Source organism: Gilliamella sp. B2838, from assembly GCF_026536185.1.
Classification (GTDB): Bacteria; Pseudomonadota; Gammaproteobacteria; order Enterobacterales; family Orbaceae; genus Gilliamella.
Window position 1 is genome coordinate 1 of sequence record NZ_JAFNOO010000007.1, and the last position, 57,671, is coordinate 57,671.

Genomic DNA, 57,671 nt, shown 5'->3' on the forward strand with positions numbered 1-57,671 from the left:
CCAACGTTAAGCTGTTGAGTCGTTTTAAGTGTAATTCGGGGCAGAATTGGTAAAGAGAGTCGTGTAAAATATCGAGTTCGCACATTTTGTTGTCTGATTATTGATTTTTGGCGAAACCATTTGATCATATGACAAGATGTGTATCTACCTTAACTTAATGATTTTGATAAAAATCATTAGGGGATTCATCAGTACTCAGCCTTATATGGCTATCTTTGGCTCACGCCTTGCTGGGTTTATTGAACTCAAAGACGATGGTTACATAGACTGTTTTTACGTGCATCCTGACTTTCAAAAACGTGGCATAGCTAGAAAACTCTATGACCATATACTTGACTTGGCTCACCAGAAAAAGCTTTCACAATTAAGTGTAGATGCTTCAAAAGTAGCCATGCCCATTTTCAAAAAATGGGGTTTTAAAATAAAGCGGGTTAACAAAATATCCAGAAAAAACCAGGTACTGATAAATTACCATATGTATAAACCACTTTGATTTTTATTGAGACCTTTGTACCGTAAAGCTTCACTCAAACTAAATTCCTAACCGCGCTTTTTTGAAGTATATAGTTTCTTGAGTCCATAAAAAGAGCGCTCAATTTTGCAGTTCTGTTAAATTAAAACAGTTATCTTCATAATAAAGATAACTTATAAATTCCTTTCATGGGGTTGAATTTAAAAAGCCCGTCAAAGAGTTTACAACTATCTTGCTACCGTACGAGCCTGATATTTTGATGTAGCGCGACGGCTCAAATATTTATTATTATCTTTTATTAAATCTCTCATTTACCTATCCTCAAAATATTATTTTAGTCTGCCAATTTTATCATAAACACTTAACTGTATATAAATACAGTGCTATAATGTATATTACTGTATATTAAAGTATTATTTTCGCCTAAGCTGATGCCAGAACATTAGCAAACCTAACGAACTGGCGCAAATTTTTTTAGATCGTGAAAGGTGGTATATGGAACATATTTACTGTGATGATTATCCTAATGTTATGCATTGGAAAGCTGTACAAGAATTTACTATAGAGCAAGCGTCTTTATTATTGGCAGGATTAGATCCCTTCGATTTTAAAGAGGGATTAGATTCAGTAAAACAAATAAATCATTCTAGATGGAAATTAGCTCATGGTTATGCTCTATCGTTAGAAACCTCTATCAGAAGGGGAATTTTAACGCCAATTATATGTGCTAAATATGTATATAATGAATTTCTAAATGAGATGAGCGCCACAAAGATAGATCCAAATGATAGAACAGAAACAATGTCTTATCGGCACACCATAATAACAAGAAGTTCCTTAAATCAATGGGTCACTAATGAAAATGTTATCTTAGTTCTTCCATATCGAGCTAAAAAAACCCCTCCCCCTATTATTCAAGAAATCAGTATAGAAGATAATAATATAAAAAAATTACCAAATAACACACAGCACTCTTCCGAAGGATTGGAGTTAACACAAGAGATAATTGAGCAATTTTGGTCTACTTATGATACCGAAAATAAACAAACAGCTCCAACAAAAAAAGAAGTAATTGATTATTTAATTGGTAAAGGAGTATCTAAAAACTTAGCAGAAGCGGTTGATATAGTATTGCGTCCTTTCGAATTAAGAAAAGTAGGACGAAGAAAGGGGTAAGCCTATTTACTGTATTTTCTATATAAATGGATAGGAATACTTTAATTAAATAAGTTACTACTATTAAAAAATTAACCCACCTATTTTAATTATACCATAATGCTACAGTTACCTTGTTTTAATAACTTTTATAACGAGGTAACAAATGACAAATGCAATCCTATCCAGAAGAGAAGTTAAAAATTTACTTCACTTCAAATCTGACACTAGTCTTTATACGCTAGAAAAGAAAGATAAAACCTTTCCCCAAAAAATCAGAATCGGCTTGCGTCGCGTTGGGTATCGCGCTGATGAAATTTACTCTTGGCTTGAATCTCGTAGAGTAGAACGTCGAGAGGTGGCTTAATGGTGATAAAGCAAAACCCTTTATATCGCGAAATGATAAAGGGCTAACACTGGAATAATGACGCTTCCAATGATAGCCAATCTCGCGATAAGTGTCTAGCTAAAACACCAAATTAACTAATTGATTTTAAAGCAAAGCGAAAAAATTCGTTACGGTTTCCCCTTGCCTAAATTTAGCTAAAAGGGGGAATTTTCTGACACGTTAAGAGAGATGAAAAATGACAGATTTAAGTATTAAAAATAATGATATTGAATTGACGCAATCCAAATTTGACTTAATCGCCACTAATAAAACGATTAATAATTTAAGGACACGTTAGAGGGCTAAATCATGACTACAAGCTTATATAACAACCTAGCAATACAGATGTATACCCAACCCTTAAATAATCTCCCTGTGAATCGCTACGATGTAATTTTTCGACACGTTAGGAAAGATTTTTCTACTATCACTACGCGCGCGCGTATGCGTCGGAAAACTCATTGCATGGGGTTGAATTTTAAAAAATGGTTTTGCATGTCCATAAAAAGAAAAATAAAAAAACAAATACCACTTTTTGGTGGTATTAAGCTAATGCATTATTTCTTGTTTGGTTTGTTTAATTTTTCGCGACAAGCAGCAATAACCCAAGCAGAAAAGTTGGTATTCTCCTTTTTGGATTGCTCGTCTATTTTTTCTATTAGTTCGTGTGGAAAGCGGATATCTTTACGTTTTGACTTACTGGTTTCATTTGCCATATTGGATATTCATAAGTTATTAGTACGGACAATATACACTAAAGTAAAGAATAAAAATAGTGTTGACATGTACGGACAAAATAAAATATATTGTACGGACACATTAAATTTTAACATTTTAATAAAAACAATAGCCCAAAGAGTTCGCACCTCAATGAGCTATCTAACCACAAACATTAAACGGAGTAATGCTATGGCTAATAGTAATGATACCCTATGCCCTAAAAATGGGCAATATGACCTACCTAACCTTTTATCTGTCTTGAATTTATATCAGGCTGATATCCAACCACAAAACTTATTACACGCAAAAGCACACTTAGAGGAACTTAGACAATCAATTCTATGGGGAATCGGTGCTATTGGTAATTTGTTATTTTGGGCTTCTGAATGTGAAGAATATGAGGAACAACAATTTAAAGACGATACACGTGACATTGGTTACCTGTTAGCACAATTAAAAAACGTTGTTTGCTTTGCTTCCAATCAAATTAATTTACTTGACGATAAACTTAATCATAAGGAAGTTAACGATAATGAATAATAACAATAAAATAACCGCAATCCACCATATCATCGTTGATTCAACTATGGCGATAGTGGCAAGTTTGTTTTTAATTGAGCAGATTAACAAAAATGATAGTCAAGTATTTGTTCATGAGGGTGTCAAGATTGATATTAACAAAGATTTAATTGTCTTAGGTTTAGATATCAATCTTAAGCAATGCTTGATTGAGGATTTCGGAGAAAAGGAGGGATTAAATCGCACTTATGGAATGTTGAAAGACATGTACACAGAAAGCGACGATAAACCTATTTCATTAACTCCATTCGGGCAAGAATTACTTTCATCATTGTTTATTGATTTAGCCGAAGATATCAAAGCTGAATCTAATGGGACAATTCACTAAGGTGGCGGTAATGAAAATAAATGAAATTACAGCCGAAGCGGTGGGTAAATGGCGATTAATCTTTAGTTCATTAGGCATTGAGGTGGGTAATGGCAAACATTGCCCTTGTCCTGTCTGTGGTGGTAAAGATAGATTTAGATTTGATAACCAAAATGGTAGAGGTACTTACATCTGTAACCAGTGTGGTAGTGGTGACGGCTTAGAGCTTATCAAAAACTATTGTCAATGTGACGCTAAAGAAGCATCAAATAAAGTAGCGGAATGTTTAAATCTGTCTAATCAGAATAACCAAATACGGGAAAATCTCGTATTTAGGAAAATAGATTCTGAACAATTACATAATGATAACATACCAGATAATCCCGTATGTAAAAAGGTCGAGTATTTGCTATCTAAAGCAACATTAGGGCAATCTCAATACCTGACCAAGAAAGGGTTAACCTTTGATTTGCCTTTGTTAGATAACGGGCGCATTTTTGTGCCCATGCTGAATCTTCATAATGAATACGCAGGCGGTCAATTTATCGAGCCAGACGGAAGCAAGCACTTAATGAAAGGCTCGAATAAAAAAGGTGCTTTTATATGGGTCAACCCAAATTTGGGCAAGCCTGACGAGGTAAAAAAAGAGTTGCTCACAGCTAACGAGATTATTATTTGTGAGGGATTAGCCACAGGCATATCAATAGCGGTATTCCGCCATCGGTCACCAGTGATATCTGCCATTGATGCAGGCAACCTTATTCATGTAGCCAAAGCTATTCGTGAGGTTAATTCTACCGCAAATATTATCATTGCTGGTGATAATGATATAGGGAGTCATAAAAACACGGGTAAAGAAAAAGCGATAGAAGCGGCTACTGCGGTAAATGGTTATTACACAATCCCCGATACAGATTATAAATGTGATTGGGATGATTATAGGCAACAGTTTGGACTTCAGAAAACTTCAGGTTTATTTGATAAAAACCTCATAAAACCAGAGTTATCCACCATAACAAAACATAACATGCAAAACGAGTTATCAAGCATGAACCTATCGCAAATGGCATCAAGCCAACGAGCTGAACTGCTTAATCAATATTATGATAATAACCTTGCGATTAATCTTACTACCGATGAAATCTATCACTATCAAGATAACGCATGGCAACCTATAAGCGATAAACTGTTAATGCGAACGCTAGCCGATTTATTCACTCAATCAGGTGAGCCATTTAACCCTATGCGAATTAGCTCAGCGGTTGAATCGCTCAGGTTATCACTGCCTATAATGGGAACACCTCAGAAAGATTTAATCTGCTTTAAAAATGGCGTATATGAGCTAAAAAGCCAAAACTTTAGACCTCACAATAAGCAAGATTGGCTACTAGTTAGTAACGATATTGATTACTACCCTGCCAAAGAAAATGAATCCTTCGAAACTCACGCGCCAAACTTCACTAAGTGGTTAAAGAGAGCATCAGGCAATCAAGATAAGGCTAAGAACATACTAGCTGGACTTTATATGATATTAGCTAATCGTTATGACTGGCAATTATTCTTAGAAGTTACGGGCGCAGGCGGTAGCGGTAAAAGTGTATTTGCTGAAATCGCAACTATGTTATCAGGTAAAAACAATACTGTTATAGGTACAATGGAATCGCTGGAAAAGGCAAGAGACAGGGCTTTAGTGGTTGGCTATTCACTTATCATTTTACCAGACCAACCGCGTTATATGGGCAGTGGTGCAGGTTTAAAAGCAATTACGGGCGGTGATGAGGTCGCAATCGACCCTAAACACAAACAGCCCTATTCCTGTAAGATTCCTGCGGTAGTGTTAGTAATCAACAACGAAGCCATGCGATTTAATGAGCGCAATGGCGGTATATCAAGGCGCAGGGTAATATTTCACTTTGGCGAGGTTATACCTGAAACAGAGCGAGATTTAAACTTGGTTAGCAAAATAGAGCAAGAGCTACCCTCAATTGTGAGGTTGCTATTAAATGAGTTTATCAATCCAACAGAAGCCAAAGAAAAACTACACCAGCAACAACAATCAGACGAAGCGACGGCGATTAAACGCGAATCTGATCACCTAGTCGATTTTTGTAGTTACCTTGATACTCTGGATTATCCTAATGGGATGTTTATGGGAGGTTTGGGGATCACCCCCTTTAACCCAAGAAGGTATTTGTATCATGCTTATATTGAATATATACGCAATACAGGCTTAAACAACCCTTTATCGCTCACACAATTTGGTACATCACTTAATTATCCAATGAAAGAAAACGGTAAAAATTATATCCGTAAAAGATCAAATAAAGGAATGAGGACAAACGTAGAGATTAATACCTATACTAGTCAGGATTGGCTACCCAAAGCCGAAGATTTTATAAGATAACCTGTAATAGTATTTATTTATCAGTAAAACTAAATTTTTTATTAAATATAATATTTACTTTATGGTCATTAAATAATATCATTTAACTCAATTTTAAAAAATTGAGTTAAACATGAGAATATCACACGCTAAATCATTCGATGAAATTATGAAGGTCATTAATCCTTCTGATTTAATTAATGTTATGGGTAAATTTAAGGAAACTGATGCAAAAGGTCGGTATCTCCACTGGAATGACTTTAAATATAAAAAAAATGATGAAAATATTAATATTGATTTAGCATGGGCTGCGACTAAAATGTCTAGACTCCAATCAAATAAAAAAATTAGCATAGGAGGATATCAGTTTAGTTTTTGTGTTCCTGATTCTTTACAAAGAGATCTCCACACAATAGATAAAAAATCCAGTGGTTATATAGGGATGAATAATCCTGAGTCGATGGATGGGGTTAATAATAAATATTTAGTTCATTCTTTAATTATGGAAGAAGCTATTTCATCGGCTCAACTTGAAGGAGCCTCAACAACAAGAAGAATAGCAAAAGAAATGCTTGAATTAGATAGAAAGCCAAAAAATAAAGCTGAAATTATGATCGTGAATAATTATTCATTGATGAAAAAAGCATTGGAAATGAAAAATGAAAGTTTATCTATTGATTTAATTCTGAGTTTTCATGAAATAGCAACAGAGGGAGCGATAGAAAATAATGCTGTCTGTGGTGAGTTTAGACAAACAGATGATATTTATGTTAGAAACCATCTACAGGAAGTTGTTTACACTCCACCTAAAGCAGACAAACTTAATGATTTGATGAACGATTTATGTAATTTTGTTAATACTCCTCATGATTGTGAAGCAGGAGAATTTTTTATACATCCTGTAATCAAAGCAATATTGTTACATTTTTTTATTGGCTTTATTCATCCTTTCGGAGATGGAAACGGAAGAACTGCAAGAGCTTTATTTTATTGGTTTATGATGAAGTCTGGCTATTGGTTATTTGAATATACATCAATAAGTAAATTAATTAAAAAAGCACCAATAAAATATGCAAAAGCTTATTTATATGTAGAAGATGATGGATTAGATACTACTTATTTTCTATACCACCAAATCGATATTATCATACGGTCGATTGACGAATTAAATATTTATCTACGAAGAAAGCAACAAGAATTATCGGACTTCTTAACTAGAATTCAAAATTCTAAAAAAGCATCAGAGTTAAATTTTAGACAAATTGATATTCTTAAAAAAGCAGCTAAAGAACCGGGTAGGCAATTTATTGCAAAATCAATAAGTATTGAATACAGTGTATCTGAAAATACAGCAAGATCGGATTTAAAAGTGCTGGAAAATAAAGGACTATTATTGCTTATTGGAAACAGTAGAGTTAGAACATATATTTCACCATCTAACTTGTTGGATAACTTATTAGATAACTAATATCGTTATTATAATTATGAGCCGCTATTATTTAGCGGTTTTTTATTGAGTGAATACCTAAAGTGTACACTTGTGAATAGTAAATAATTAAGTGTTCACCGCTCAAACCCTTTTAGAATAAGGCTTCAAGCAAGTAGTGAACACCGTGCGCACTTTTTTATAAAATTTTATTTTTATGGGGGGGGAGGTATAAAAAATCTAAAACATAATTAACGGATACCACTCACCTAGATAAATTTTTACACCGTCAAAATTCTAAAACCAATTTTTTTAACCTTTCAATTTGGCAAGATTAAAATACCTAATTTTTGGGGGCACTTTTTCTTTTGGGGGTACAAATGGGGGTACAACAAACAGAAGAAACAAACACAATGCTTTATGAAAAAGGATTTAAACAGTGCTTTTCAAGTCCCGCCCATACTCTACCGAAGTCAATCAAATCCTTATATACCAACACTTTCAATAAATTCCTACTCAACCGATTTCAACTGAAATTACCTTACATCAAATGCAATTGTAGGTAACAGACAACTGGTTTCAATTTTTACCCACAAAATGGCATTTAAGCTATATGGTACAAAAGGTTAAATTGTTCTTGCTTAAACCTAATCTGATAATTTCCATTTTCGTACTTTTATTTAACTTAGCACCATTTAACCTAACATGCTTTATTTATCTTTTTTATCAGGTTTCAGCTTTCAGGAGCTTTTATTTTTATTTAAAAGTTAGGATAAAATTTAATCTTCAACTTCTTCATATCCTTTTGGTTTTTTGAAAAACGAGCTTTAGTGCTTCTTTTGGCTAGCTTAATATTGGGATTAGTTTAACTTTGATGATTTTCTGACCTCATAAAAAAAGAGAATAGTATAATATAATTTGATGATTTATGGGCACATTAGGAATAACATGAATAAAGTCGAAAATGAAAATGCAAATCATTATTTTCATAGTGTACCAAAGACAAGGTTAATTGTGTCGGCTGAGCCATCAATAATTACTGAAATAAACAATCTTGTTGGACATGATAGAAGTCATCCTGCCAATAAGAATTGGTCTGAATTTGCGAGATTGGCGGTAGTTGAAAAATTAAAACGATATAATATATGAAACAATTAAGTTTATTTTTAGTAATAAGTATTTCTATTGTTGGGTGTGGTGAAAAAATATATTCAGTTGAAGAATTCATGAATGATCGTCAATTAATCTGTAAATATTTAGAGAAATGTTCAGATGAACAAAAATATATCGGTCTAAAAATTGTGAAAATCTTTCAAAGGCTTTACTTCACCCTGACACAAAACTATTTCCAGATTCTTATGATGAATTCTTAAGTGAATATAATTTAGAAAAATAATAATTAAAAAATAAAAGAGAAAAACTTTATCATATCTATATTGCGTTCGAGTGAAATATGGACTAAGTAACCCATTATCTTTACCTCAATTTGGTGTATCAATACCTTATGTGATGCATCAAAGCAGCAAATGTTACACCAAGAAACAGACTTAAGTTGTGATTGGCTACCTAAAGCAGAAGAACCCAATTAGTTACTGAAATTGAGCCACTAAATATAAACTAATAACCGTCATTATTGGTGTTTTTTTAAATTTAGATATATAAATAGATATCTAAATAATCAAAATCAAAAAAAAATGTTTTTATGATTTATTAAGCATATAGTGGAAAATTATTATAAATATAATGAAGCTAGCAATGTTATTTTTTACGATTATGCTCTCTTACCAAGTAATGGCAGGAGATTTTGAAACTGTAATTGAATATTTTCAATTTGCAGCGAAGCAAGGATATACACGAGCTCAGACCCTATTAGGAGTTATGTATTATTATGGTTTAGGTATTAATAAGGATTATATGAAGTCAAAAGTGCTATTTAATCAAGCTTGTGATAATGGTAGTAATGATGGGGGTTTAAATAGGGAAGGTTTTTAATCTATTCATTACTTAATTAATATATAATTACTTAAATAAGTTGGAATATTTAATTTTATTTAATCATCACAAGGATAGTGATATTGTAATGTCCTCATATACAACAAAGGAAATGGTAGGTATTCTGCCACATGTTCACCATGTGTTGCTTTTAACATGCTATCAACCATTTCAATATTTTTTGATAGTAAACTTAACGTCATTAAATAGTCATAATTCGACATACAGGCAGCTCGTTTTTTGTTTTCGAGAACTAATACCGAGTCATACGCCGAGATTCCATTAAGCACATTCTTAAAATATAAATTTACATAAATATTATGCTCAAGTTTTTCTGAATTATATAACAATTTAACATCGTTAAAGGTTAAACTCGGCTTCTGCATGATCTCATCGCATGAATCTGCTAGGGTGTAAAATGGACTAAATAAAATTATGAGGAGCAATACTGCTTTTTTCATTATTGGCACCTTAATTACAGAAATTAACTAACCATATCATTTAAGTATGAAGGTAATATCAGGAAATGTAAATATGAAGTTATCTTTGAAAGTAAAGAAACAAAGTGTGTTTAATGTGGTATATTAATTAAATGTTGATTGTTTTTTGATACCATCAGGATTAACTGAGATGGGAAAAGTTTTTTAGGCATTGTAATCACTGCAATTCTATTACTAACTTCATGCAAGCAACAAGGTAATGATGAGCTTGTTAATTTGAAATGGGATGCAATGATTCACTTAGATGCCGAAAATCTTGCTGAAGCTGATATCAAAGATATATATGAAAAAAGAGTGGTTCCTTGTTTAAAACAATATGTAACACATCCAATCACATTTAAAGAACTTTTCAATCACGATAGTAGTGAATACAAAGTAGAAGCCAATAATTAGAAATGAAACTACAAAGTTAATTGAAGAAGATATATTTAAAAAACAATATCCTGAAGCTTACAAATATTTAGTTAGCAAGAAAGAAATTTTGTCACAACGAGATAAAGGTGTTGGTAACTATCAAAATTGGTATGCTTTTGGTCGAACCTAAGCTTTGAATGTTTTTGGAAATAAACTTTTTTGCCTAAAATGTCTAATAAAATACCTAGTGGTATTATTTCCACAGATAAAGAATTGTTATTTTATAATGGAATAGCAATTATTGGACATACAAAGCGTGAACTGATGTTTATAAAAAAAGTTATTAAGTCTCGATTATTCTGGTTTTACATCAAAACTACTAGTAATGCTTATTATTCTCTTAATGGCAATTATATTAATAATTTTGGCGTTTATGATTTCACAGATGAAGATCTTAATTACATATCAAAAGAAGAAAATCAGAACAAATTAGATCAATTTTTTGAAAGTAAATATGGTATTAAATTTTATTAATTAAATTATCCAATACATTTTAATAATTTAGTGTGATTAAAGAGACAATTGATAAATGAATCAAATATTGTTTATTATTGAAGTTAACTATAATTACCTAATTAATAATTAAATGTAATTTACTATTTAGCTTTGAGTAATATAAAAATGTAGAGATACTATTGTAAAAAATCAAAACAATTCCAAATGTGGGAAAAACAAACATAAAAAAACATTTAATTAATTGTTTTCAATAATTAATTTAGCATGAAACATTCCCGCCCACGGCACCAATTCAATAATCAGTAACATTCTTTAAAATCCTTTAAACCACATCCAAGCCAGTATAATTAAGGCTTTAAGCCTATTTTACTATTATGTAAGTATCAGTAAGACACATTTACAACCACATTTTTTAGTTATATGTTTAGTTATACAAATCTCGTATAACTACCGTTTTAACAAATACTCAAATAAAAACAATCAAGCCCAGCGATAAAATTACTGATTGTTTGACAGTGGAATAGATATTTACAAGTTAAAACGAGTTATAGTAAAAATAATCCCCCCAAAAAGCTACAAAGATATAATTCAAATATCCCGCTAACAATATAAAAAATAGATAAAATCGAGTAATTTTGGCGGGTTGCAGTTAAATATAATTCAAAATTAAAAATTATGATTAATAGTTTCATATAAAACAGCATAATGCTAGGATAGTCATTAATAAATTTTAACAGGCTAAATATCATGCAATATAATCCTAAGTTAACACCCCAAAAATGCTGTAATATGGACGATATTCGTTCAGAGATAGATCAGATTGATCACACTGTTATTAAGCTATTTGCAGCTCGCTTTGAATATGTTAAAGCTGCTAGTGAATTTAAAAAAAGTGCTAGTGCTGTAGAAGCCAAAGCCCGTTTTGACACTATGCTTGAGCAACGAAAGCTTTGGGCCAATGAGTTAGGACTAAATGGTGATATTATTAAAGCCTTATATGCTAATTTGGTTCGTTATTTTATTGATGAAGAATTAAAGCAATTTAAAAATAAAGCAAAAAAAGGATAGTTTGTCTATGGCTTATACCAGTAAACAACAGTTATTGAATGAAATAAACAAAACCGCTAAATTGTTTATTGAAGAATTTAATACATTAACAGAATCGCAAAAAGATCAGTTAATTCATGGTGTCGATCGTACTCCTGCGCAAATGATTGCTTATCAGTTAGGATGGTTGGATCTTGTTAAGTCTTGGGATGATGATGAACTTGCAGGACAAACCCCAACATTACCAGCAGAAGGCTACAAATGGAATCAGTTAGGCAAATTATATCAACACTTTTATAAGATTTATCAGGATTATTCATTACAAGAACTAATTACATTATTTAACCAGAAACTTGTTATCTGGAATAATTGGATTGAATCTTTGGATGATGATACGTTATTTATTAAAGATAGACGTAATTGGACTAAACCTTTCCCTGAATCTTGGACCGTAGCGCGCTTTATTCATATTAATTCTGTGGCACCGTTTAAATCATTTCGAACCAAAATCAGAAAGTGGAAAAAGTTAAGTGAACAAGTTTAAATATAAATTAATATTAATGTAATCCAAATAAGAATGATATGGCTTTTTCAGAAACAGAGCGACAACAATTGTTACAGCTAAAATTTGTGGGTGGCAAAATTATTGACAGACTTGAACAAATGGAACTTGATTCTTTTGATAAATTACGCCACGCCACTTTAAATGAAATTCTAAGCAAAGGCGCATTATTAACAGGCTCAACTTGCTGGAAAAACAGCCATCAAGCTAAAACCGCCATAAATAATATTTTGTATTTAGTTAAACAAAACGACAACAGGTAAACATAATCGGCTTCTTGTTTTTTTATCATATTGTTATTTGATAAATCGAAAGCTAATGAGTTATAACACTATGATAAACATTGTATTTAATGTTATTTAGTATAAAATTTGCTTAAAATTGTAATAAGCCATTGATAAAGGATAAAGGAAATAGAATGTCTATGTTAAAAAAATTTTTAGTTTGTTTATTTGTATTTTTTAGTAGTTCTTGCTTTGCATTAGATCATATTGTTACATTTGTTTGTACTGGTAATACGGGACGTAGTCCAATGGCTGAAGCCTTGGCAAATGATTATGTAAAAAAACATAATCTAAATATTATCGTGCAATCAAGAGGTGTGAATGTTGATCCTAAAGAAACCGCACCAGAACAAGGGACAGTGACGGTATTAAAACAACATGGTATTGATATCTCATCACATAAAGCAACACAATTAACAAAAGCGGATATTGATAAATCAGAATATTTGCTGACTATGACACAAAAACACAAAGCAAAAATTTTAGAACAATATCCGCAAGCAAAAGGTAAGGTTTTTACATTATCTGAGTTTTCTACAGGTAAAAATGAAGATCTTTCAGATCCCTATCAAAAACCTTTAGAGGCTTATATCAAAGTAGAAAGTCAATTAAATGAATTTTTGCCATTGGCTTTAAACAAAATAGCTGACAAATAATCAATTAATCCCTTATTAACATAAGGTGCCTTGCTGCTTTAGAATAGCAAGGCAAAATTTTCTATATAAAATACCATAAAGTTCAAATAGCAATATCAAATTTCATTCATGTTTTAGAAGTTATAGCGATTGATAGATATTACTTGTTGACAGATAAGTGTAAATCTCAAACTCTAAAATTTAAGAATCTACCTATGTGAAAAATCAGAATTGGCGTTCATACCGTGAAGAATAAAATTGAATTACTGCAAGCTGACATTACTAAAATTTCGACAGATGCTATTGTTAATGCTGCTAATACCTCATTGCTAGGTGGGGGTGGCGTAGATGGAGCAATACACCGAGCTGGCGGTAAAACCATCCTTGAAGAATGTATAAAAATCAGAGAAAAACAAGGCGGTTGTAAAGTTGGTGAGGCCGTTATCACAACGGCTGGTAACCTTCCAGCTAAATATGTTATACATACCGTTGGTCCATGCTGGAATGGAGGTAAAAATAATGAAGAAGAATTATTAAAACAAGCTTATCTAAATAGTTTTAAGTTGGCATCTCAGTATCCAATTACCTGTATATCTTTTCCTAATATTAGTACTGGTATTTATCGTTTTCCTAAACCAAAAGCAGCACAAATAGCATTATCAACAATAAATCAGTGTTTAATGCAATATTCAATAATCACAAAAGTTAATATTGTCTGCTTTGATATTGAAAATTATCATATCTATCAAGCTATGATTTAGCATTAACTTTGTTAAAAAACAAAGAAAAAAGTTAATTATCACTGATTAAATATCAGTTATCCAAAAATAAGAGTAGAACACTTTTTAAAATGATAGATATTGACAAGGATTTATTACTAGTTAATTAACTAATAGAAAATTAGAAATAACATCTTCGTCGATTAAAATCGACGAAGATGTTAACCTTAAAAAATAGTTACGCAAAGCCTTTTAAACCAACCACATGTACATGTTCTTGGTTATTCATTACTTTACGCACCAGTTTATAAGTAGTCCCTTTTTCTGGGCTGATATTTTCTGGCGCTGCTATAATCAGTTGCATTTCGAGTCGTTCACACAGCTCAAATAACGTGGCAATCGATTTAGCATCTAGGCGAGCAGCTTCGTCTAAGAATAATAAGCGACATGGTAAAATATCTTTATTACGTAGACGTTTTGATTCTTCTTCCCAACTTTGAATGACCATCAAGAGAATTGACATACCGGTACCAATGGCTTCACCAGTTGATAATGCGCCACTTTCCGCACGCAACCAACCATCAGCACCACGATTGACTTCTACATCCAGCTCAAGATAATTGCGATAATCTAACAGCTCTTCCCCAATATTTTGTGCAGTTCGTTGCCCCATATCAATATGTGGATTCAAACGTTGATAAAGTTTAGCTAACGCTTCCGAGAAGGTAATACGATTATTACTAAACAGATCTTGATGCTCATTTTGATCATCGGCTAATGCTGCTAATAATGATGAGTGCGCTTCACGAATGGTAACATTCAAGCGTACACCATTAACTTGTCCAAATGCCACCGCCTGTAGACCTTGGTTGAGCATACGAATACGATTTTGTTCACGTTGGATAGTTTTTCGAATAATGTTTGCCACACTTTTCGAACTTATTGCTAACTGTTGCTCACGTGAGGTTAATTCTTCAGTTAAACGTGATAATTCAATTTCCATTTGCTCAATTGCTTCAATTGGATCATCTGTTTTGACAATATCTTGACGAATTCGTTCACGAAGATGTTTATAAACCGCAATATAAAATTGAATTTTGCGTTCCGGACGTTTTGGATCTTCAGATAATCGTAAAACATCACGTAAATGTTCATTATCATTCACAGCCAGACGTAATGAGCCCAGCGCCTTATCTGACATTGAGCGCAGTTCATCAGCACTTAAATAAGCTAATTCTCGACGATGTAATCGTCGTTCAACGCTATTTTCTTTGACGAGTCGTAAAACTAAGCACCAACCAGCTTTGGCTTCAACAACCTGTTCGCGTAATTGTTTATAATCACGGAGTGTTTGAGCTAAACGTTTTTGCATTTGCGTCATTTCGCTTTCACACATAATTAGTTGTTTTTCTAGCGAACTACAGTGCTGACGGTTACTGTTTAATTTTTGATGGATCTCATCACGACGTACCCTAGCCCTCTCTTCGGTGATGGCATCGGCTTTAACACCAATTTGTTCAATCTCTTTATGCAGTTCATTAAGCATGTCACGTTTAGTTTCAAATGCACTTTTTAATGAAGCTAATGTTTGATTGTACTGGTTATACTTATCTTGATACTGCTGCATTTGACGACGAGCATCGGTTCGCTGTGCTTCTACAATATCTAACCGAGCACGTAACTTTTCGTTCAAATCAGCATTTTCATTCAACATGCCGGCTGAATCTTCATAACTAAAATGGGCTCGGCGTTGCATCACTTCAGTAAGCGCAAACACCTGTTGACGAATCGTTTGTTGTTGCGACTTAACGGTATTATATTGCTCACGTAACGCTTCGTTCTGTTCTGGATCACTTTGTAAAACGGCCACAATAGGCTCAAGCTCAGAAACCGTGTGACGATTGCGACCAACATATTGTGCAGCATCTTGTGCTTCGGCAACTTGTTCGCGTAGATCATCAACTCGATCTGCTAAATCTTCATCAGCTAATAAATGCATTTGCGCAACTAAACGATTAACCGTTGTTAACTGCTCTTTGCAATTAGCTACCTGCTGTTGATTCTGCTTATCTATTGCTTCTTGCGAGGATAATTGACGCTCAATCTCATTGCGTCTTGTCGCTAATTTTTGAGCTTCAGCTTCGGGATCGATATCAAAGGCAACCGATAAATATTCACCAATAAATTGACCCACATTTTGTTCTATACGTTGTAATTTTTGTAAATCAAACGAGATAGTGGCATAACGTTCATGAAGTTCATCACGCTCTGCCGATAATTTTTCCAGATGAACTTCACGAGCAGCTCGGCCAAATAATGGTACCGTTGGAAAGCTGGAAAAGCGCCATTGACGATCACCAGTTTTAACCAATACCGCTTTATTCATCTCTTCACAATCAAATACACTGTCGTCAAATGAAGAAGGATCGCCTTCAATAAAATAGATATCTTCAGGGTAGTCTTCTTCGCTAGCAGTAAGATTTTCGAGCTGGGTTTTGACTAACGACAAATCAGGTACCACAATCGCTTGTCTTGAAGGACCATATAATGCCGAGAAATAAGGTGCATCGTCAATAGTCACATCTTCATAAATTTCTGAAAGAAGTACACCATTAAACCGCTCAGCTAATGCCGATAAACGGCCGTCATCAACACCACTAGGTTGATTGAGTTGTTCTATTTGTGTATCTAATTGAGTTCGTTTAAAGGTTATCTGATCGCGCTCTGTAACCAATGTTCGTTCTTGCTCAAGCAGCTGCTGCATATGTTGCGTGACAGCTTGACTGTGGGTAAAACTTTGTCCGGTTTGTTCTTGTAAGGCAATTAAAGCATCTTGTGCTTTTATCCACATTGGTGCTTTTTGTCGATAATCGGCTATTTTAGATTGAATTTGTTCAAGTTCTTGTCTAAATTCAATGCGTTTTTCACTAGATTGATTAGCAAGCTCCGCATTTTCATCTAACTGAACTTCAAGTTCCTGTTTTAGTTCATCAAGTTCATCATAATTAACATGTCGACCAATACGTTTGCAAAATTGGTTTAATAATGATTCTGCTTCTTTTTGTTCAAAAAAGCGTTGTTCAAGCTCATCAAGCTGTAATTGTAAATGTTCAGCTTGTTCAGCTTGATAACATTGTGAAGGCCATTGTCTTAGTGCTTCTTTAGCAGCAGTAAATGCTTCACTACGAACAACATCACCAACCAGTTTTATTACAAGTTGATAAGCACGATCAAACTGATTAATTGCGGCATCAGAAACACTTAATCTTTGTTCAAGTTCTAAAACTTGCTCTGTAATCTCTTTTTGTTTTTCAGCAAAAACGTCAAAGTGATTTTCAATATTACTGATCCCCAATTTTGGTAATTGGCATAAAGACTGTGCATTTTTCAAAGCTTGCAAAGCTTGTTGATACTGAATTGCCCGTGTTTGCTGCACATCAAGAGCTTGTTGATAATCAGCTAATTGCGTTTTTATTTCATCCACTTCTTGTTCAGTTTGTTCAGCCTGATCACGGTAGCTTTGGTACTGTTCATTCGCTTCAATGACAACTTCATTTTGTTCTTCAAGTTTTAGATTAAGATCATCTAAGTCCGCTTGATAGCGATCAATTTTTTCTTGTTGGCGTAAAGCTGTTTGCGCTAGATTAAGATGGTCATTTGCCGCTTGTAAATCAGTTTCTAGGTCATTTTGCGCATCTTGAAACTCTTTGAGCTCTTTTGCCATTTCAACTTGACGATATTGATGACTGATTAACAAATCTTGCGTTTTAAACATATCTCGACGCAAACCAAGTACCGATTCAATATGAACACGACGCTCATTAGCATGGCGCATATAATCCGCTGCCACATAATTTGTTGATTCAGTAATCAGGTGTTTAAATAGATCGCGATCAGATTGCGTAACGCGAATCGCTTCTAATGTCATGCGATTTTCACGTAGTGCTGCTTCCATATCCTGAAAAGCTTTACGTACACCACTGTTTTCAGGTAATAAGTAATCACGAAGTGAGCGGGTAATGGCACTTGAAATCCCACCATAAAGTGACGCTTCAATTAATCGGTAATATTTACTACGATCAGATGAGGTACGTAATCGTTTTGGTAATATACCAAAATCAAACATCACTGAGTGATAATCAGTAATAGAGTTAAACTGTTTAAAAATCACGCTCTCTATTGATTCAATTTTATCTTTTAACTCAGGCAGTGATAAGATTCGTGCTTGTTTGTCGTTTACTCTTTCTGTCACTAATTCGGTTGGTTTGATTTCAACAGGTAAACCTTGTATTAAAAAAGGTTTAATATCCACTTTTTTATCACGACCCGCAACTTGCTGTAATCGAACACCACATATAATCCGTTGGTGACGTGAATTGATCACATCAAGCATCGAATAACAAACACCGGGTTTTAATTTACCATGTAGACCTTTATCACGAGAGCCTGATGTTGCACCAGCTTCGGTAGTATTACGAAAATGTAATAAGGTTAAATCTGGAATCAATGCAGTAACAAAAGCTGCCATGGTGGTTGATTTACCAGCCCCATTCCCCCCAGAAAGTGTGGTGACAAGTTGATCTAATTCAAATGTTCTGGCAAAAAAGCCGTTCCAGTTAATTAAGGTTAAGGAGTGAAATTTTCCGTGTTCAATCATAATTATTCAATCTCCTCGTTAACTTCATCATCTTGTTCATCATTATTATCATCTAAGATGAGTGACGATTCAATTTTGATCGCTTCACCATCCCGAATTAAGCGTAATTGTGCTTCTTGCGCATCGTCACTACTGCGCACATCGGCGCCAAAACGGAAAATAGATTCATTAATTCGAAAACGGCTGCTGTCATTACCGACAATAAAAAAGATCATACCTAATCTACGCAGACGGTTTAGGGCTGTTTTAACTTTATCAAAAAGTTTTTGCCGATCTAAATCCGATCCGGTTGAACGTTGGTTGACTAATTTAAGTAATTTACTTTCGTCGGCTAACGAAACAAGCTCATCAAAGAGTTCTTGTAAAGTAAAAATGCCTTCATGCGCAAGTCGTTCGGGACTTAAATAGAGGTAACAAAGTACTTTACCAACAAGCATATCTAATTCTGATAGAACAGAACGAGGAATTAATGTTGTTGATCGAGGACGAAGATAGAAAAATCCTTCAGGTGCACGTATTAGCTCAACATTATAGCGTTGATAAAATTGTTCAAGTTCAAGTTGAAAATCCATTAAAAAGGCATGTTGATCGAGTTCATCAATACCTATATGACGCCCAGAACGAAGCAAACTATCCAACTCAGGAAAAATAGGATTAGCAATCGCTTGAGCTAATTTTACCGGCATGTATTTATCGATTGACGCTTGAGAGCTCGCTGCAATACGCCCTATAACCTCATCAATATGATGAGCGGTTTGTTCTAATTCTTTAATATCTGTTGATGACATGTGCTTGTACCTTAGCTCCATAATCGTTGATAGGTTTCCATTCGGCAGGAATACCGAGCAAATCATCTTCGGCAATACCTAGACGAATAGCTTGATCGATAAATAATCTTGCAATATCAAAATGTTGTTCACGTGGGAACTGTGCTAAATAGCTACGAATGGCAACACTTATATCGAGTGGTTTATTTTGTTGTTTAAAAACCAATAAATTTTGTTCAATATGCGCAATAATGTGTTCTTGAAGTTCTTCAATCATTTCATATTCAAGTTCTGATGGTAATTCACCTGTAACTTCAGCTTCATGTAAAGCAAGTTCTTCATCACGCATATCAAGTAGACGGTCGGCATTAGCAAAAGTCAGTGACCAAGGTAAATCAAAATAGCTCTGAATCGATTTACGTAATCGTTGAGAAAAGACGCGATTTTTATCTAAGTCAATTGCTGTACGGATAAATTTATGAACGTGTCGGTCATAACCTATCCAAAGATCTATCGCTTTTTGCCCCCAACCAATAATTCGATCTAGCTTACCTTGTAGATCAATTACCACGTTATTAATTTTATCTAAATCAGGATTATCTAATGTCGCATCTTGAATTAACAATAAACTGGCTTGAAGTTTATCACCCGCCGCTGCCAGCGTATCTTGCAATTCGCGTAATGTTTGCGAAGTTTCGGTTAATAGCCCTTCACAACTGGTAATGGCTGCTTGCCAGTCTTGACTTAATAATGCCGAGATATTTTGTTTTACATCGGCTTGCTGCTCATCCATCACACGTTGAGTAATATCAATACTATCAAATATTTCAGCAACTGAATATTTTAGTGGAGCAAACACATTTCGATGCCAGTGTAAGTCATCACCACCTTCAAGTGCTGCATCAGCAGCTCGTTTTAACTCTTGAGCAACAATGGATAATTGGATAGACAAACGTAACGTTGAAAACTCCCGCTGACGAATATAGTAATCAGAAATACCAATACCTAATGGTGTCAAACGATAAATAGAATATCCATCAGTCATTTCGCTAGCAAAACGCGTAATTAGGCGCTGACGCACTAAGTCATTAATGGCATTATTTGCTCGAACAGTGATGGTGTCTTCACTCTGTTCAAAAATTTGTGAAACATGCCTGAAAGCATCAATTAATTCAGATTCGGTCATTTCACCATCAAAACGCTCGCTGTTTAATACGGCAATCGCCAATAAAAATGCAAGCCGTTCCACTGGCAAATTAATTGAAAAATCATTCTTTTTTGCCCAAGAGACCAATTCTGGCACTGATTGGGAAAAATCCATCATAGCGGTTCCTTAATTAAAGACACTCAATTTTTAAACGTATCTTAGAAATAATATGAGAAACACAATATATTGTGCTAAAGACAAAATATTATCGATTATATAACAATTTGTAGTAGTTAAAAATAACTAAGTTTGAGATTTATCATTTAACTTAATTAAAAAGCAACAAAGTCAATTTAATTAAAAATTACCTATAATAATTACGATTTTCTGTTTTTTATTTTCGCTCAATCCCATTTTTTGTCGTTAAAAAGATCAATGACAACAAAAAAATAATTATCATAATTGAATTTTAATCTTAAATAATCTTGATATGTTATGGAATTAATTGTTTAATTATTGTACCATTTTTAACTTATAGTTATATTAATAATGATAATGGTTATTTTTTTATAAGGGAGAAAACAAATGAAAAGTCTATTATACATACTTTTAGCTGGATTAGTCGCATATGTTGTGTCAAAAGCCGTTTCTGCAAATGAAATCGATACAGTACACCGTGTTGTTCAGCAGCAGGGAGTTTTAAGTGAAAATCATTTAGAGAGTGGAGATAAACCAAATAGTCTCTGATAGTTCAGTCATTACTTTCATGATTAGTTAGGATTGTTGATCTTGTAACGCCTGCACGTTAATTTTGTCACAATTGGCGTGTTAATAATGCTGCTGCTTGTTGTAGTAGTTGAGTTTAATTGTGCATATTGATTTAATGGGCACGCAAGGTAAGACTGTTGTTTACCGCGTGTCAATAAATAAACCCAAAATCACCGAAGATATTGCACTCCCACTAGCTGAACAATCCATTCCACAAAATTAAAACTTACCGATGCTTTCTTTATTATAGTTTTAAAAGAGAATGATCTAATCAGCAATATGCTTGCTATTATTGACGTTGTGAATAATGTCGATAAAGCAAATAATCAAATGATAAAAATCAAGTCATAATCGCGCTATTTAATTGAGTGTTAACTATCATTGTTGCTATAAGTAGTTTTCAATTTGAAAAAACCACTCAGCCACTTAAGACAAGTTTTTAACAGCATAGTATCTACACTTATGCACAACACAAAACTCATAAAATTGAATTTGATTTTGGTATTTTTAAAAAGGTAAAAACGGGATGGGTTATCCCGTTTTTTAATTAATGCGTTACTTCTGCATTGATTGGTCGAGGAATTAAGAAACTACTAAATAACGCTAAAATAGTAATCACTAATCCTACTAAAATACCATTAAAATACCCCGTCATTGTATTACCATTTATCATCTGAACTGCGGGTAACAACGCAAAACTTAATCCTGCACCTAAGTTAAACGCACCGGCATTCATTCCAGGTAAAAATCCTTGATTGTCGGCAGGTGATAAGACAACACCTAAACCATTTAAAATAATATTGGCCATGCCTGCGTAAAAAACACCTAGTGCAATTACACCGATTGATAAGATAGGTAAGGAATGCACACCATAAAATAAGATCACTAAGATACCAACAATACAACCAATCAAACCCAATTTGAGGACATTGTTATATCCGATCGTTGGTGCTAAGCGACCAGAAAATGGTCCAACAAACCAACCAATTAAAGCATAAGGTGTCAACAAAATTAATGACGCCCAATCAGGATTTAGACCAAATCCTATATCATGATTTTGCGCAAGTGACATAACTAAACCATTGACTATGGCAAAAATACCTGTCATGGTTAAGGTTGTTGTTAACAATAAAGCCCAAGTAGCACGTTTTTTCAGATGCGTTGTTGTCACCAAAGGTTGCTTATTTCGTTTTTCGACATTCCAAAATAAAATAAAACAAACAATGGCAAACACGGTTAAGCCAGTAACAATTAACCAATTTGCATTAGCTAAATTACCCGCTTCATTAAGTGCCAATAATAATGCAGCAAGCGTTAGGACAATTAATATAACGCCTAACCAATCCATTTTAGTTCCTGCTGAAGGCTTGGATTCTGGAGCAAAACGATAGACAAGATAAGTCGAAATAGCTGCAACCACAGCAATTACCCAAAATACAGAACGAAAGCCCCAATAAGTAGCAAGTAAACCACCTGCTATCGCATCCACACCAGCAATACCACCATTTACTGCGGTGATAATGCCCATTAACATGCCATATTGTTTGACATCTTTTACTTCGTAACTCAGCATAAGTAAGCAAAGTGGAACAACAGGACCAGATACGCCTTGAATAATACGCGCTGCATATAATACTTCAATATTAGGTGCAACAGCAGCCAATATTGTTCCTATTGTCATAATTAACAACATAACCGTTAATACTTTTTTACGACCTTTGATATCACTCAAACGAGGAAGAAAGAGTGAAAACAGTGCTGCCGCAGTAAAAAAAGAAGTTTGTGAAAATCCAACAGCTGCATCATTGGTGCCTAATTCTTTGGCTATAGTCACTAATACAGGACTTAACATACTTGCATTGAGCTGAAAAGCAACACAAGCTGCAAGTAAAGCAACCATTAATGTTAAAATACTTTTTTTATTGTTGCTTTGTGCAATCATACATTTACCTCACCAATTCGCTGTAACGCATCAACGATTAAATCCCAAAAACCTGCATGATCAAGTTTTGTCGCCACTTGTGTATGGCAAGTTTCATCGACTGGAAAACGAAAATCAGCAACAGTCATGCCTAAAGTTAATGTTCCTGTGAGCTCTATATCAACAGGAACTCGTCGAGTTTTAATTAAATCCGGATTAATAACATAAGCTACAGCACAAGGGTCATGTACTGGTGGATAAGTAAAACCTTGTGCTTGCTTATACATTTTTCCGAAGAATTCAAGCATTTCAAGTACAAATGTTGCTGGTTTTGTTTTGATTGCTGAGATTTTTTCAATTACTTCAGGCGTTGCGAGAGCTTGATGAGTCAAATCTAATCCCACCATAGTCACAGGCCATTTTTCATTAAATACTATATGGGCAGCTTCTGGATCGATTTTTATATTAAATTCAGCAACTGCACTCCAGTTACCAACATGATAGCCACCGCCCATCAAAACCACTTCTTTCACTCTTTCGACAATTTTGGGTTCTTTGCGCGCAGCCATCGCAATATTGGTTAACCCACCAGTTGGGACCAAGGTAATGGTTTTGGGTGGATGAGCCATAATCGTATCGATAATTAAATCAATAGCATGTCTAGAGTCCAATTGTATAGCAGGTTCGGGTAATACAGGACCATCCAGACCTGAATCACCATGAATATCTGGTGCAATTTCAACATTCCTCACTAATGGTCGAACAGCACCAGCGGCAAAAGTAATATGAGTTATGTTAGCAATACGAGCAACTGATAACGCATTACGGGTCACTTTTTCTAATGTTTGATTCCCGACTACAGTTGTTACCGCTAATAATTCAATATTAGGATTCCCATGCGCCAATAACATGGCAATAGCGTCATCATGACCTGGATCACAATCAAGAATGATTTTTTTAGGTTGATTTGTCATTAAGCGTTTTCCTCTAGTAAATTTTTAATTTGCCATTCTATCAAGTACATTTTGACAAGATGACATAGTTGATGTTCCTTCACGTTCAACCACTGAAAATGCAATAGCACCATCGGCTATCGGGTAAAAAAACTCTCCGTCAGCTTGTGATAAACTTAAAGCATAAATAAAATTGTTGGCCATGTTGAATATGCTAAGTAAGACAAATCCATAAATTTGAATATACCTATAATTTTTAACATAAAAAGCGAGAGGTCCATTACTATTAAATAGGATAATAATGGTTTGAATATCAAAGGAATGAATTTTAGTAACAATTAGTTTGAACGTATCAAAACGATTTACGTTAATGCCAAACATTAAACTTGTTTGAGTTTTATTAGATGTAATTTTATTGATATAAAGTAATAGTTGTATCATCTTGTTAAAATACGCATTAGGATTAACAACGACTTCAATGCCTAAAGCTTTAGCTAATGTTATTACATTAAAAACAGCATCACTAGTTTTTGCAAGTTGCGTTAATAAGATATCAGATTTTTTTAAGTTCGTTTCTAACATTACAATTTTTTATCAATCCTTGATTAAATTAGCCACTTAATTTGATTATTATTTTTACCAAAGTTAATTAAAGTATCTTTGGTTGCTTTATTATCATAATGATATAAAGAAAAAAATTCATACTTGATAGCAAATAATAAGGACGCTAACCCAATGATTCTTCGTACATCAAGTAATCAAATCCAATTAAATTTTGGCTACATTATTAATACTTTTTTACCTATACTTTTATATACTCAATCTAGTTAATTAGGTCGCGATAACAATATTCATATAACACAAAATACCGATATTACTCTGTAATTTTCTTTTCGCTTTTAGTATTTTATCTTTGCTATTTTTCCATTCATTATAACAATATGAAATACAACGATTTTTTATTATTTATGTTCACCTAAATATCCCAGAATAACCTTATTTTTTTCGAAAAAATAGACTCATTTTTTGCGTGTTATTCGATCAGTATAGCGCGGGTAAATGATAAAAAGAGTGACGAACATCATAACTTAGAAAATAAAAACAAAACTTAAATAATGGATGAAATCAATATATAACAACCATAAATCGGCAAACAATAAATTGATTATTGCTTCATTTAAGAAAGAATCGACAACCGACTTATTAGTTACAATAATAATGTGACTTGGAAGATAAAAAATAAATTCCTTACTCGCACTGCCGCTAATTTATGCTAAAATCGAAAATCATTAATAAACACTAAACATAAGGATGTAACGAAATGCATATCGGTATACCAAAAGAGCGGTTAGCCAATGAAGCTAGAGTTGCAGCAACTCCACAAACAGTTGGACAACTGTTAAAACTTGGATTTACAGTCTCTGTAGAACAGGGTGCAGGGCATGCTGCTCACTTTGAAGATCAAGCATTTATCGATGCTGGAGCAACAATTCAAAATACTCATGATATTTGGCAAAATGACTTAATTTTAAAATTTCATGCCCCAACAGATGATGAAATCGCATTAATGAAAGAGGGTTTAACCCTTATCAGTTATATTTATCCAGCTCAACATAAAGAACTATTAGAAAAATTAGCAGCCAAAAATATTACAGTCATGGCGATGGATTGTGTGCCACGTATTTCTCGTGCGCAATCGTTAGATGCACTAAGTTCTATGTCAAATATTGCTGGCTATCGTTCTGTGATTGAAGCTGCCAACCAGTTTGGTCGATTCTTTACAGGTCAAGTCACTGCCGCAGGTAAAGTGCCACCGGCAAAAGTGTTAGTCATTGGTGCTGGTGTTGCTGGCCTTGCAGCAATTGGCGCAGCAGTAAGCCTTGGTGCAATTGTTCGAGCCTTCGATACTCGCCCTGAAGTTGCTGAACAAATTAATAGTATGGGTGCTGACTTCTTAGAGTTAGATTTCGAAGAAGAAGCCGGCTCTGGAGATGGTTATGCAAAACAAATGTCTGCTGCCTTTATTGAAGCTGAAATGGCATTATTTGCAGAACAAGCTAAAGATGTTGATATCATTATTACTACAGCATTAATTCCAGGTAAACCAGCACCAAAACTGATTTCGAAAGAGATGGTTGAATCTATGAAACCTGGTAGTGTGATTGTTGATTTAGCTGCATTAACGGGTGGTAACTGTGAATTAACTAAACCCGGTGAAGTTTATGAAACAGATAACAATGTAAAAATTGTTGGCTATACTGATTTGGCAAATCGCATGCCAGCTCAAGCATCTCAACTTTATGGTACCAATATCGTTAACTTATTAAAGTTACTGACTAAACAAAAAGATGGCAATATTGATATCAATTTTGACGATGTGGTTATCCGCGGAGTGACCGTTGTTAAAGATAAAGAAATCACTTGGCCTGCACCGCCAATTCAAGTATCAGCACAACCGCAGAAAAAAGTTGCAGCGCCGGTTGCTAAACCTGAACCTAAACCAATGGATCCACGCAAAAAATATGGCATTTTAGCGTTAATAATCATTGCTTTCTTCTGGTTGGCTAATTCTGTTCCTGAAAGCTTTTTAGGTCACTTTACCGTATTTGCTCTATCATGTGTAGTTGGTTATTACGTAGTATGGAATGTAACTCATTCTTTACATACACCGCTCATGTCAGTCACTAATGCCATTTCAGGCATCATTTTAGTTGGTGCAATATTACAAGTTGGTGATGATAATGGCTTAACTACGGCAATTGCCTTTGTTGCTATTTTAATTGCTAGTATCAATATTTTTGGTGGATTCTTTGTTACCCAAAGAATGCTAAAAATGTTCCAACGTGGCAAATAAAGGAGAGTATCAATAATGTTAAGTAATGGAATTATTCAAGCAGCTTATGTAATTGCTGCCTTACTGTTTATATTCAGTCTACGTGGTCTTTCCAATCAAGAATCCGCTAAATCGGGTAATATCTATGGCATGATCGGTATGGCAATTGCCCTTATTGCCGCGATTGCGAGTATCAATGGTGGATTACATTGGGTCATCATTGCGATGATTATTGGGGCGGCTATTGGTTTATATTTAGCCAAAAAAGTAGAAATGACACAAATGCCAGAACTCGTTGCACTACTTCATAGCTTTGTTGGTATGGCTGCGGTACTCGTTGGTTTTAATAGCTTTTTAGACTCACATATTTTTACCTTCTCATCGAGTGAAATTACCGTTCATTTGGTCGAAATATTTGTTGGTGTTTTTATTGGTGCGGTTACATTCTCTGGTTCGATTGTCGCGTTTGGCAAACTAAATGGTCGCATTAGTTCAAAACCATTATCTATTCCAAATAAACACTATTGGAACCTTGCTGCTATTGTCGTATCTGTAATACTCATGTTTACATTTGTCAATCTGCAAACAGGAGCTGGCGCGCTATTTTGTTTACTCATTATGACACTTATAGCATTAGTCTTTGGTTTCCATCTTGTTGCATCAATTGGTGGCGCAGACATGCCCGTTGTTATTTCGATGCTTAACTCCTATTCTGGATGGGCGGCTGCTGCGGCAGGATTTATGTTAGGTAATGATTTACTCATTGTAACTGGTGCTTTAGTTGGTTCTTCAGGCGCAATTCTTTCTTACATTATGTGTAAAGCAATGAATCGCTCATTTATTAGCGTAATTGCCGGTGGTTTTGGTAGCGATGGCAGTTCATCAAGCTCTTCAGAAGAAGAACAAGGTGAATATCGCGAAATCCAACCTGCTGAAGTTGCACAAACTTTAAAAGAAGCACGCTCAGTTATTATTGTTCCAGGTTATGGTATGGCGGTTGCACAAGCGCAAGGTGCAGTCAGTAACATTACTGAAAAACTACGAGCTATGGGAATTGAAGTGAGATTTGGTATCCACCCTGTTGCCGGGCGTTTACCGGGGCATATGAATGTATTATTAGCCGAAGCTAAGGTACCTTACGATATCGTACTTGAAATGGACGAAATCAATGACGACTTCCCTGATACTGATGTTGTATGGGTCATTGGTGCAAATGATACGGTTAACCCAGCGGCAGAAGAAGATCCAAATAGCCCTATCGCAGGTATGCCAGTTCTTGAAGTTTGGAAAGCTAAAACGGTTATCATTTCTAAACGTTCAATGAATACCGGTTATGCCGGCGTTCAAAATCCACTATTCTTCAAAGAAAATAGTTATATGCTATTTGGTGATGCCAAAGATAGTGTTGAAAAAGTGTTACAAAATCTTTAATGACAATTAGTCTTATAGAGAATACAAAATATTACTGCGGCCTAGCCGCAGTAATTTTATAAGCGTTAAGGGTTCAAATTTATTTGCGCTAAGAAAGTAGTAATTTGTTTAATTATTTCACGATGAATCTCGGCTCGAGTTCGTTTCCCACCATCCTTACAAATAATACCTTCGCCTTGAGCTTCTTGCTCTAATATTTCTATTGCCTTAGGTTTACAAACTTGTATAAAACTAAAATGCATCGCATCTGGTATCACCGTATAAGTAGATAGTGATTTTGACAGGAACTGCATTAAATAGCCTGATTCAAGCTCTGCATCCATATCACCTACATCAACTCCTGCACCAATAATTAAAGAAGGGATGTTAATATCTTTTAAACTTTTTGACGTAAAACCTCTGACTAATCCTGCATCTAAAGAGATAAATGATTTTATTCTTGGATCGAATAAACTTTGATTTAATTTTGGATTATCAAGACCGAGTTCAGTCACTAATTGGCACGCTTTTAAATGGGAATGAATTGTACAGTCTTGCTTAAAAAGCTCTGTATCAAATTTTGCTCCAGCAAGTGCAATCACCGTCCAACCGCCAAGGGAATGCCCAATGGCTGATATATTATTCATATCAATAGAGTTTGCTAAAGTCTTATCCTCTATCAAACAATCAATTGTTTTACTCAAATCTTGTGGGCGCAACCATAATTTAGAAGATTGATCAATATCTCTATTAAACAGTGTAGTCCCTGGATGATTTGGTGCGGCAACAATATATCCTTTTTCGGCCAGCGCATAAGCAAGCCAACTTAAATTTTGCTGGCTGCCCCCATAACCATGTGAGAGAACAATTAAGGGATGCTTACGATAATCTAAAACAGGGGGTGCATTGAATAGAACCTTATAACCATAAAAAATAGCACTATCGCCAACCATTACGTCATCTTGTTGATTATTTGCTTTATACCATATTGCGATATTCAACGGTCGGTTACTTTGTTTATCGTAATAGATTTGTTTAAACCCTACAGCTGAATAAGCATGATTGCTAAAGGTGAAGATTAAATAAACAATCAAGCCAATGTAGAATTTAGTCATTCAATTTATCTCTATTAAAAAAATTGCCTATTTGCAGCTGGAATGAATATGAAGACTTAACAATAGGATAAATAATACAATTTGTTAATCAATAATTAAATTTATCAGATTAAATATTTAACAAATAATATGACACATTAATTTATTAAAACACGTTAGATTCACTATACATGTCAGTATAAAAATTTAAAATCAGTGATTTTCTTGCTTAATCAATTCTTTGTGATAAAGGTAATAGGCACCGCGCGAAACCATACGAAGTTGAAATATAAGATTTTCGATCAATTTTTGGCGTTGTATTAGGTCAAAATCTAAAGCCTCGGCTCCTGCATTAAAAGCAATGGTAACCATTGCTTCAGCTTGAGCTTCATTATATTGATGAGGCATGTCATTAGCATTATCTAAATAATCAACCAATTCAACAATAAAATGTTGAATTTCTCGAGCAATAGCAGAACGAAAAGCCGATGATGTCCCCGCTTTTTCACGCAGTAATAATAAAAAAACTTTAGGATTTTTATCAATAAATTCAATAAAGGTTGTAACAGAGGTTCGTAACACACTTCCGCCCTTTTCAATACGTTTCCGTGCTTGTCGCAAAAGTTGACGAAGGGTTAAACCACTTTCATCAACCATCGCCAAACCTAATTCATCCATGTCACGAAAGTGCCGATAGAAAGAAGTAGCGGCAATACCAGCTTCACGTGCAACTTCACGCAAACTTAGACTAGCAAAACCTTGTTCGGCATTAAGTTGATTAAATGCAGCTTCTATTAATGTGCGACGAGTTCGCTCTTTTTGCTGAGCTCGAATCCCCGAAGTTTTGGCATTTTTCATTATTTCAATCGATTTTGGTAATTTTAACTTAGTCAATCATTAATTCGCTTTTTCTAACAAACGCTCTTTTTCAGCAAATACTTTTGGCATGTGATCTCGAATTGTTTTAGCAATGGTTTCATAACGGGAACGTAATGGCGATCCCGGGCGATATATCAGGGCAATGCTTCGCACTGGAACAGGATCAGTACAAGGAATATAGCAAATATTATCACGAATACGTTCATTTGGTGCCGCTAATTCAGGAAACAACGTAATACCGCGCCCAGCAGAAATCATACTGCGTAATGTCTCAAGACTTGTCGCTTTAAATTGTTTGTCTTCGTCAATTCCGACTTGAAAACAATATCCCATTGCATGTTCACGTAAACAATGACCATCTTCCAACATTAAAAACTTATGTCCTTTTAAACTAGAAAGTTTAATTGTCCTTTTGCTGGCTAGTTCGTCCGTCGCCGGAACCGCTAAAAACATCGGCTCATCAAATAATGGCAATTCTATAAATTGTGATGTTTCTTTAACCTGTGCAACAATGGCGCAATCAAGCTTGCCACTCTCAAGTTGGGCAACTATATTGGCAGTTTGCGCTTCATGTAGATAGAGTTCAAGTTGTGGAAAAGATTCGTGTAATACTGTTATTACATGTGGTAACAGATAAGGTGCAATTGTTGGTATCAAGCCGATATGCATTGGGCCGGACATCTCTTCACCTTGACGACTGGCCATCTCTTTTAAAATTTGGATATTGCGTAAGATCTCTTTAGCCTGTTCAACAAGCATCATACCTGTTTGTGTAAATAGTACTTTGCGACTAGTACGTTCCAGCAACATTACACCAAGTTCATCTTCCAATTTTCTGATTTGTCCACTTAATGTTGGTTGACTCACATTGCAAGCATCAGCGGCTTTACGAAAATGACGAAATTCAGCTAACGAAACAAAATATTCCAAATCACGAATATTCATAATGTCCCCCAATAAGTTATCAGTTAATGTTATATACTCAATTGACTTTTTGTCAGAGCGATCTATTAAACGACTATTACTCACATTACTCAAAAAATTAAGCAAAATGTTTAATATGCTTCCTATATCTATTGTGTTCTACAATGAATTAAAAAAGACGTTTTGAGCATAGGTTGTAGTAAACCTTAATCAGCTTGTTAAATAATGCATGAAATATGTATAAACAGGTATTGATGCCTTTTAAAGCTATATGACTAATTCTACTCTATAAACTGCTATTGTTGATAATTATTGCCAAAAAATCAAATAGAATATTCATTTAAAATTAGAAAATACCTGCTTTTCATCGAATTAAAATTCAGATAATAAGAAAAATGGAAAGTTATAAGCAATTATTATATAATCGCGCGCTATATTGCCATTTTGGTTCATACACGTTTGAGGTGCACTATTTTTAAACAAGTCTCTCGCTTTTATCGCAAAATGTTTCGCCATGAAGAACAAAAACAATCTCGCTATATTTCTATTTCTCGTAATGAACATAATATTTCTCGTAAAAATATCAGTGAAAATGCATTAAAAGTTCTTTATCGTTTAAACAAACAAGGATATGAAGCTTATTTAGTCGGTGGTTGTATTCGCGATCTTTTATTAGGAAAAATACCAAAAGATTTTGATATCGCCACGAATGCGACACCTGAACAAGTGCAAAAAACATTTCGAAATTGCCGTTTAGTCGGTCGTCGTTTTCGTCTTGCACACATTATGTTTGGTAAAGAGATTATCGAAGTTGCTACCTTCCGTGGCGAACATAGTTTTCAAGATGAACAAAGTAATGTTGCCAAACGATCGCAAACCGGTATGTTATTACGTGATAACGTCTATGGTACGATTGAACAAGATGCTTTGCGACGTGATTTTACAATGAACGCGCTTTATTACAGTGTTAAAGATTTTACACTGCGCGATTATTGTGGAGGCATAAAAGATTTACAAAATGGTATTATTCGCTTAATTGGTGATCCGCAAACTCGCTATCGAGAAGATCCTGTGCGAATGTTAAGAACCATTCGCTTTGCAGCAAAACTCAATATGACAATTGAGCAAGCAACGGTTGAACCAATTAAAGAGCTTGCACCATTATTAAAAAATATTCCTGCTGCTCGTTTATTTGATGAATCATTAAAGTTACTGCAATCAGGTCATGGATACAAAACCTACCTATTATTAAAAGAATATCACCTGTTTGAACAATTATTTCCAGTCATTCAACGATTATTTACCGGAAATAACAATAGCTATTTAGAAAAGATGATTGAACAGGTGTTAAAAAATACTGACTACCGAATTGCTCATAATCAACGTATTAATCCAGCATTTTTATTTGCTGCTTTCTTCTGGTATCCGATTATGGAACAAACACAATTAACGTGTGTTGAAAGTGGCTTACAATTCCATGATGCTTTTTCAATGGCTATCAATGATATTTTAAGTGAACAATGTCAAATTATTGCTATTCCAAAACGTTTAACATCAATAATGGGTGATATTTGGCGACTACAATTACGTATGAAAAAGCGTGAAGGTAAACGTGCATTTGCCATTTTAGAACATCCTAAATTCCGAGCGGCTTATGATTTATTAGAAATGCGGGCATCTATTGAAAAAGGGGAGTTATTGGATTTAGCAAAATGGTGGGATGAGTTCCAACATACCTCAATTGAGAAAAGAATTAGCATGGTTAACCAGTTGAGTAAAAGAAATAAACGCAGGGCTAAACATTAATTTTTCATTCGCACTTTTATAAATAACCGCTATAATGCTTAAATTAAAATAATCATCATTACTTTTAATCATTAATGAAAAAATTAGCGCCTTCATTTATCGCAATAACCGTTACTCTATGTCTCTATAATAGTAGCAGTTATGCTATCGGATTACCTAAAGCTATTATTAATAATCCACAATGCCTCATCGATGTGCCTAAATTCGATCGCCCATTAGTTGAGGGTGATATCCAAACACTGCCTGTTGATGCTGAAGCAAACCAGTTTGAAGCACTTTATCCAAACAAAATAATTTATCAAGGTGATGTAGTTGTCGAACAAGGCAATCGTACCGTACAAGCAGATAGAGTAACGATTGATTCTCATGATAAAAATAATCGACTTGTTACTTTGCAAGGCGATATTACTTATCAAGATAATTTGATAAGAATTAAAGGCAATGATGCCTTGATGAATCTTGATAATAATGATGCTAATATTACACCGAGTGATTATCATCTGGTTAACCGACTAGGCCGTGGTAACGCCGACGAGATGAAGCTTGAAAAAAATCGCTATGTTATTTTGAAAAATGGTAGTTTTACATCTTGTCCTGTCGATGACAGCACATGGAGTGTAAAAGGTAGCACAGTGATTCATGATAATGAAGAGCAATTACTTGAAGTATGGAATGCAGTATTTCGTATTGGGAAAGTACCGGTTTTATATTCACCTTATTTACAGTTACCAACTGGTGATAAACGCCGTTCAGGCTTGCTAATGCCTAATTTAAATTATGATAGTGTCGATGGTATTGATTTTTCGTTACCAATTTATTGGAATATTGCACCTAACTATGATGCAACATTTACCCCAAGAATATTACAGCGTAGAGGCGTTCAGTTACAAACAGAGTTCCGCTATTTAAATCAATTAGGTTTAGGTACTGTAGCTTTTGACTGGCTACAACATGATAACAAATATGATGATGATCGAGATAGATTATTAAATGGTCAAAATTATGATGATAACCGCCATCGTTGGTTATTCTACTGGAAAAACGATGAGTTAATTAATTACAATTGGCGTTTTAAGGCAGATACTACAAGAGTAAGCGATAATCAATATCTAACAGATTTGAACTCTAAATATGCGTCACAAACAGCTGGATATTTAACTCAATTTTATAAAATTGGCTACAATGATCCTAGTTGGGATATTACTCTGGGTTATAGACACTTCCAAGCATTCCATGATGGAGTTAGAGATTCACTATACCAAACTCAACCACAATTAAATATGAACTATTATAATTATGATTTTGGTCCATTTAAATTCAAAACCTTTTCACAAGTATCACGCTTTTTAAGTTCAGGCAAAAATAATCCGAAAGCTTGGCGTGCACATATTGAACCTACTCTTGATTATACTATCACCAATACATGGGCTTCATTAAGTGCGTCTGGTGGTTTAATGGCAACGCACTACAACCAAGATAATATAAAAAAATCTATTGAAAGATACCAAAACTTAGACAAGAGTGTTAATCGTTTTATGCCTAAATTTAGTATCGATGGAAAAGTCATTTTTGAGCGTGATTTTGATCTGATTGAGGGTTATACCCAAACTTTAGAGCCACGAGTAAAATATACATATATTCCATATCGCAATCAGTCAAATATTGGCAGCTATGATTCTACTTTCTTACAATACGATTATATCGGTCTATTTAGAGATCTCCCTTATAGTGGGTTAGATCGCATTGCATCAGCTAATAATATCGCGACAGGTGTGACGACCCGTTTTTACGATGAAAGCAAGGTAGAAAAATTTAATTTATCAATCGGACAAATCACCTATTTTACTAAATCAAAAACCAGTGAACACAATACCGAAATAGACAAAAATTCTGATACAGGTAGTATTACTTGGGCATCGGATAATTTCTGGCGTATTACTGACGATGTGATTTTTAGAAGTGGCGTACAATACGATACCCGTATTGATACTATTTCTTTAGCCAACACGATACTTGAATATCGCCCTTCAAGTGAGAAATTACTACAGCTATCATATCGTTATGCTAATCATAATTATATCAATACGGTAGATAAAAGTTCGTTATATAGAGGCTATAAACAAGATATTTCCCAAGCAGGTATTGTGACTACTTGGCCATTATCTCAAACTATAGATGCTGTTGGTTCTTATTATTATGATATTAAATTGGGGCAAACCGCAGATGGTTCAGTTGGATTACATTATAGTGACTGCTGTTGGGGTATGACTGTTCAATATGGACGTAAATTGACAGATTGGGATTGGATATCCCATGATAGTAAATATGAAAATAAACTTTCAGTTAATTTTGAGTTAATGGGTCTAGGCCACAATCGTGATGTAAAAGCAAAAATGTTGAATTTTGGTAAACTACCTTATACAACAGCGTTTGAATAATTATATTAGTAACGCATAACATAACTAATTAACTTAATTACAGTTATTGTCAACTGTAGCAAATAAAATGAGTTGAATAATATGAAAATATCTAAATTACTTATCGCTTTAAACTTAAGTTTAAGTATAGCAGTGATTAATCCTTTATCAGCTAATGCTGCCGCTAAAGTCGTTGAGCAAGTTGCTGCAGTAGTTAATAACAATGTCATATTAGAAAGTGACGTTAATGATATGTTAAAAACTATAAAAGCAAGCACTGATCCACGTAATTTGCCAAATGATAACGTACTGAGGCAACAAATTCTTGATCGTTTAATTGTTGAAAATCTAATCTTGCAAAAAGCCGCTAAAGCTAAAATTACAGTGAGTGATGATCAAGTGAGCAATGCGATTGCTAAAATCGCAGAAGAAAATGGTATGACAATCGATCAACTTAGAAGCAAACTTTCAACAATGGGAATAAGTTATAGCGCTTATCGTGAACGTATACATAACGATATGTTAATAGATCAAGCCCGAATGAACGAAGTCAGACCAAGAATTAAAATCTCTGAAAAAGAGGTCGAAAACTTAGCTAAAAATATGTCTCAACAAACCTCTAACAATATAGATGTTAAAGTAAGCCATATTCTTATATCCGTTCCAGAAAAAGCCTCTAAACAACAAATAGATGATGCGACTAACAAAGCAACCGACATTATCCGTCGAGCCGAAAAAGGTGAAAGTTTTGCGAAATTAGCGACCTCATATTCAAATGATGATCTTGCTTTAAAAGGTGGTGATATGGGCTGGCATAAACTCAATGAATTACCTACCATTTTTGAAGAAAGATTAATTCGAGCACCAAAAGGAAGTATTATTGGTCCAATTCGATCCGGTGTTGGATTACATATTTTAAAAGTTGATGATACACGTTCTGAAGCACCGAAAAAATTCACCATTGATGAATTTAATGCTCGCCATATCCTAATTAAAACTAATGTGCTTGTAACAGACCAAATTGCCAAACAAAAACTGTCTGATATCCGTAAATCCATAGTAAGTGGAGCGACAACCTTTGAAGCAGCAGCTAAAGCTAATTCTCAAGACCCAGGTTCTGCTGAAAGTGGCGGTAATTTAGGTTGGAGTCGAGCCGATGTTTATGATGCTGGTTTTAGAAATGCATTAGTTCAATTAAAAAAAGGCGAAATTAGTCAACCAATCAAATCATCGTTTGGATGGCATTTGATCCAATTAATCGATACTAAACAGACTGATGGTACAAATGCAGTGAAACAAGATCAAGCTTATCGATTAATTTTCAACCGTAAATTTGGTGAAGAAGCGCAAGTATGGATCCAAGAATTAAAAGGCGATGCTTATATCAAAATCACAGGTGAAGAAAAACATGACTAACCGTGTACACCAAGGTCACTTTGCCCGTAAACGATTCGGGCAAAACTTTTTACATGATGATTATATTATTGAAAGTATTGTCGCAGCTATTCAACCTAAATCAGATCAGGCTCTTGTAGAGATCGGTCCTGGTCTAGCTGCATTAACAGTGCCAGTCAGTAAATATGTTGACCATCTAACAGTTATAGAAATTGATAGAGATTTAGCCAGTAGATTGATTGATAATCCTTTATTAAACAATAAATTAACTGTTATTGAACAAGATGCTCTAACCTTTAACTTTAATGAGTTAAATCAACAATTAGGTAAACCATTAAGAGTATTTGGTAACTTACCCTATAACATTTCTACACCGTTAATGTTCCATTTATTTGAATATGCCAATATCATTGATGATATGCATTTTATGCTACAAAAAGAAGTAGTCACGCGACTTGTCGCGGCACCAAATAGTAAAGATTACGGAAGATTAAGTGTAATGGCACAATATTATTGCCAAATTATTCCTGTGTTAGAAGTTCCGCCTACCGCGTTCAAACCGGCACCTAAAGTTAACTCTGCTGTTGTCAAGTTAATTCCTTACAAACAAAAACCTTATTTAGTTGATGATGTTAAAATACTTTCTCGCATCACTACAGAAGCCTTTAATCAAAGACGCAAAACGATTCGCAATAGTTTAAGTAATATGTTTACAACAGACCAATTAATTGAATTAGATATTGACCCTAATTTACGTGCTGAAAATTTGTCAGTACAACAATATTGTAAACTTGCAAACGCATGGAAATAATATTATGGCAAACCTAATCATTGGTGATATTCATGGTTGTTATGATGAGTTTATGCGTTTGCTTGATAAAGCGAGTTTTTCATCATCTGATACTTTGTGGTTAACCGGTGATTTGGTTGCCAGAGGACCAAAATCGTTAGACGTGCTTAGATTTGTAAAAAATTTAAGTAGTCAAATTCGTTTAGTTTTAGGTAATCATGATTTACATTTATTATCGATTTATGCCAATGTAACATTAGCAAAAAAGAAAGATAATCTTGACAGTGTGATCAATGCGCCTGATTACGATGAATTAATGAATTGGTTACGTAAACAACCATTAGTTCAAATAGATGAAAAGTTAAAACTGATTATGACTCACGCGGGTATTTCACCTCAATGGGATCTTGATACATTAAAAAAATGTGCCAATGACTTAAATGTTATGTTATCGAGTGATTCATATCCACTTTTTCTCGACAAAATGTACGGTAATTTCCCTGATGAATGGTCTTGTGATTTACAAGGATTAGATCGGTTACGTTACATTGCTAATGCACTCACACGAATGCGGTTTTGTTATGAAGATGGCCGACTTGATTTTTATTTCAAAAAATCACCAGATCAAGCGCCTACAAAACTTAAACCTTGGTTTTTATTACCTTCAAAAATTCCAGCTCAATACAGTATCGCTTTTGGCCATTGGGCCGCTTTAAATGGTAAAGGTACTCCAGATAATATTTATGCTCTCGATACTGGCTGTTGTTGGGGCGGTAAATTAACATGCTTGCGTTTTGAAGATAAAAAATATTTCAAAAAACGAAATATAGAAGCGAAAAGCTAACATTACGACTAAAAGGGCTAATTATGATATCTGTATTATCAGTCATAAAATTAATTTGGAAAACCATCAACGTTTTTAGACAAATTTTTCTAAATATAATATTTTTTATTGCTATTATTCTTATTTTTAGTGGTATTGAACTGATAAAAGATTTGAAAAAACAGGATGTCGTTCCACAATATGGCACGCTTGTACTTGATTTAGAAGGTGTTATTGTTGATAGTACGCGATATGACGATGAGATTTATGCATTACAAAATAAAATATATGGCAAAAAAGTAAATACTTCTCGTGAAAATAGTTTATTTGAATTAACACAAAAAATAGCGCAAGCAACAACAGATCCTAATATTGATGGTATGGTTTTAAAATTGGATAATTTTGTTGGGGCAGATATGAGCTCATTACAATATGTGGGTAAATATTTATCCAAATTTAGAGAAGCCAATAAGCCAATTTATGCAATTGGTTCCAATTTTAATCAAAGCCAATATTATCTAGCCAGTTATGCCAATAAAATTTATTTAACACCATTAGGTGCAGTCAGTGTATACGGGTTATCAGCCAATAATCTGTATTATAAAACCTTATTAGATAACTTAAAAATTAATACTCATGTTTTCCGAGTAGGCACATACAAATCTGCAATTGAACCATTCATTCGAGACGATATGTCAGATGCAGCAAAAAGCAATACGACGCGCTGGCTTTCAGCCATGTGGGAAAATTATCTTAATGATATTTCAGCACAACGTAAAAAAGCCCCTAGTCAATTAGTTCCAAATCCTACTGATATGTTGTCAGAGTTAAAAGCAGCTAAAGGAAGTATGAGTCAATATGCTTTATCTACTGGTTTAGTTGACGTTGTTGCATCCAATTATCAATATGATCTCGATATTGTTCAGAATCAACATCAATTAAGTATTTATGACTATAAATTGACAGAAAAAGATGAACAAACTGACGATAAACCATTAATCGCTGTTGTTTTTGTCAATGGTACGATAACTGACAGTGAAAATAATACTGATATAGCGGGCAGCCAAGATATTGTTGAACAGCTTAGAAATATCCGTAACAACTTGGATAATCAAAATGTTCAAGCTGTTATATTACGAGTTAATAGTCCTGGCGGAAGTGTTGACGCCTCAGAGGCCATTCGCAGTGAATTAGAAGCACTACGCAGTTATCAAATTCCTGTAGTAGTTTCAATGGGCGGAATGGCCGCATCTGGTGGATATTGGATATCGACAGCATCAGACTACATTATTGCTAGTCCGAATACAATCACTGGCTCTATTGGTATTTTTGGTATCATTCCAACCTTTGAAAAATCATTATCTCACATTGGTGTTTACAATGATGGTGTAACAACATCACCACTTGCAAATAATAGTGTTACTCGAAATCTACCGGATGAAATGAGCCAACTAATACAAATGAATATTGATAATGGATACAATACCTTTATTTCATTGGTTGCTAAAGCAAGAAATATGTCAACAGAACAAGTGGATAAAATAGCTCAAGGTCAAGTTTGGTTAGGTTCAGAAGCAAGTAACATTGGTTTAGTTGATAAACTTGGTGATTTTGATGATGCTATCGAAACAGCCGCTACATTGGCCAATTTAACGGATTACAAAATTGACTGGCTTAAACCTGATGTCAGTTGGTTCAATAGTTTTTATTCTGAAATGCTAACAATGCTGCCAAAATCAACTGCCGAAATATTTTTTGATCAATTACCACAAGCTAAACAGTTAAAACAACAAGTGTCTTTATGGAATAAATTTCACGATAGCCAAAACCGCTATATTTATTGTTTAAACTGCGCTGATGTTCGTTAAGAATATCTTCTCTATCCTTTTGAATAAAAGGATAGAGAAATAACTAGTTCGAAGGTTGATAAAAATAACGCATATTGCCTATTGCCGCTTGGATATAGCTATAGTTAGGCGTTGCATCAATCTCATGATTGTGCGAATCCATATAATGACTAATACCTAGTCTGTTAACAAGATAAATATTATCCGGTGTGCGAACAGCATAGGAACTATAATTTGACATCAATAACCAGTTACGATTAGTGATTGGGTTAAATAAATCATACCCTGTTGAATAATCACTTATATCATTTTCCACATATAAATAATGTTTCATTAATGACGGTACTACATCTTCGTGACTAGTCAGTTTAGCGGCATTATCTTTTAACTGCTCTAAATTTTTAGCGCCAATAATGATAAACGGAACTTTGGTTTGAGCATCGGTATAATTACCATTGTGCCCCCAAAAACCAAGCTTATTATCATTCATTTCTTGGCCATGGTCACCAGTAATAATAATTAACGTATTATCCAACGTTCCCGATCTAATTAGTTCATCATAAACATTTTGCAATAAATAATCATCATAATAGACGCTTTGTTTATAACGATTGAAAATTGGCACAGGATCAGTATTATTATTTAATGTCATATAATCAAGGTCACCAATTGGCTTAAATTTTACCTCAAAATCATCTGGAAAATCATAAGCGTGAGGTGCGTCATAAAATAAAAATGAGAAACTTGGTTTAGAGGTATCACGTTGTTTATACCATGCTAACCAATCGTTTGTGATCTGTTTATCGCGACTTGAAGCTGGGCCATCATGACTACTTATTCTTAAATTTTTAATTGTTGCAAATACGGTACGATCAAATTCAGGGGCAGTCACCTTAGCTGAGGTAAAAATACCAATATTAAAATTTTCTTTTTGTAATGTCGTAACGAACAAAGATGGAACACTATTACGCAAAAAGGCATCCCAGTAAGTACCAGGGATACCATAAAATAACCCAAAGATACCTGTCCGAGTAGCGTTACCCGTTGAATAATGATTATTGAAAATAACACCATTATTTTGTTGTGCAAAATGATAAGTATTAGGAGAAATTTGCTCACTAAATGTATCATAACGCCAAGAGTCTAATACAATAAACATAATATTTTGAGGTTTATTGTTATCAGAATTAATAATAAGCGTATGTTTAGGATAATGAATTCCTGTATGTTCATCATCTTTTTCATAAATAACTTTTCGTTGCCCTTGTTTATCAAAAAATTCCATTATTTTTTTTGATGTAAACGGACGATATAAGGGAATATATTCTTTTACTACCATAATTGGAGAATAAGCATAATAAAAAGCAATCATGTGCACAATATGGCTAATAAAAAAAGCAAAAATAAGAAAAATAGTAGATAAACGTAGAAATTTAGACTTAGTGTGTGCTATTGCAAATTTGTTATTAATCCAATAAAGAATAAAGCACTCTAGGCAAAGTGAAGCAATGATTAATGTCAACATCAAGCAATAAGTGAATAGCGAAAAATCCACCACTTGCCCAGAAAATACCATTGATATAACAGAGAGATTTATGTGAAATCGGTATTGTTGAAAAACAATAGTATCAATAAATAATCCAATTTGAAAAAAACCAAATAATACAATCAAAATGAGATTACGAAGACATGGTTTTATCCAAAGCAGCGGAATACAAATAATTAAAAGCAATAAATAAACTGAGAAAAAGTGTCCAATTACTGCGAAAATTGAAAAAGTAATTCCGGTCCAATTAAATAACGCTCCAGGAACAACAAAATAACGAATGGCAATGATTGATGAAATAAAAATGTTTATTAGAACAAAGGAATATAATTTTTTCACAGTAATTCTCTAATATTAAACTTAATATTAAGTATATAAGAAATAAAAAACGGTATTCTATATTAAAACACAGTATTTTCCGCGAAAATTTTAATATAAAAGACTAAAAAAACAAATTACTAATAAAAAACTAACAAAAAAGGCTCTTAATAGAGCCCTTTAAATCTATAAAAATACCATCATCGACGATCGCCAAAAATCCTTAGCAGCATAATGAACAAGTTAATGAAATCAAGATATAAAGTTAATGCACCTAAAATGACAAAGCGTCTAAATACATTTTGATCATCATAAGATATATTTTCGCCTAACTCTTTAAGTTTTTGATTATCATAAGCAGTTAATCCTGCAAAAACAAACACGCCAATGTAAGTTACAGCCCACATTAATGGCTCACTCTTTAAAAAGAGATTAACCAATGAGGCAATCACAATACCAATTAGTCCCATAAATAAAAAGCGACCGAAGGCTGATAAATCACGTTTTGTGGTATAGCCATAAAAAGCCATCGCAGCAAACATGCCTGCTGTAATAAAAAATACACTCGCAATCGAAGACGAAGTATAAACTATAAAATAGATAGAAAATGTACAACCATTTAAAACAGAATAGAGCATAAACAATGTGGTTGCCGCTGCGCCAGATAAACGATCGATAAAACCAGAAATAACAAAAACTAGCCCTAGCTCAGCAATTAATAATACCCACATACCTCGATATAATAACTGTAATAATTGCAGATTAGTTGATGCATACCATGCAACTAAAGCTGTTAATAATAGTCCAACAGTCATCCAGCCGTAAACATGACTCATATAGGTTTGTACACGACTTGTCGATTTTTCGATTATTGAACTATTAGATGAATAATTTGCCATCCTTTACCTCTTATAAAATATTATGTAACATACTCAATCTATTATATATTAAATGGAGATTAAAGCCATTTTTTCAATGCTTGTATATCAGAATTTTTAGGCTCGACCCAATTATCCCCATTACCTGTACGTTCTTTTTTCCAAAAAGGCGCTTGTGTTTTTAATACATCCATTATAAATTCAGCTGCAGCAAAAGCATCCGCACGATGGGCACTACTGACTCCGACAAAAACGATTTGTTCATTATTATTTATTTCACCTACTCGGTGAATCACGGCCACACGACTTAATTGCCAACGCTCACGAGCTTGATTAACAATTTGACGTAGTACTTTTTCTGTCATGCCAGAATAGTGTTCTAAAAAAAGGCTAAGAGGCAGCTCGTCAACTGAACGAACTTTACCTATAAATGTTACAACCGCACCGTCTTGCGATAGTTCTGATAACCAAGCACTTAATTTGTTGGCATCTATTTGCTCATCACCAACTTGAATGATATCCATATTTTCAGCCGCCTGTCACAGGAGGAAAAAAAGCGATTTCATCATCAGGTTGTATTATATAATCAAAATCGACCAATGATTGATTAACAGCACATAATACAGTTTTCTCTGTTAATGCCATTGACCATTTATTGCCTCGCTGACTTAATTTTTGTAAAAGGTCAGAAATCGACAATTGACTAACATCTAATAAGATACTTTCAACACCAATGAGCTCTCTTATTTGAGCAAAAAAAATAATTCTATTCATACTTTGACTATTTTAGTATTAGATAGCAAAATCACCCGATTTACCACCCGTTTTAGTTAATAATCTTACTTGAGTGATAACCATGTCTTTTTGTACAGCTTTACACATATCATATATCGTTAAAGCCGCTACAGATGCAGCAACCAATGCTTCCATTTCAACACCTGTTTGACCTTGCAATCGACATACGGACTCAATTCTAACACAAGAATTAACAATATCAGCTTCAATATTAACTTCAACTTTACTCAGTAAAAGCGGATGACAAAGGGGAATAAGTTCCCAAGTTTTTTTAGCGGCTTGAATACCTGCAATTCTAGCAGTGGCAAAAACGTCACCTTTGTGATGTTTACCTTCAATAATCATGTTTAATGTTGCTGAGTTCATCATAACCTGTGACTCAGCTCTTGCTTCCCGTGCCGTTATTTGTTTATTGGACACATCAACCATATGTGCATCACCATTATGATTAATATGTGAAAAGTTTTCTGGCATTTTGTATTCCTTAAAAAATATCACTAATTCTAATCTGCCAAGATAACAAATTTTATAAAACGATACCATATTTCGATCAATGGGTTACCATTTAAATTTTAAAGTTTAATCGCAAACTTATTAGATAAAATCCATAAAAAACAAATGATGTCAGCTAGCTTTTGCGAGTTATATAAAAACTCAGTACAATATTGACCTTGATTAATTTTACTTGTGACACTTAATGCTGATCGCTCATGTAGCCTTACCGGTACCGCTTTACCAACTTTATGACTATTGCTTAACTTCACCTGCTCAAGTGGGTATGCGGGTAACAGTCCCTTTTGGTAAACGTTTTGCTATAGGTATTATTGTTAAAATAGATCAGCAAACCGACATTGAAATTGAACACTTAAAATCAATTGTCTCAATAATTGACGAGCAACCGTTGTTCACAAATTCAATTTGGAAATTATTAAATTGGGCAGCTAATTACTATCATTATCCCATTGGCGAAGTTTTGTTTCACGCTATGCCTATTTTGTTACGCCAAGGTCGCAAAGCTTGCCAAGATGAAATTAAACAATGGCAACTGACGCAATTAGGTCAACATATTGATTTAAATACATTATCAAGAGCACCAAAACAAAAATTGTTATTATCTTTATTTAGAAATAATCAGTTGCATGATTCAGATTTAAGCTTAACTGTATATCATCAGTTACAAAAAAAACAATTGATTACCCAAATCAGTCAACAACCAAATAACATTCCATGGCAATCTAGTTTTTCAACTAATCGCAATACTATTGTATTAAATAACGAACAAATCCAAGCTATTAATACCATCAATCAACAAAATGATCATTTTTCAGTATTTTTGTTAGAAGGGATCACTGGATCAGGTAAAACGGAAGTTTATTTAAATGTCATTACTGGCATTTTAGCAAAAGGCAAGCAGGCTTTAGTATTAGTACCCGAAATTAGTTTAACGCCACAAACAATTAGACGTTTTGAACAACGCTTTAACGCACCGATCGATATTTTACATTCAGGATTAACCGATAAGCAACGGTTGAATGTTTGGTTAAGGAGTAAGAATGGTGAAAATGCCATTGTCGTTGGTACTCGCTCTTCAGTTTTTACACCGTTTAAAGACTTGGGCATAATTATTATTGATGAAGAACATGATAGCTCTTATAAACAACAAGAAGGATGGCGTTATAATGCAAGGGATTTAGCCATTATTCGTGCCAAATTCGATAATATCCCTATATTATTAGGTTCTGCAACACCGTCACTTGAAACCTTGAATAATGTCCAAAATCACCGTTATCAATTATTACAGTTAACTAAACGAGCAGGAAATGCACAACTAGCAAAACAATCTATCTTAGATATAAGAGGATTAGTCTTATCGGCTGGATTATCTCAACCCCTTATTGAACAAATAAAAAAACATCTAAACAATAACAATCAAGTCATGTTATTCTTAAATCGACGAGGTTTTTCACCTTTATTGATATGCCATGATTGTGGTTGGATTGCTGAGTGCCCACGTTGTGATAGACCGTATACCTTTCACCAACAGCAAAATAAACTCAGTTGCCATTATTGCGATACCCCAAGAGGGGTACCTAAACAATGCCCTAAATGCGGTTCAACGCACTTAGTACCCGTTGGATTTGGTACCGAACAACTTGAAAAACAATTAGCAATATTATTTCCAGAAATAAAAATTAGCCGAATTGATCGTGATACTGTATCTAAAAAAGGTGCACTCGATACATATTTACAAACTATTGAGCAAGGTGGTGCTCACATTTTAGTTGGTACCCAAATTTTAGCTAAAGGCCATCACTTTCCGAATGTTACTTTAGTTGGTATTGTTGATGTTGATGGTGCATTGTTTTCAAGTGATTTTCGCGCAACAGAGCGATTTGCACAAATCTATACGCAAGTATCTGGTAGAGCAGGACGTGAGGCCAAAGCAGGTGAAGTCATTTTACAAACCTATCATCCAGATCATCCTTTATTAAATATTTTGCTTCATCAAGGATATCAAGAGTTTGCCAAACAGACGTTGCTAGAGCGTCAAAAAACCTTATTACCACCATTTAGTTACCAGACATTAATTCGTGCAGCAGATCGTAATAATCAATATGCACCAGCATTTTTACAACGTATAGATGAGTGGTTAAAAATGCATTGTGACGATCCTGCTTTATGGTTACTTGGTCCAATGCCAGCAAATCAAGCCAAAAAAGCGGGGTACAACCGTTGGCAGTTATTAGTACAACATACTAATCGACAAAAGCTTCAAACTATTTTAGATCAATTAATTATAACAATAGAAAAATGGAATGAATCAAGCAAAGTTAGGTGGAGCATAGATGTTGATCCTATAGATAATTAATCGAAGCCATCTAGATAAACAGCCGACGAGGTTCTCAGTCGACTGCCTAATTACGTTATAATGCTATTTTACCAGCATTTTTATCCAATGTTGCTTGACCAATACCTGATACCTCTTTTAATTGTTCTACTGAAACAAAAGGCCCAAATTTTTCACGATACTCAACGATTTTTTTAGCTTTACTTGCGCCTATTCCTGTTAATACTTTTGTGAGTTCCTCTGCCGAAGCGGTATTGATATTGACTTGAGTGATTTGTTGCTGATCTTGTTTAGCTACTTCATTAGGTAACTTATCAGCTAAACTTACATTAGAAAACGCTAGACTCGATAATAAAAGACAGATTAGGGAAAATAGTTTCATTTGATTAACCTCTTAAATATAGTTATGCAATTAATATGCTTTATTACTATGTCATTGAATAAAACTATATGGCGTTAATCATTTAAAAAATGAGAAAAGTCACCTAAGTGACTTTTCTAAATTAAACAAATTTTCTGTAATTTTACGAACTACATCACAAATTTGCATCCGGCATTATTTCGATTTTAGCTTTAGAACGGATATCTTCAGCTAAATAATAATAGGTATTATTCATGAATAATGGTAATAATTCTGATGATATATCTTTCGATTCGCTAGGGGTATTAACACCCGTTAACACAACAACTGTTGCGCTTTTATCATTCAAATATTCTACGCCATACACGCGTTTAGATGTTGTTGAAGGTACCAGATCAAACACCATATTTATAACACGCGCATCGAGATCATTGTCATTACGATGTAGAGTATAATTTTTGGAAAATTGCACATTTGCCGAACTACCTTTATTATTTAATTGTTCCATTGTGCTATTAACAGTAGCTTGAAAACGACTATTGGCAATATCTTGATGTAATTTTTTATTAATTTCATCTTTAACTTCATCAAAAGGTGCAATACCTTCTGGTCGATAATCAACCACCTGAATGACAAAATCAGACAAATCTAAACCTTGTCCGACGGTTATCATTTCAGACACTTTACCTGTTACTTTACCATCAACTATCATTTCATCACTAAAAGCAACATCTCTAACTTCAGGATAACGTAAAATAGTTGATACATCATTAAAATAAGCCCAATCAGAATTAAATAGTGGTAAATCAGATTCTTTAGCAATCAATTCTAATGAATTAGGATTTTTGTTAACTGCAGCTTGGATTTTCTGTTCTACAGTTTCAAATGCATTTTTTATTTTCGAATTCTTAAGTTTTGATTCGATAATAGACTTAGCATAATCAAAATCCATTGCTTTAGCGGGTTGAATATCATCTAATTTGACAATAAGATATCCTTCATCAACAGCAATAGGATTAGATATTTGCCCTATTGTATCCAAGTGTGCATCTTTAAATGCCTGTGGTAAAGAATCATCATCAACAAACCAACCTAATGAACCATTTTTACCATATGGAGATGCATTATCTTGATTAACAGTTTTAGCAATACTTTCAAAATTGCTACCTGATGCTAATTCATTAACAATATCATCAGCCTCATGTTTATCTTTGATATAAATTACACTATAAGATTTTTTTGCAGGAAAAGTATAATCTTTAATATTGTTATTAAATTCTTGTTTTACCTCATCACCACTGACATGAATTTTTTTATTATATTGATATTCTTCATTTAAAATATAATTAAATTTCACTCTCTCTTTTTTATAAAATTCACTTTGGTGTTCGTCATAATATTTTTGCTCATCCTCTAACGTAATTTTCACATCATCGAGATTAACAATATTGGGATTAATCGCTGCTGTATAAATGGTTCGAGTTTGCTCCTTCAATTTAGAAATTTCTGAGTCCACAGGTAAAACAAAACTCGAATTGATTAGAGCGTCTATGACTTGTTGTTGTTGTAAAGATGATCTTATACCTTCACCATAAGTATCTGGTGTGTAACCATTGGCAGCTAAGAGGTCTAAATATTTTTCATTACTAAATTTACCATTGTCAAAAAATACTCTTTGCTGTCTTATAAACTCTTTTACTTGGTCATTACTTATATTTGCACCAAGTTGTTGAGAAAATTTATAGGCTAAATAGTTGGTAATTTCAGAATAAAATACGTTCCGACGAAGTTGTTTAATAAATGCAGGATCACCCATTGACGTTGAGGTAACTTCTTTTGCGCGTGCTTCAAATTCAGCTCGACTAATACCTTCTCCATCAACTTTTGCAATATATAGTGTAGCATCGTTAGCTTTGTTACTACCACCAAACCCAAAAAAACCAATCCCTGTAAATATAAAAGATAAAATAATGATTGCAAAAATAATCTTAACGACAATATTATTTGCCGCTTTACGGATTGTATCCATCATTTCTTGCTTTTCTCCATACACCTTAAGTTTTAATTTGGCAAGTATAGCATATTTAGTTAAATTGGCTATTATCGGAATTATCCGAGATAAAAAAAAAGATCAACATCAGTTGATCTTTTTAATTTTAAGGATGATTAATTCAATCGGGCATGTGTAGGAATTTTAGTTTTCACTACTTTTGTAGCCTTTTTTGAAGAGGGTTTTAATTTAATGTTTTTTTTCAGTGGTTCGATACCAAATGGATTATTTTGTAATGCAATGGTGATCACGTCATCAATCCATTGAACAGGTCTGATATCAACTTCTGATTTTACATTATCAGGTATTTCCTCTAAATCTTTAACATTATCCTTTGGTATAATTACTGTTTTAATGCCACCGCGATGTGCTGCCAGTAATTTCTCTTTTAGTCCACCAATAGGTAACACTTCACCACGTAAAGTTATTTCACCTGTCATGGCAACATCTGACCGGACAGGATTACCCGTTAGTGTCGAAATTAATGATGTACACATGGCAATACCAGCACTTGGTCCATCCTTTGGTGTCGCACCATCAGGAACATGTACATGTATATCGCGTTTTTCGTAAAAATCGCTATTAATACCTAATTTTTCTGATCGAGAACGTACCACCGTCAATGCCGTTTGGATAGACTCTTGCATAACATCACCTAACGAGCCTGTGTATGTTAGTTTTCCTTTACCAGGAACACTCACCGATTCAATTGTCAATAAATCACCACCAACTTCTGTCCAAGCAAGACCAATAACTTGCCCTACGCGATTTTCGTTGTCAGTTTTACCGTAATCAAACCGTTGAATACCTAAGAAATCCTTCAAATTATCTTGCGTAATAGTTACTTTTTTCAACTTACTGTTTAAGGCTAATTGCTTAACCACTTTACGGCAAATTTTGGCAATTTCTCGTTCTAAACTACGTACACCAGCCTCTCGAGTATAATAACGAATAATGCCGATAATCGCTGAATCATCAATCTCTATTTCTTTTGATTTTAATCCATTATTTTCAATCTGTTTCGAAATTAAATGCTGCTTTGCAATATTCAATTTTTCGTCTTCGGTATAGCCTGATAGACGAATGACTTCCATCCTATCTAATAAAGGAGCAGGAATATTCATTGAATTCGCCGTAGCAACAAACATCACATCCGACAAGTCATAATCAACTTCTAAGTAGTGATCACTAAATGCATTATTTTGTTCTGGATCAAGTACTTCTAATAATGCAGAAGCAGGATCACCCCGCATATCTGATGCCATTTTATCAATTTCATCAAGTAAAAATAACGGATTTTTGACACCGACCTTAACCATACGTTGTATCAATTTACCAGGCATAGAACCAATATAAGTACGTCTATGACCACGAATCTCGGCTTCGTCACGAACACCACCAAGAGCCATACGTACATATTGACGACCTGTTGCTTTAGCAATAGATTGACCTAACGATGTTTTACCTACCCCTGGAGGACCAACTAAACATAAAATTGGACCTTTGACCTTATTAACTCGTCCTTGTACGGCTAAGTACTCTAAAATACGGTCTTTAACTCGCTCTAAACCATAATGATCTTTATCCAAAACTTTCTGTGCTGCTTCAATATCTTTTTTGACTTTCGAACGTTTATGCCACGGAATCTGTATCATCCAGTCAATATAACCACGAACCACTGTTGCTTCAGCAGACATTGCCGGCATCATTTTGAGTTTATTAAGCTCCGCTAATGCTTTTTCGGTCGCTTCTTGAGGCATCTTTGCCTTAGTAATTTTCTCTTTTAGTTCTTCATATTCATCAGGTTTATTATCAATATCACCCAATTCTTTATGGATTGCTTTGATCTGTTCGTTAAGATAATACTCTTTTTGCGCTTTTTCCATTTGCTGTTTAACGCGCTGGCGGATATTTTTTTCAACTTGTAATAAATCAATTTCCGCTTCCATCAATGAGATAAGCAATTCAAAACGCTTTTCTAAATTAGCGGTAACAAGTAACTCTTGTTTTTGTTCAACTTTTAAAAATAGCGTAGCTGCAATTGAATCAGCAAGTTGAGAAGGCTCTTTGATTAATCGAATTGAATCGACAACTTCTTGTGTGACTTTTTTATTCAGTTTTGCATAATCATCAAAATTAGAAAGTACTACCCGCATTAAAGCTTCATTTAAATCACTATCTTTATTTTTTTCATGCAATGGTTGAATACTAGCAACGAAAAAATCATCTTCTTTTTGTTCAACAATATCAACAATTTTCGCTCTTTCGACGCCTTCAACTAATACTTTTACAGTGCCATCAGGCAGTTGAAGTAATTGCAAAATATTTGCTACAGTACCAATTTCATATAAATCATCAATCTCAGGATCATCTTGTGAAGGATTTTTTTGGGTTACAAGAAAAACTTGTTTGTCCATTTCCATTGCACTTTCAAGACAACGTATTGATTTATTACGACCAACAAAGAGAGGGATTACCATATGTGGAAAAACAACGACATCACGTAATGGTAAAATAGGCATAATCATTTGGTTAGTTTGTTTTGTTTTCATTTTATTCTCTCTAATAGTACAAAACCTATTATGTTGATATTGGGGTCGTTTTTAGATATTCAAGTCTATTATTTATGATTTAAATACATACTATTCCTGAAACATCTTGACAATATCTATACGATCTATACGTAATTATACCTAAACTATTTGAACTAATGCTTGTGAGCCAAAAACTAACAAGCATATCTAAAATTATGCTGAAAGCTCAACATTATCTCGGTATACTAAACTTGGTGTTTGAGACTGTTCAACTGTTTCTTTTTCAACTATCACTTTTTTAATATTTTTGTTTGATGGTAAGTCATACATAGTATCTAACAAAATATTTTCAACAATTGAACGCAAGCCTCGTGCTCCAGTTTTTCGTTTTAAAGCTTTAGTTGCAATAGCAGCTAATGCCTCTGGAGTGAATTCAAGTTCAACACCATCTAAATCAAAAAGTGTTTCAAACTGTTTTGTTAATGCATTTTTCGGTTCAGTCAATATACTAATTAAAGCCTCTTTATCCAGTTCAGACAATGTGCCAATCACTGGTAATCGTCCAATAAATTCTGGAATCAAACCAAATTTGACTAAATCTTCCGATTCGATTTGCGCCAATAATTCGGATTCTGTTGCTTTATTTTTAGTACTTTTAACATCAGCGCCAAAACCTATGCCGGTGTTAGTAGAAACTCGATTTTCGATAACTTTATCTAAACCACTAAATGCGCCACCACAAATGAATAAAATTTTAGAAGTATCAACTTGTAAAAATTCCTGCTGCGGATGTTTACGCCCACCTTTAGGTGGAACCGAAGCAATAGTTCCTTCAATAATTTTTAAAAGTGCTTGTTGAACGCCTTCACCAGATACATCTCGAGTGATAGATGGATTATCAGATTTTCGAGAAATCTTATCGATTTCATCAACATAAATAATTCCTCGTTGAGCTTTTTCAACATCATAGTCACAATTTTGTAATAACTTTTGAATGATATTTTCAACATCTTCACCGACATAACCAGCTTCAGTTAGCGTTGTTGCATCAGCCATAGCGAAAGGAACATCTAAAAAACGCGCTAACGTTTCAGCTAATAATGTTTTACCACTACCAGTTGGCCCAATTAATAGAATATTACTTTTACCTAATTCAACATCATTACGGCTAGCATGATTACGTAAGCGCTTATAGTGATTATAAACAGCAACGGATAAAACCTTTTTCGCTCGATCTTGACCAATCACATATTCATCAAGATGTTTTCGAATTTCATGTGGAGTTGGTAAAGGTTTGCTAATAAACTCTTCATGAGAAAGGAAGCTTTTAGTTTCTTCTTTTAAGATATCATTACATAATCCTATGCATTCGTTACAAATATAAATAGATGATGGACCAGCAATTAATTTACGAACTTCATGTTCACTTTTCCCACAAAAAGTACAATAGAGTAATTTTTCAGAACTTTCTTTATTCACTTTTACCACCTAATTTATTTATTATGATCGTTTACTGTATATGGCATCAACTAATCCATATTCAACTGCTTTTTCGGCAGACATAAAGTTATCACGATCGGTATCTTTTTCTATCACGCTGATATCTTGACCGGTATGCTTGGCTAAAATACTATTCAACCGACTTTTTACCTGTAAAATTTCCTGAGCATGAATTTGAATATCGGAAGCTTGTCCTTGAAAACCACCTAATGGTTGATGAATCATAACCCGAGCATTAGGTAAGCAATAACGTTTACCTTTAGTACCAGCAGTCAGTAGTAGTGACCCCATTGAACATGCTTGTCCCAAACAAATAGTGCTTACATCTGGTTTGATAAATTGCATTGTATCGTAAATAGCCATGCCTGCTGTGACGACACCGCCAGGTGAATTAATATATAAATAAATATCTTTTTCGGGATTTTCAGCTTCTAGAAATAACATCTGAGCAATAATTAAATTCGCCATATTATCTTCAACTTGACCAGTTAAAAATATAACGCGTTCTTTCAATAATCGTGAGTATATGTCGTAAGCTCTTTCTCCTCGCGAGCTTTGTTCAACAACCATTGGAATAACGCTCATATATGGTTCTAAAGGCATTTTCATCTCCTAATTAAACAAAATAGCCCAAACAGACAATCCTTATTTGGGCTCTAAAGTGATCTTTTTGATTAAATGAAACAGATAATAAAAAAAACTAAGCTACTTGTTGATTCATTAATTCAGAAAATGAGTAATTTTTATCTGTTACTTTAGCGCTAGCTAATAATAAATCAACAACTTGATCTTCTAATGCTACAGAACGAAGGTTATCCATAGCTTTTTTATCTTTATGATAATATTCTATGACTTCTTTTGGATCTTCATAAGCTGTTGCAATTTCATCAATTAATGATTTCACTCGTGTTTCATCAGCTTTAAGTTTATTACTTTCAATGATTTCACCAAATAGTAATCCCACCGATACGCGACGTTTCGCTTCTGCTTCAAAAAGTTCTTTAGGTAATTCCATTGCTTGTTTCACATTACCACCAAAGCGAGAGACTGCTTGTTGGCGTAATACATCAATTTCGCGCTCAATTAAGGCATTAGGAACATCAATTTCATTATTTTTAACTAAACCATCAATGACTTGAGCTTTTATTTTGTTACGAATAGTTGCATTAAGCTCACGTAACATATTTTTACGCACTTCTGCACGTAAACTTTCAACAGTACCATCAGCAATACCAAATCGTTTGATAACGTCTTTATTTAATTCAGGTAGTTCTAGCTCTTCAACTTTGTTTAAGGTCGCAGCAAAAACAGCCGGTTTACCTTTTAAGTTTTCAGCATGATAGTCTTGAGGGAAAGTGACGTTAATATCAAATTTATCACCAGCTTTATGACCAACAATTGCATCTTCAAAGCCAGGAATCATACGACCTTGACCTAAAACTAGAGTAAAATTATCCGCTTTTCCACCTTCAAATTCACTACCATCAACTTGACCAACAAAATCTAAAGTAACACGATTTTGTTCTTGTGCAGATTGATCTACCTCTTTCCAAGTGCCTTGTTGTTTACGTAAAGTCTCGATCATTGTATCAATATCAGCATCATTTACTTCAGCGACAGGTTTTTCAACTTCAATTTTATCTAAATCTTTAATTTTAACATCAGGATAAACTTCAAATTCAACCGTATAAGTATAATCTTGCCCTTCTTTAAACTGAGTAGGAGAATAAGTTGGTGCGCCAGCTGGATTGATTTTTTCTTGAATAATTGCATCAACAAAATTTCGTTGCATTAAATCACTTAATGCATCTTGTAAAATAGAAGCCCCATAACGCTGCTCAACAATTTTTAAAGGTACTTTTCCTTTACGAAAGCCATCAATACGTACTTTTTTTGCCGTATTAATGAGTTCTTTATCAACCGCTTTTTTAATGTCTTCTGCTTTAATTGTAATTGATAAACGTCGACCTAAACCCTGTGTTGTTTCTACCGAAACTTGCATCTTCATACCTCAAAATTATTAAATAATATCTGCTCAAAATTAGTTTAACTTAATAATTGAGCTAAAAAAATTGATAAAATAGGCAAGCATTATACCGACCGTAATCGCCTACGTCGAGACATTTAATAGTTTCTTCTCAAGCGCTTTCAAACGTTTATTCATTTCATCAATATGTAATACCAATGAAGCGGTTTTTCGCCATACTTTATTTTCTTGTAATGGGATCCCTGATGAGTAAACGCCAGGCTCTTTAATAGGGCGCATAACCATTCCCATTCCTGTTACGGTAACTTGATCACATATTTCCATATGCCCGTTAATGACGCTCGCTCCACCAATCATACAGTGACGACCAATAGTTAAACTTCCCGCCATAATAACGCCACCAGCGACCGCAGTATGATCACCGATTACATCATTATGCGCAATTTGGCATTGGTTATCGATAATCACGCCATCACCAATTACTGTATCATCAAGTGCACCACGATCAATTGTTGTTGAAGCACCAATTTCTACATTGTTACCAATGATAACCCGACCTAATTGTGGGATTTTAATCCATTTACCGCGATCATTAGCGTATCCAAATCCATCTGCACCAATGACGGTACCGGATTGAATTAAACAATTATCACCAATTATACAATTATGATATACAGAGATATTAGCCCATAATTTTGTCCCTGAGCCAATCGTCGTATTTTTTCCTATAAAACAACCAGGACCAATAATGCAATTATCACCAAGTACAACACCACTTTCGATAACAGCATTTGCGCCAATCGAAATATTAGTACCTAATTTTGCTGTTGGATCTATTACAGCAGTCGTTGCTATACCTTCAGCGGGTACAGGTGTACTGTCAAGTAACTGAGCTAATTTTGCATAAGCGAGATAGGGATTTTTGACAATTAGAGCAGCACCCTTCCAATATTCAAGACTATCCTCTGTCATCACAACAGCAGAAGCTTTGCATTCTAATAAGTTACTTTGCAATTTTTTATCAGACAAAAAAGTAATTTGTCCTGATTTTGCACTTTGCATTGAAGCAATACCGGTGATGGATAATTCACCATCACCATGTAACTTCGCATCAAGCTGTTGAGCTAGTTGTTTTAAACAAAAAGCTGACATTATTTACTAACCTTTTCCAATACTTTATTTGTGATATCTACAGCATCTGATGCTGATAATGTCGCTTCAGCTTTTAAAATGATATCGTACTTTTCAGTAGTAACAATGTCTTTAACCGCTTCTTGAATTTTAGTTAATAATTTGCCGGCTTCTTCTGTTTCACGTTTACGATAATCAGCTGAAAATGCTTTAGCTTTGTTTTCAAAATCAGAAATTGTTTTGTTTAATTTAGTTTTTTCAGAAGCAGATAAAGTCAGACCATCTTTTTTGAGACGAGCAGCAGCATCTCCTGCTTTCTTTTCTTCGTCTTGCAGAGATTTAGCTCTTGCTTCAAATTCCTTATCTAATGCTTTACCTACTGTTTCTCGTTGTGGCATTTTTTGTAAAACTGACATAACATCAACCACACCAATTTTCACTTCTGCATTTGCCATACCTGTAAACAATAATGCAGCACTTATACCTAGAACTGAAATAATTTTTTTCACTTTTATCACCTATGTCTATTTATTAATTTTGACATGGCATTACCATGTCGATCCTATATTAAACTGGAACTGTTGAGCCGAGTCTCCATTATATTTTTTAAACGGCTGTGCATAAGAAAAGACTAATGGTCCTAAAGGGGACATCCATTGCACAGCTAAACCCGCTGACATTCTTATATCAGATGGAGAGCTATAATCCGGAATATTATGTCCTTTAAAGTCCCATTCGGTATCCCATACTGTACCAGCATCAAAAAATACAGAGGTACGAACATTATCTACATATTTTTCACCAATGAATGGTGTTGGCACTATTAATTCAGTACTAGCAAAAGCAATAGCATTACCACCAACCGCATCTTTAGACCTTGTACATGTACTTGTATCATCTAAACCACTACAGCCTTTACTGTTATTGAAATATACAGCCTTAGGACCAACGGTATTTGATTTAAAACCACGAAGTACTGTTGAACCACCAGCATAGAAGTTCTCATAAAATGGTAATTCTTTACCGCCAAGACCATTACCATAACCTAAACGGCCACGAGTTAAAAAGACCCAATGATGTTCAGAATCAAATGGTAAATAATACGATGCATCAGTAACTAGCTTGTAAAAACGGTTATCAAATACTGGTGCAGAAATTTTAGCGTTAGCCGTCACTTTTAAACCATCGGTCGGGAAGAAACCACGATCTAACGAATTATAAGTCCAATACGCATTTAATAATAAGTCATTGGT

54 protein-coding genes (1 of these 54 running past the window's edge) are annotated in these 57,671 nt (G+C 34.2%); 28 read left to right on the forward strand and 26 right to left on the reverse strand.

Going from position 1 to position 57,671, the window contains the following annotated elements:
• Positions 1–85 (reverse strand): transposase (locus J3U63_RS08445; protein WP_072075904.1); only part of this gene is annotated, 85 nt, incomplete at its 3' end.
• Between the two features lie 120 nt (positions 86–205).
• Between J3U63_RS08445 and J3U63_RS13415 the strand changes: the two genes are divergently transcribed.
• The 3 genes from J3U63_RS13415 to J3U63_RS08455 all read left to right on the forward strand — a co-directional run bounded on the left by J3U63_RS13415 (position 206) and on the right by J3U63_RS08455 (position 1,994).
• On the forward strand, positions 206–493 hold the full coding sequence (locus J3U63_RS13415; protein WP_416379910.1) for a GNAT family N-acetyltransferase: 288 nt from the start codon (positions 206–208) through the stop codon (positions 491–493).
• Between the two features lie 474 nt (positions 494–967).
• The gene (locus J3U63_RS08450) at positions 968–1,648 is read left to right on the forward strand and encodes a hypothetical protein (protein ID WP_267332320.1); all 681 of its coding nucleotides are present in this window, start codon (positions 968–970) and stop codon (positions 1,646–1,648) included.
• 145 nt (positions 1,649–1,793) lie between these two features.
• A complete protein-coding gene (locus J3U63_RS08455; RefSeq protein WP_198200899.1) occupies positions 1,794–1,994 on the forward strand; it encodes a helix-turn-helix transcriptional regulator in 201 nt (66 codons plus the stop codon).
• A gap of 578 nt (positions 1,995–2,572) precedes the next feature.
• Here J3U63_RS08455 and J3U63_RS08460 read toward each other — a convergent pair.
• Positions 2,573–2,731, reverse strand: a complete 159-nt coding sequence (locus J3U63_RS08460; RefSeq protein ID WP_108720850.1) for a YlcI/YnfO family protein — start codon at positions 2,729–2,731, stop codon at positions 2,573–2,575.
• 193 nt (positions 2,732–2,924) lie between these two features.
• Here J3U63_RS08460 and J3U63_RS08465 point away from each other — a divergent pair, with 193 nt between their 5' ends.
• The 7 genes from J3U63_RS08465 (at position 2,925) to J3U63_RS08490 (ending at position 9,422) form a co-directional block, all read left to right on the forward strand.
• Positions 2,925–3,275, forward strand: coding sequence for a hypothetical protein (locus J3U63_RS08465; protein ID WP_081296696.1), 351 nt, complete (start codon positions 2,925–2,927; stop codon positions 3,273–3,275).
• The gene (locus J3U63_RS08470) at positions 3,268–3,642 is read left to right on the forward strand and encodes a hypothetical protein (RefSeq protein ID WP_267332319.1); all 375 of its coding nucleotides are present in this window, start codon (positions 3,268–3,270) and stop codon (positions 3,640–3,642) included. Before J3U63_RS08465 ends, J3U63_RS08470 begins: the two co-directional genes overlap by 8 nt.
• Before the next feature lie 10 nt (positions 3,643–3,652).
• Positions 3,653–6,025 carry a primase-helicase zinc-binding domain-containing protein gene (locus J3U63_RS08475; protein ID WP_267371257.1) on the forward strand — a complete coding sequence of 791 codons (2,373 nt, stop codon included), beginning with the start codon at positions 3,653–3,655 and terminating at the stop codon, positions 6,023–6,025.
• 112 nt (positions 6,026–6,137) lie between these two features.
• Positions 6,138–7,472, forward strand: coding sequence for a Fic family protein (locus tag J3U63_RS08480; RefSeq protein ID WP_267371260.1), 1,335 nt, complete (start codon positions 6,138–6,140; stop codon positions 7,470–7,472).
• 906 nt (positions 7,473–8,378) lie between these two features.
• Positions 8,379–8,579 carry a hypothetical protein gene (locus J3U63_RS08485; protein WP_267371263.1) on the forward strand — a complete coding sequence of 67 codons (201 nt, stop codon included), beginning with the start codon at positions 8,379–8,381 and terminating at the stop codon, positions 8,577–8,579.
• Positions 8,576–8,803, forward strand: a complete 228-nt coding sequence (locus J3U63_RS13420; protein WP_416381305.1) for an EexN family lipoprotein — start codon at positions 8,576–8,578, stop codon at positions 8,801–8,803. Before J3U63_RS08485 ends, J3U63_RS13420 begins: the two co-directional genes overlap by 4 nt.
• 382 nt (positions 8,804–9,185) lie before the next feature.
• The gene (locus J3U63_RS08490) at positions 9,186–9,422 is read left to right on the forward strand and encodes a tetratricopeptide repeat protein (protein WP_267371266.1); all 237 of its coding nucleotides are present in this window, start codon (positions 9,186–9,188) and stop codon (positions 9,420–9,422) included.
• A gap of 59 nt (positions 9,423–9,481) precedes the next feature.
• Here the strand turns inward: J3U63_RS08490 and J3U63_RS08495 are convergent, their stop codons facing one another.
• Positions 9,482–9,883 carry a hypothetical protein gene (locus J3U63_RS08495; protein ID WP_267371269.1) on the reverse strand — a complete coding sequence of 134 codons (402 nt, stop codon included), beginning with the start codon at positions 9,881–9,883 and terminating at the stop codon, positions 9,482–9,484.
• A gap of 255 nt (positions 9,884–10,138) precedes the next feature.
• Between J3U63_RS08495 and J3U63_RS08500 the strand changes: the two genes are divergently transcribed.
• From J3U63_RS08500 to J3U63_RS08530, 7 genes are all read left to right on the forward strand, one after another.
• Positions 10,139–10,315 (forward strand): hypothetical protein, encoded by a 177-nt coding sequence (locus tag J3U63_RS08500; protein WP_267371272.1) that lies wholly within the window; start codon positions 10,139–10,141, stop codon positions 10,313–10,315.
• 180 nt (positions 10,316–10,495) lie between these two features.
• Entirely contained in the window at positions 10,496–10,810 is a 315-nt protein-coding gene (locus tag J3U63_RS08505; RefSeq protein ID WP_267371273.1) for a hypothetical protein, read from the forward strand.
• Between the two features lie 729 nt (positions 10,811–11,539).
• Positions 11,540–11,860 carry a chorismate mutase gene (locus J3U63_RS08510; RefSeq protein ID WP_267333584.1) on the forward strand — a complete coding sequence of 107 codons (321 nt, stop codon included), beginning with the start codon at positions 11,540–11,542 and terminating at the stop codon, positions 11,858–11,860.
• Between the two features lie 7 nt (positions 11,861–11,867).
• Complete coding sequence (locus tag J3U63_RS08515) at positions 11,868–12,383, forward strand: ClbS/DfsB family four-helix bundle protein (RefSeq protein WP_267343967.1); 516 nt, start codon at positions 11,868–11,870, stop codon at positions 12,381–12,383.
• 38 nt (positions 12,384–12,421) lie between these two features.
• Complete coding sequence (locus J3U63_RS08520) at positions 12,422–12,664, forward strand: hypothetical protein (RefSeq protein WP_267347561.1); 243 nt, start codon at positions 12,422–12,424, stop codon at positions 12,662–12,664.
• A gap of 155 nt (positions 12,665–12,819) precedes the next feature.
• Entirely contained in the window at positions 12,820–13,341 is a 522-nt protein-coding gene (locus J3U63_RS08525) for a low molecular weight protein arginine phosphatase (RefSeq protein ID WP_267333587.1), read from the forward strand.
• 224 nt (positions 13,342–13,565) lie between these two features.
• Positions 13,566–14,081, forward strand: coding sequence for an O-acetyl-ADP-ribose deacetylase (locus J3U63_RS08530; protein WP_065633924.1), 516 nt, complete (start codon positions 13,566–13,568; stop codon positions 14,079–14,081).
• 196 nt (positions 14,082–14,277) lie between these two features.
• On the opposite strand, the gene mukB is transcribed toward J3U63_RS08530, so the two are convergent.
• The 3 genes from mukB to mukF are packed head-to-tail and all read right to left on the reverse strand — an operon-like array spanning position 14,278 to position 20,787.
• Positions 14,278–18,696 (reverse strand): chromosome partition protein MukB, encoded by a 4,419-nt coding sequence (gene mukB / locus J3U63_RS08535; protein ID WP_267371275.1) that lies wholly within the window; start codon positions 18,694–18,696, stop codon positions 14,278–14,280.
• A 2-nt stretch (positions 18,697–18,698) separates the two neighbouring features.
• A complete protein-coding gene (mukE, locus tag J3U63_RS08540) occupies positions 18,699–19,484 on the reverse strand; it encodes a chromosome partition protein MukE (protein ID WP_267333589.1) in 786 nt (261 codons plus the stop codon).
• Positions 19,465–20,787, reverse strand: a complete 1,323-nt coding sequence (mukF, locus tag J3U63_RS08545; RefSeq protein ID WP_267333590.1) for a chromosome partition protein MukF — start codon at positions 20,785–20,787, stop codon at positions 19,465–19,467. Before mukF ends, mukE begins: the two co-directional genes overlap by 20 nt.
• 408 nt (positions 20,788–21,195) lie before the next feature.
• Between mukF and J3U63_RS08550 the strand changes: the two genes are divergently transcribed.
• A complete protein-coding gene (locus J3U63_RS08550; protein ID WP_267343969.1) occupies positions 21,196–21,357 on the forward strand; it encodes a hypothetical protein in 162 nt (53 codons plus the stop codon).
• A 121-nt stretch (positions 21,358–21,478) separates the two neighbouring features.
• Positions 21,479–21,601, forward strand: a complete 123-nt coding sequence (locus J3U63_RS08555) for a hypothetical protein (protein ID WP_267333592.1) — start codon at positions 21,479–21,481, stop codon at positions 21,599–21,601.
• A 324-nt stretch (positions 21,602–21,925) separates the two neighbouring features.
• On the opposite strand, the gene J3U63_RS08560 is transcribed toward J3U63_RS08555, so the two are convergent.
• The 3 genes from J3U63_RS08560 to J3U63_RS08570 are packed head-to-tail and all read right to left on the reverse strand — an operon-like array spanning position 21,926 to position 24,834.
• The gene (locus tag J3U63_RS08560) at positions 21,926–23,320 is read right to left on the reverse strand and encodes an MFS transporter (RefSeq protein WP_267333593.1); all 1,395 of its coding nucleotides are present in this window, start codon (positions 23,318–23,320) and stop codon (positions 21,926–21,928) included.
• On the reverse strand, positions 23,317–24,273 hold the full coding sequence (locus J3U63_RS08565) for a nucleoside hydrolase (RefSeq protein WP_267371276.1): 957 nt from the start codon (positions 24,271–24,273) through the stop codon (positions 23,317–23,319). The genes J3U63_RS08560 and J3U63_RS08565 overlap by 4 nt, the downstream gene beginning before the upstream one ends.
• Positions 24,274–24,297: 24 nt before the next feature.
• Positions 24,298–24,834, reverse strand: a complete 537-nt coding sequence (locus tag J3U63_RS08570; protein ID WP_267343971.1) for a hypothetical protein — start codon at positions 24,832–24,834, stop codon at positions 24,298–24,300.
• 739 nt (positions 24,835–25,573) lie between these two features.
• On the opposite strand from J3U63_RS08570, the gene pntA reads away from it, so the two are divergent.
• Together pntA and pntB are read left to right on the forward strand one after the other, a co-directional pair.
• Positions 25,574–27,106: a Re/Si-specific NAD(P)(+) transhydrogenase subunit alpha gene (gene pntA, locus J3U63_RS08575; RefSeq protein ID WP_267333596.1), complete on the forward strand. Its 1,533-nt coding sequence runs from the start codon at positions 25,574–25,576 to the stop codon at positions 27,104–27,106.
• A 15-nt stretch (positions 27,107–27,121) separates the two neighbouring features.
• Complete coding sequence (gene pntB / locus J3U63_RS08580) at positions 27,122–28,516, forward strand: Re/Si-specific NAD(P)(+) transhydrogenase subunit beta (RefSeq protein ID WP_267333597.1); 1,395 nt, start codon at positions 27,122–27,124, stop codon at positions 28,514–28,516.
• 65 nt (positions 28,517–28,581) lie between these two features.
• Here pntB and J3U63_RS08585 read toward each other — a convergent pair whose 3' ends face one another.
• The 3 genes from J3U63_RS08585 to oxyR all read right to left on the reverse strand — a co-directional run bounded on the left by J3U63_RS08585 (position 28,582) and on the right by oxyR (position 31,413).
• Positions 28,582–29,610, reverse strand: a complete 1,029-nt coding sequence (locus tag J3U63_RS08585) for an alpha/beta hydrolase family protein (RefSeq protein WP_267371278.1) — start codon at positions 29,608–29,610, stop codon at positions 28,582–28,584.
• Between the two features lie 192 nt (positions 29,611–29,802).
• Entirely contained in the window at positions 29,803–30,447 is a 645-nt protein-coding gene (fabR, locus tag J3U63_RS08590; RefSeq protein ID WP_267371341.1) for an HTH-type transcriptional repressor FabR, read from the reverse strand.
• 39 nt (positions 30,448–30,486) lie between these two features.
• Complete coding sequence (oxyR, locus tag J3U63_RS08595) at positions 30,487–31,413, reverse strand: DNA-binding transcriptional regulator OxyR (RefSeq protein ID WP_065633934.1); 927 nt, start codon at positions 31,411–31,413, stop codon at positions 30,487–30,489.
• 450 nt (positions 31,414–31,863) lie between these two features.
• Between oxyR and pcnB the strand changes: the two genes are divergently transcribed.
• The 6 genes from pcnB to sppA all read left to right on the forward strand — a co-directional run bounded on the left by pcnB (position 31,864) and on the right by sppA (position 40,491).
• A complete protein-coding gene (gene pcnB, locus J3U63_RS08600; RefSeq protein WP_416379652.1) occupies positions 31,864–33,198 on the forward strand; it encodes a polynucleotide adenylyltransferase PcnB in 1,335 nt (444 codons plus the stop codon).
• Positions 33,199–33,272: 74 nt separating this feature from the next.
• Complete coding sequence (lptD, locus tag J3U63_RS08605) at positions 33,273–35,636, forward strand: LPS assembly protein LptD (protein ID WP_267333601.1); 2,364 nt, start codon at positions 33,273–33,275, stop codon at positions 35,634–35,636.
• 81 nt (positions 35,637–35,717) lie between these two features.
• Positions 35,718–37,031: a peptidylprolyl isomerase SurA gene (gene surA / locus J3U63_RS08610; protein ID WP_267343973.1), complete on the forward strand. Its 1,314-nt coding sequence runs from the start codon at positions 35,718–35,720 to the stop codon at positions 37,029–37,031.
• The gene (gene rsmA, locus J3U63_RS08615) at positions 37,024–37,821 is read left to right on the forward strand and encodes a 16S rRNA (adenine(1518)-N(6)/adenine(1519)-N(6))-dimethyltransferase RsmA (RefSeq protein ID WP_267343974.1); all 798 of its coding nucleotides are present in this window, start codon (positions 37,024–37,026) and stop codon (positions 37,819–37,821) included. Before surA ends, rsmA begins: the two co-directional genes overlap by 8 nt.
• Positions 37,822–37,825: 4 nt before the next feature.
• Positions 37,826–38,644 carry a bis(5'-nucleosyl)-tetraphosphatase (symmetrical) ApaH gene (apaH, locus tag J3U63_RS08620; protein WP_267343975.1) on the forward strand — a complete coding sequence of 273 codons (819 nt, stop codon included), beginning with the start codon at positions 37,826–37,828 and terminating at the stop codon, positions 38,642–38,644.
• A 23-nt stretch (positions 38,645–38,667) separates the two neighbouring features.
• Positions 38,668–40,491: a signal peptide peptidase SppA gene (gene sppA, locus J3U63_RS08625; RefSeq protein WP_267347548.1), complete on the forward strand. Its 1,824-nt coding sequence runs from the start codon at positions 38,668–38,670 to the stop codon at positions 40,489–40,491.
• A gap of 43 nt (positions 40,492–40,534) precedes the next feature.
• Here the strand turns inward: sppA and J3U63_RS08630 are convergent, their stop codons facing one another.
• The 5 genes from J3U63_RS08630 to moaC form a co-directional block, all read right to left on the reverse strand.
• Positions 40,535–42,355, reverse strand: a complete 1,821-nt coding sequence (locus J3U63_RS08630; protein WP_267371281.1) for a sulfatase-like hydrolase/transferase — start codon at positions 42,353–42,355, stop codon at positions 40,535–40,537.
• A gap of 179 nt (positions 42,356–42,534) precedes the next feature.
• Complete coding sequence (locus J3U63_RS08635) at positions 42,535–43,233, reverse strand: Bax inhibitor-1 family protein (protein ID WP_267343978.1); 699 nt, start codon at positions 43,231–43,233, stop codon at positions 42,535–42,537.
• A 59-nt stretch (positions 43,234–43,292) separates the two neighbouring features.
• A complete protein-coding gene (moaE, locus tag J3U63_RS08640) occupies positions 43,293–43,736 on the reverse strand; it encodes a molybdopterin synthase catalytic subunit MoaE (RefSeq protein ID WP_267371284.1) in 444 nt (147 codons plus the stop codon).
• Between the two features lie 4 nt (positions 43,737–43,740).
• A complete protein-coding gene (moaD, locus tag J3U63_RS08645; RefSeq protein ID WP_267343980.1) occupies positions 43,741–43,986 on the reverse strand; it encodes a molybdopterin synthase sulfur carrier subunit in 246 nt (81 codons plus the stop codon).
• An 18-nt stretch (positions 43,987–44,004) separates the two neighbouring features.
• Positions 44,005–44,481: a cyclic pyranopterin monophosphate synthase MoaC gene (moaC, locus tag J3U63_RS08650; RefSeq protein ID WP_267333609.1), complete on the reverse strand. Its 477-nt coding sequence runs from the start codon at positions 44,479–44,481 to the stop codon at positions 44,005–44,007.
• A 223-nt stretch (positions 44,482–44,704) separates the two neighbouring features.
• Between moaC and priA the strand changes: the two genes are divergently transcribed.
• Positions 44,705–46,876 (forward strand): primosomal protein N', encoded by a 2,172-nt coding sequence (gene priA, locus J3U63_RS08655; RefSeq protein WP_267371287.1) that lies wholly within the window; start codon positions 44,705–44,707, stop codon positions 46,874–46,876.
• 55 nt (positions 46,877–46,931) lie between these two features.
• On the opposite strand, the gene J3U63_RS08660 is transcribed toward priA, so the two are convergent.
• The 9 genes from J3U63_RS08660 to bamA all read right to left on the reverse strand — a co-directional run.
• Positions 46,932–47,237 carry a ComEA family DNA-binding protein gene (locus J3U63_RS08660; protein ID WP_267343983.1) on the reverse strand — a complete coding sequence of 102 codons (306 nt, stop codon included), beginning with the start codon at positions 47,235–47,237 and terminating at the stop codon, positions 46,932–46,934.
• Positions 47,238–47,391: 154 nt separating this feature from the next.
• Positions 47,392–49,248, reverse strand: coding sequence for a SurA N-terminal domain-containing protein (locus tag J3U63_RS08665; protein WP_267333612.1), 1,857 nt, complete (start codon positions 49,246–49,248; stop codon positions 47,392–47,394).
• Positions 49,249–49,382: 134 nt separating this feature from the next.
• Positions 49,383–51,818, reverse strand: a complete 2,436-nt coding sequence (gene lon / locus J3U63_RS08670) for an endopeptidase La (protein WP_267371289.1) — start codon at positions 51,816–51,818, stop codon at positions 49,383–49,385.
• A gap of 195 nt (positions 51,819–52,013) precedes the next feature.
• Positions 52,014–53,279 carry an ATP-dependent protease ATP-binding subunit ClpX gene (gene clpX, locus J3U63_RS08675; protein ID WP_267333614.1) on the reverse strand — a complete coding sequence of 422 codons (1,266 nt, stop codon included), beginning with the start codon at positions 53,277–53,279 and terminating at the stop codon, positions 52,014–52,016.
• A 21-nt stretch (positions 53,280–53,300) separates the two neighbouring features.
• The gene (clpP, locus tag J3U63_RS08680) at positions 53,301–53,903 is read right to left on the reverse strand and encodes an ATP-dependent Clp endopeptidase proteolytic subunit ClpP (RefSeq protein ID WP_304364024.1); all 603 of its coding nucleotides are present in this window, start codon (positions 53,901–53,903) and stop codon (positions 53,301–53,303) included.
• Between the two features lie 97 nt (positions 53,904–54,000).
• Positions 54,001–55,302, reverse strand: coding sequence for a trigger factor (gene tig / locus J3U63_RS08685; RefSeq protein ID WP_267333615.1), 1,302 nt, complete (start codon positions 55,300–55,302; stop codon positions 54,001–54,003).
• A 108-nt stretch (positions 55,303–55,410) separates the two neighbouring features.
• Positions 55,411–56,439, reverse strand: coding sequence for a UDP-3-O-(3-hydroxymyristoyl)glucosamine N-acyltransferase (gene lpxD / locus J3U63_RS08690; RefSeq protein ID WP_267333616.1), 1,029 nt, complete (start codon positions 56,437–56,439; stop codon positions 55,411–55,413).
• Positions 56,439–56,927, reverse strand: a complete 489-nt coding sequence (locus J3U63_RS08695) for an OmpH family outer membrane protein (protein ID WP_267333617.1) — start codon at positions 56,925–56,927, stop codon at positions 56,439–56,441. Before J3U63_RS08695 ends, lpxD begins: the two co-directional genes overlap by 1 nt.
• A gap of 39 nt (positions 56,928–56,966) precedes the next feature.
• On the reverse strand, positions 56,967–57,671 hold the 3' end of the coding sequence (bamA, locus tag J3U63_RS08700; RefSeq protein WP_267371292.1) for an outer membrane protein assembly factor BamA. The gene runs 1,719 nt beyond the window's last position; 705 of the gene's 2,424 nt are visible here — the last part of the coding sequence; its start codon lies beyond the right edge, outside the window; the stop codon is at positions 56,967–56,969.

What these genes read in the sequence shown, in the direction of transcription:
- moaD (WP_267343980.1), bottom strand. Translation starts at nt 43,986, where the DNA reads ATGAATAGAATTATTTTTTTTGCTCAAATAAGAGAGCTCATTGGTGTT.
- pntA (WP_267333596.1), top strand. Translation starts at nt 25,574, where the DNA reads ATGCATATCGGTATACCAAAAGAGCGGTTAGCCAATGAAGCTAGAGTT.
- lpxD (WP_267333616.1), bottom strand. Translation starts at nt 56,439, where the DNA reads ATGTCAGCTTTTTGTTTAAAACAACTAGCTCAACAGCTTGATGCGAAG.
- J3U63_RS08480 (WP_267371260.1), top strand. Translation starts at nt 6,138, where the DNA reads ATGAGAATATCACACGCTAAATCATTCGATGAAATTATGAAGGTCATT.
- mukE (WP_267333589.1), bottom strand. Translation starts at nt 19,484, where the DNA reads ATGTCATCAACAGATATTAAAGAATTAGAACAAACCGCTCATCATATT.
- J3U63_RS08460 (WP_108720850.1), bottom strand. Translation starts at nt 2,731, where the DNA reads ATGGCAAATGAAACCAGTAAGTCAAAACGTAAAGATATCCGCTTTCCA.
- priA (WP_267371287.1), top strand. Translation starts at nt 44,705, where the DNA reads ATGCTGATCGCTCATGTAGCCTTACCGGTACCGCTTTACCAACTTTAT.
- J3U63_RS08560 (WP_267333593.1), bottom strand. Translation starts at nt 23,320, where the DNA reads ATGATTGCACAAAGCAACAATAAAAAAAGTATTTTAACATTAATGGTT.
- J3U63_RS08525 (WP_267333587.1), top strand. Translation starts at nt 12,820, where the DNA reads ATGTCTATGTTAAAAAAATTTTTAGTTTGTTTATTTGTATTTTTTAGT.
- J3U63_RS08515 (WP_267343967.1), top strand. Translation starts at nt 11,868, where the DNA reads ATGGCTTATACCAGTAAACAACAGTTATTGAATGAAATAAACAAAACC.
- apaH (WP_267343975.1), top strand. Translation starts at nt 37,826, where the DNA reads ATGGCAAACCTAATCATTGGTGATATTCATGGTTGTTATGATGAGTTT.
- fabR (WP_267371341.1), bottom strand. Translation starts at nt 30,447, where the DNA reads ATGAAAAATGCCAAAACTTCGGGGATTCGAGCTCAGCAAAAAGAGCGA.
- J3U63_RS08475 (WP_267371257.1), top strand. Translation starts at nt 3,653, where the DNA reads ATGAAAATAAATGAAATTACAGCCGAAGCGGTGGGTAAATGGCGATTA.
- mukF (WP_267333590.1), bottom strand. Translation starts at nt 20,787, where the DNA reads ATGATGGATTTTTCCCAATCAGTGCCAGAATTGGTCTCTTGGGCAAAA.
- J3U63_RS08565 (WP_267371276.1), bottom strand. Translation starts at nt 24,273, where the DNA reads ATGACAAATCAACCTAAAAAAATCATTCTTGATTGTGATCCAGGTCAT.
- J3U63_RS08635 (WP_267343978.1), bottom strand. Translation starts at nt 43,233, where the DNA reads ATGGCAAATTATTCATCTAATAGTTCAATAATCGAAAAATCGACAAGT.
- J3U63_RS08510 (WP_267333584.1), top strand. Translation starts at nt 11,540, where the DNA reads ATGCAATATAATCCTAAGTTAACACCCCAAAAATGCTGTAATATGGAC.
- J3U63_RS08455 (WP_198200899.1), top strand. Translation starts at nt 1,794, where the DNA reads ATGACAAATGCAATCCTATCCAGAAGAGAAGTTAAAAATTTACTTCAC.
- J3U63_RS08490 (WP_267371266.1), top strand. Translation starts at nt 9,186, where the DNA reads ATGTTATTTTTTACGATTATGCTCTCTTACCAAGTAATGGCAGGAGAT.
- clpP (WP_304364024.1), bottom strand. Translation starts at nt 53,903, where the DNA reads ATGCCTTTAGAACCATATATGAGCGTTATTCCAATGGTTGTTGAACAA.
- J3U63_RS13420 (WP_416381305.1), top strand. Translation starts at nt 8,576, where the DNA reads ATGAAACAATTAAGTTTATTTTTAGTAATAAGTATTTCTATTGTTGGG.
- oxyR (WP_065633934.1), bottom strand. Translation starts at nt 31,413, where the DNA reads ATGAATATTCGTGATTTGGAATATTTTGTTTCGTTAGCTGAATTTCGT.
- lptD (WP_267333601.1), top strand. Translation starts at nt 33,273, where the DNA reads ATGAAAAAATTAGCGCCTTCATTTATCGCAATAACCGTTACTCTATGT.
- J3U63_RS08520 (WP_267347561.1), top strand. Translation starts at nt 12,422, where the DNA reads ATGGCTTTTTCAGAAACAGAGCGACAACAATTGTTACAGCTAAAATTT.
- lon (WP_267371289.1), bottom strand. Translation starts at nt 51,818, where the DNA reads ATGAAAACAAAACAAACTAACCAAATGATTATGCCTATTTTACCATTA.
- J3U63_RS08450 (WP_267332320.1), top strand. Translation starts at nt 968, where the DNA reads ATGGAACATATTTACTGTGATGATTATCCTAATGTTATGCATTGGAAA.
- J3U63_RS08550 (WP_267343969.1), top strand. Translation starts at nt 21,196, where the DNA reads ATGAAAAGTCTATTATACATACTTTTAGCTGGATTAGTCGCATATGTT.
- pntB (WP_267333597.1), top strand. Translation starts at nt 27,122, where the DNA reads ATGTTAAGTAATGGAATTATTCAAGCAGCTTATGTAATTGCTGCCTTA.
- J3U63_RS08470 (WP_267332319.1), top strand. Translation starts at nt 3,268, where the DNA reads ATGAATAATAACAATAAAATAACCGCAATCCACCATATCATCGTTGAT.
- sppA (WP_267347548.1), top strand. Translation starts at nt 38,668, where the DNA reads ATGATATCTGTATTATCAGTCATAAAATTAATTTGGAAAACCATCAAC.
- J3U63_RS08585 (WP_267371278.1), bottom strand. Translation starts at nt 29,610, where the DNA reads ATGACTAAATTCTACATTGGCTTGATTGTTTATTTAATCTTCACCTTT.
- surA (WP_267343973.1), top strand. Translation starts at nt 35,718, where the DNA reads ATGAAAATATCTAAATTACTTATCGCTTTAAACTTAAGTTTAAGTATA.
- tig (WP_267333615.1), bottom strand. Translation starts at nt 55,302, where the DNA reads ATGCAAGTTTCGGTAGAAACAACACAGGGTTTAGGTCGACGTTTATCA.
- J3U63_RS13415 (WP_416379910.1), top strand. Translation starts at nt 206, where the DNA reads ATGGCTATCTTTGGCTCACGCCTTGCTGGGTTTATTGAACTCAAAGAC.
- moaE (WP_267371284.1), bottom strand. Translation starts at nt 43,736, where the DNA reads ATGGATATCATTCAAGTTGGTGATGAGCAAATAGATGCCAACAAATTA.
- J3U63_RS08485 (WP_267371263.1), top strand. Translation starts at nt 8,379, where the DNA reads ATGAATAAAGTCGAAAATGAAAATGCAAATCATTATTTTCATAGTGTA.
- J3U63_RS08570 (WP_267343971.1), bottom strand. Translation starts at nt 24,834, where the DNA reads ATGTTAGAAACGAACTTAAAAAAATCTGATATCTTATTAACGCAACTT.
- J3U63_RS08665 (WP_267333612.1), bottom strand. Translation starts at nt 49,248, where the DNA reads ATGATGGATACAATCCGTAAAGCGGCAAATAATATTGTCGTTAAGATT.
- mukB (WP_267371275.1), bottom strand. Translation starts at nt 18,696, where the DNA reads ATGATTGAACACGGAAAATTTCACTCCTTAACCTTAATTAACTGGAAC.
- moaC (WP_267333609.1), bottom strand. Translation starts at nt 44,481, where the DNA reads ATGCCAGAAAACTTTTCACATATTAATCATAATGGTGATGCACATATG.
- J3U63_RS08495 (WP_267371269.1), bottom strand. Translation starts at nt 9,883, where the DNA reads ATGAAAAAAGCAGTATTGCTCCTCATAATTTTATTTAGTCCATTTTAC.
- J3U63_RS08660 (WP_267343983.1), bottom strand. Translation starts at nt 47,237, where the DNA reads ATGAAACTATTTTCCCTAATCTGTCTTTTATTATCGAGTCTAGCGTTT.
- J3U63_RS08465 (WP_081296696.1), top strand. Translation starts at nt 2,925, where the DNA reads ATGGCTAATAGTAATGATACCCTATGCCCTAAAAATGGGCAATATGAC.
- rsmA (WP_267343974.1), top strand. Translation starts at nt 37,024, where the DNA reads ATGACTAACCGTGTACACCAAGGTCACTTTGCCCGTAAACGATTCGGG.